57 protein-coding genes (1 of these 57 cut by a window edge) are annotated in these 55,678 nt (G+C 70.2%); 16 read left to right on the forward strand and 41 right to left on the reverse strand.

The features are described 5' to 3' along the window. The 6 genes from BLU81_RS20000 to BLU81_RS20025 all read right to left on the reverse strand — a co-directional run. Positions 1-376, reverse strand: partial view of a hypothetical protein gene (locus tag BLU81_RS20000; protein ID WP_157751693.1) — the beginning only. Its footprint begins 614 nt before the window's first position; the window shows 376 of its 990 coding nt (coding positions 1-376); the start codon lies at positions 374-376; its stop codon lies off the left edge, out of view. A gap of 24 nt (positions 377-400) precedes the next feature. Continuing rightward, positions 401-1,012: a response regulator transcription factor gene (locus BLU81_RS20005; RefSeq protein ID WP_092546076.1), complete on the reverse strand. Its 612-nt coding sequence runs from the start codon at positions 1,010-1,012 to the stop codon at positions 401-403. Positions 1,013-1,038: 26 nt separating this feature from the next. Continuing rightward, positions 1,039-2,217 carry a sensor histidine kinase gene (locus tag BLU81_RS20010; protein ID WP_092546077.1) on the reverse strand — a complete coding sequence of 393 codons (1,179 nt, stop codon included), beginning with the start codon at positions 2,215-2,217 and terminating at the stop codon, positions 1,039-1,041. Positions 2,218-2,237: 20 nt separating this feature from the next. Next, entirely contained in the window at positions 2,238-2,987 is a 750-nt protein-coding gene (locus BLU81_RS20015) for an ABC transporter permease (RefSeq protein ID WP_092546078.1), read from the reverse strand. Further along, positions 2,984-3,898 carry an ABC transporter ATP-binding protein gene (locus BLU81_RS20020; protein ID WP_092546079.1) on the reverse strand — a complete coding sequence of 305 codons (915 nt, stop codon included), beginning with the start codon at positions 3,896-3,898 and terminating at the stop codon, positions 2,984-2,986. The genes BLU81_RS20015 and BLU81_RS20020 overlap by 4 nt, the downstream gene beginning before the upstream one ends. Positions 3,899-4,009: 111 nt before the next feature. Next, a complete protein-coding gene (locus BLU81_RS20025) occupies positions 4,010-4,273 on the reverse strand; it encodes a hypothetical protein (protein WP_092546080.1) in 264 nt (87 codons plus the stop codon). Between the two features lie 351 nt (positions 4,274-4,624). Here BLU81_RS20025 and BLU81_RS20030 point away from each other — a divergent pair, with 351 nt between their 5' ends. Together BLU81_RS20030 and glxA are read left to right on the forward strand one after the other, a co-directional pair. Then, entirely contained in the window at positions 4,625-6,208 is a 1,584-nt protein-coding gene (locus tag BLU81_RS20030; RefSeq protein ID WP_231954662.1) for a glycosyltransferase family 2 protein, read from the forward strand. Further along, positions 6,205-8,154 (forward strand): radical copper oxidase GlxA, encoded by a 1,950-nt coding sequence (gene glxA, locus BLU81_RS20035; protein WP_092546081.1) that lies wholly within the window; start codon positions 6,205-6,207, stop codon positions 8,152-8,154. The genes BLU81_RS20030 and glxA overlap by 4 nt, the downstream gene beginning before the upstream one ends. On the opposite strand, the gene BLU81_RS20040 is transcribed toward glxA, so the two are convergent. The 3 genes from BLU81_RS20040 to BLU81_RS20050 are packed head-to-tail and all read right to left on the reverse strand — an operon-like array spanning position 8,147 to position 10,792. After that, complete coding sequence (locus tag BLU81_RS20040) at positions 8,147-9,148, reverse strand: glycoside hydrolase family 6 protein (protein WP_092557350.1); 1,002 nt, start codon at positions 9,146-9,148, stop codon at positions 8,147-8,149. The two genes, glxA and BLU81_RS20040, sit on opposite strands and share 8 nt — an antisense overlap. Before the next feature lie 54 nt (positions 9,149-9,202). Then, positions 9,203-9,808 (reverse strand): class I SAM-dependent methyltransferase, encoded by a 606-nt coding sequence (locus tag BLU81_RS20045; RefSeq protein WP_092546082.1) that lies wholly within the window; start codon positions 9,806-9,808, stop codon positions 9,203-9,205. A 21-nt stretch (positions 9,809-9,829) separates the two neighbouring features. Beyond that, positions 9,830-10,792, reverse strand: coding sequence for a hypothetical protein (locus tag BLU81_RS20050; protein ID WP_157751694.1), 963 nt, complete (start codon positions 10,790-10,792; stop codon positions 9,830-9,832). 248 nt (positions 10,793-11,040) lie between these two features. On the opposite strand from BLU81_RS20050, the gene BLU81_RS20055 reads away from it, so the two are divergent. Next, positions 11,041-11,988: an AbfB domain-containing protein gene (locus BLU81_RS20055; protein WP_157751695.1), complete on the forward strand. Its 948-nt coding sequence runs from the start codon at positions 11,041-11,043 to the stop codon at positions 11,986-11,988. A 45-nt stretch (positions 11,989-12,033) separates the two neighbouring features. Here the strand turns inward: BLU81_RS20055 and BLU81_RS20060 are convergent, their stop codons facing one another. The 4 genes from BLU81_RS20060 to BLU81_RS20075 all read right to left on the reverse strand — a co-directional run bounded on the left by BLU81_RS20060 (position 12,034) and on the right by BLU81_RS20075 (position 17,135). Then, positions 12,034-14,031, reverse strand: coding sequence for a beta-galactosidase (locus BLU81_RS20060; protein WP_092546085.1), 1,998 nt, complete (start codon positions 14,029-14,031; stop codon positions 12,034-12,036). Further along, complete coding sequence (locus BLU81_RS20065) at positions 14,028-15,365, reverse strand: ABC transporter substrate-binding protein (RefSeq protein ID WP_092546086.1); 1,338 nt, start codon at positions 15,363-15,365, stop codon at positions 14,028-14,030. The genes BLU81_RS20060 and BLU81_RS20065 overlap by 4 nt, the downstream gene beginning before the upstream one ends. A 31-nt stretch (positions 15,366-15,396) precedes the next feature. Further along, positions 15,397-16,197 carry a carbohydrate ABC transporter permease gene (locus tag BLU81_RS20070; protein WP_092557352.1) on the reverse strand — a complete coding sequence of 267 codons (801 nt, stop codon included), beginning with the start codon at positions 16,195-16,197 and terminating at the stop codon, positions 15,397-15,399. Between the two features lie 71 nt (positions 16,198-16,268). After that, positions 16,269-17,135 carry a carbohydrate ABC transporter permease gene (locus BLU81_RS20075; RefSeq protein ID WP_092546087.1) on the reverse strand — a complete coding sequence of 289 codons (867 nt, stop codon included), beginning with the start codon at positions 17,133-17,135 and terminating at the stop codon, positions 16,269-16,271. A gap of 174 nt (positions 17,136-17,309) precedes the next feature. On the opposite strand from BLU81_RS20075, the gene BLU81_RS20080 reads away from it, so the two are divergent. Together BLU81_RS20080 and BLU81_RS20085 are read left to right on the forward strand one after the other, a co-directional pair. Next, positions 17,310-18,311, forward strand: coding sequence for a LacI family DNA-binding transcriptional regulator (locus BLU81_RS20080; protein WP_092546088.1), 1,002 nt, complete (start codon positions 17,310-17,312; stop codon positions 18,309-18,311). Between the two features lie 65 nt (positions 18,312-18,376). Then, positions 18,377-18,778 carry a hypothetical protein gene (locus BLU81_RS20085; protein ID WP_092546089.1) on the forward strand — a complete coding sequence of 134 codons (402 nt, stop codon included), beginning with the start codon at positions 18,377-18,379 and terminating at the stop codon, positions 18,776-18,778. 226 nt (positions 18,779-19,004) lie between these two features. On the opposite strand, the gene BLU81_RS20090 is transcribed toward BLU81_RS20085, so the two are convergent. The 4 genes from BLU81_RS20090 to BLU81_RS20105 form a co-directional block, all read right to left on the reverse strand. Continuing rightward, positions 19,005-19,577, reverse strand: a complete 573-nt coding sequence (locus tag BLU81_RS20090) for a PilZ domain-containing protein (RefSeq protein WP_231954663.1) — start codon at positions 19,575-19,577, stop codon at positions 19,005-19,007. 246 nt (positions 19,578-19,823) lie between these two features. Then, on the reverse strand, positions 19,824-20,501 hold the full coding sequence (locus BLU81_RS20095) for a hypothetical protein (RefSeq protein ID WP_092546090.1): 678 nt from the start codon (positions 20,499-20,501) through the stop codon (positions 19,824-19,826). Next, complete coding sequence (locus tag BLU81_RS20100; RefSeq protein ID WP_092546091.1) at positions 20,498-21,325, reverse strand: ATP-binding cassette domain-containing protein; 828 nt, start codon at positions 21,323-21,325, stop codon at positions 20,498-20,500. Before BLU81_RS20100 ends, BLU81_RS20095 begins: the two co-directional genes overlap by 4 nt. Next, on the reverse strand, positions 21,322-21,672 hold the full coding sequence (locus BLU81_RS20105) for a PadR family transcriptional regulator (protein WP_092546092.1): 351 nt from the start codon (positions 21,670-21,672) through the stop codon (positions 21,322-21,324). The genes BLU81_RS20100 and BLU81_RS20105 overlap by 4 nt, the downstream gene beginning before the upstream one ends. A 99-nt stretch (positions 21,673-21,771) precedes the next feature. On the opposite strand from BLU81_RS20105, the gene BLU81_RS20110 reads away from it, so the two are divergent. Genes BLU81_RS20110 through BLU81_RS20120 form a run of 3 tightly spaced genes read left to right on the forward strand, consistent with a single transcriptional unit; the run spans position 21,772 to position 24,200 of the window. Beyond that, positions 21,772-22,278 (forward strand): SigE family RNA polymerase sigma factor, encoded by a 507-nt coding sequence (locus BLU81_RS20110; RefSeq protein ID WP_092546093.1) that lies wholly within the window; start codon positions 21,772-21,774, stop codon positions 22,276-22,278. Between the two features lie 9 nt (positions 22,279-22,287). Continuing rightward, complete coding sequence (locus BLU81_RS20115; RefSeq protein WP_092546094.1) at positions 22,288-23,145, forward strand: hypothetical protein; 858 nt, start codon at positions 22,288-22,290, stop codon at positions 23,143-23,145. Next, complete coding sequence (locus BLU81_RS20120) at positions 23,142-24,200, forward strand: amidoligase family protein (protein ID WP_231954664.1); 1,059 nt, start codon at positions 23,142-23,144, stop codon at positions 24,198-24,200. Before BLU81_RS20115 ends, BLU81_RS20120 begins: the two co-directional genes overlap by 4 nt. Before the next feature lie 105 nt (positions 24,201-24,305). Here BLU81_RS20120 and BLU81_RS20125 read toward each other — a convergent pair whose 3' ends face one another. Next, positions 24,306-25,076: an alpha/beta fold hydrolase gene (locus BLU81_RS20125; RefSeq protein ID WP_092546095.1), complete on the reverse strand. Its 771-nt coding sequence runs from the start codon at positions 25,074-25,076 to the stop codon at positions 24,306-24,308. A 178-nt stretch (positions 25,077-25,254) separates the two neighbouring features. Between BLU81_RS20125 and BLU81_RS20130 the strand changes: the two genes are divergently transcribed. Next, the gene (locus BLU81_RS20130; RefSeq protein WP_092546096.1) at positions 25,255-26,208 is read left to right on the forward strand and encodes a LysR family transcriptional regulator; all 954 of its coding nucleotides are present in this window, start codon (positions 25,255-25,257) and stop codon (positions 26,206-26,208) included. Between the two features lie 51 nt (positions 26,209-26,259). Further along, on the forward strand, positions 26,260-26,727 hold the full coding sequence (locus BLU81_RS20135) for a nitroreductase family deazaflavin-dependent oxidoreductase (protein WP_092546097.1): 468 nt from the start codon (positions 26,260-26,262) through the stop codon (positions 26,725-26,727). A gap of 108 nt (positions 26,728-26,835) precedes the next feature. Here the strand turns inward: BLU81_RS20135 and BLU81_RS20140 are convergent, their stop codons facing one another. The 8 genes from BLU81_RS20140 to BLU81_RS20175 all read right to left on the reverse strand — a co-directional run bounded on the left by BLU81_RS20140 (position 26,836) and on the right by BLU81_RS20175 (position 35,351). Further along, positions 26,836-28,041 carry a vWA domain-containing protein gene (locus tag BLU81_RS20140; protein ID WP_231954665.1) on the reverse strand — a complete coding sequence of 402 codons (1,206 nt, stop codon included), beginning with the start codon at positions 28,039-28,041 and terminating at the stop codon, positions 26,836-26,838. Next, positions 28,028-29,119, reverse strand: a complete 1,092-nt coding sequence (locus BLU81_RS20145) for an SRPBCC family protein (protein ID WP_092546099.1) — start codon at positions 29,117-29,119, stop codon at positions 28,028-28,030. Before BLU81_RS20145 ends, BLU81_RS20140 begins: the two co-directional genes overlap by 14 nt. After that, entirely contained in the window at positions 29,116-29,994 is an 879-nt protein-coding gene (locus tag BLU81_RS20150; RefSeq protein WP_197686309.1) for an AAA family ATPase, read from the reverse strand. Before BLU81_RS20150 ends, BLU81_RS20145 begins: the two co-directional genes overlap by 4 nt. Further along, on the reverse strand, positions 29,981-30,553 hold the full coding sequence (locus BLU81_RS20155; protein ID WP_092546101.1) for a nucleotidyltransferase family protein: 573 nt from the start codon (positions 30,551-30,553) through the stop codon (positions 29,981-29,983). The genes BLU81_RS20150 and BLU81_RS20155 overlap by 14 nt, the downstream gene beginning before the upstream one ends. Before the next feature lie 4 nt (positions 30,554-30,557). Beyond that, positions 30,558-31,526 (reverse strand): XdhC family protein, encoded by a 969-nt coding sequence (locus tag BLU81_RS20160; RefSeq protein ID WP_092546102.1) that lies wholly within the window; start codon positions 31,524-31,526, stop codon positions 30,558-30,560. 65 nt (positions 31,527-31,591) lie between these two features. Then, positions 31,592-33,985 carry an aerobic carbon-monoxide dehydrogenase large subunit gene (locus BLU81_RS20165; protein ID WP_092546103.1) on the reverse strand — a complete coding sequence of 798 codons (2,394 nt, stop codon included), beginning with the start codon at positions 33,983-33,985 and terminating at the stop codon, positions 31,592-31,594. After that, complete coding sequence (locus BLU81_RS20170; RefSeq protein WP_092546104.1) at positions 33,982-34,473, reverse strand: (2Fe-2S)-binding protein; 492 nt, start codon at positions 34,471-34,473, stop codon at positions 33,982-33,984. The genes BLU81_RS20165 and BLU81_RS20170 overlap by 4 nt, the downstream gene beginning before the upstream one ends. Positions 34,474-34,475: 2 nt before the next feature. Further along, positions 34,476-35,351 carry an FAD binding domain-containing protein gene (locus BLU81_RS20175; RefSeq protein ID WP_092546105.1) on the reverse strand — a complete coding sequence of 292 codons (876 nt, stop codon included), beginning with the start codon at positions 35,349-35,351 and terminating at the stop codon, positions 34,476-34,478. Positions 35,352-35,470: 119 nt separating this feature from the next. Here BLU81_RS20175 and BLU81_RS20180 point away from each other — a divergent pair, with 119 nt between their 5' ends. Further along, positions 35,471-36,523 (forward strand): XdhC family protein, encoded by a 1,053-nt coding sequence (locus BLU81_RS20180; RefSeq protein WP_092546106.1) that lies wholly within the window; start codon positions 35,471-35,473, stop codon positions 36,521-36,523. 51 nt (positions 36,524-36,574) lie between these two features. Here BLU81_RS20180 and BLU81_RS20185 read toward each other — a convergent pair whose 3' ends face one another. The 5 genes from BLU81_RS20185 to BLU81_RS20200 all read right to left on the reverse strand — a co-directional run bounded on the left by BLU81_RS20185 (position 36,575) and on the right by BLU81_RS20200 (position 41,902). Continuing rightward, complete coding sequence (locus tag BLU81_RS20185; RefSeq protein WP_092546107.1) at positions 36,575-37,474, reverse strand: aminoglycoside phosphotransferase family protein; 900 nt, start codon at positions 37,472-37,474, stop codon at positions 36,575-36,577. 36 nt (positions 37,475-37,510) lie between these two features. Next, entirely contained in the window at positions 37,511-37,645 is a 135-nt protein-coding gene (locus tag BLU81_RS51580; RefSeq protein WP_269461071.1) for a hypothetical protein, read from the reverse strand. A 15-nt stretch (positions 37,646-37,660) separates the two neighbouring features. Beyond that, positions 37,661-40,591: a tetratricopeptide repeat protein gene (locus BLU81_RS20190; protein WP_092546108.1), complete on the reverse strand. Its 2,931-nt coding sequence runs from the start codon at positions 40,589-40,591 to the stop codon at positions 37,661-37,663. A gap of 235 nt (positions 40,592-40,826) precedes the next feature. Beyond that, positions 40,827-41,582: an alpha/beta fold hydrolase gene (locus BLU81_RS20195; protein ID WP_092546109.1), complete on the reverse strand. Its 756-nt coding sequence runs from the start codon at positions 41,580-41,582 to the stop codon at positions 40,827-40,829. A 23-nt stretch (positions 41,583-41,605) separates the two neighbouring features. Next, a complete protein-coding gene (locus tag BLU81_RS20200; RefSeq protein WP_092546110.1) occupies positions 41,606-41,902 on the reverse strand; it encodes a metal-sensitive transcriptional regulator in 297 nt (98 codons plus the stop codon). 81 nt (positions 41,903-41,983) lie between these two features. Here BLU81_RS20200 and BLU81_RS20205 point away from each other — a divergent pair, with 81 nt between their 5' ends. The 3 genes from BLU81_RS20205 to BLU81_RS20215 are packed head-to-tail and all read left to right on the forward strand — an operon-like array spanning position 41,984 to position 45,669. Beyond that, complete coding sequence (locus tag BLU81_RS20205; protein WP_092546111.1) at positions 41,984-42,196, forward strand: heavy-metal-associated domain-containing protein; 213 nt, start codon at positions 41,984-41,986, stop codon at positions 42,194-42,196. Between the two features lie 50 nt (positions 42,197-42,246). Next, positions 42,247-44,397, forward strand: a complete 2,151-nt coding sequence (locus BLU81_RS20210; protein ID WP_092557358.1) for a heavy metal translocating P-type ATPase — start codon at positions 42,247-42,249, stop codon at positions 44,395-44,397. Positions 44,398-44,457: 60 nt separating this feature from the next. Beyond that, entirely contained in the window at positions 44,458-45,669 is a 1,212-nt protein-coding gene (locus BLU81_RS20215; RefSeq protein WP_231954666.1) for an esterase-like activity of phytase family protein, read from the forward strand. Between the two features lie 44 nt (positions 45,670-45,713). Here BLU81_RS20215 and tuf read toward each other — a convergent pair whose 3' ends face one another. The 9 genes from tuf to BLU81_RS20260 all read right to left on the reverse strand — a co-directional run bounded on the left by tuf (position 45,714) and on the right by BLU81_RS20260 (position 53,244). Continuing rightward, entirely contained in the window at positions 45,714-46,904 is a 1,191-nt protein-coding gene (gene tuf / locus BLU81_RS20220) for an elongation factor Tu (protein ID WP_092546112.1), read from the reverse strand. Between the two features lie 237 nt (positions 46,905-47,141). Then, on the reverse strand, positions 47,142-48,011 hold the full coding sequence (locus BLU81_RS20225) for a TIGR03619 family F420-dependent LLM class oxidoreductase (protein WP_092546113.1): 870 nt from the start codon (positions 48,009-48,011) through the stop codon (positions 47,142-47,144). Between the two features lie 101 nt (positions 48,012-48,112). Then, positions 48,113-49,246 carry an alpha/beta hydrolase-fold protein gene (locus BLU81_RS20230; protein WP_092546114.1) on the reverse strand — a complete coding sequence of 378 codons (1,134 nt, stop codon included), beginning with the start codon at positions 49,244-49,246 and terminating at the stop codon, positions 48,113-48,115. Between the two features lie 32 nt (positions 49,247-49,278). Then, positions 49,279-49,902, reverse strand: a complete 624-nt coding sequence (locus tag BLU81_RS20235; protein ID WP_269461110.1) for a redoxin domain-containing protein — start codon at positions 49,900-49,902, stop codon at positions 49,279-49,281. After that, entirely contained in the window at positions 49,787-50,128 is a 342-nt protein-coding gene (locus BLU81_RS20240; protein ID WP_092546116.1) for a hypothetical protein, read from the reverse strand. The genes BLU81_RS20235 and BLU81_RS20240 overlap by 116 nt, the downstream gene beginning before the upstream one ends. A gap of 130 nt (positions 50,129-50,258) precedes the next feature. Further along, positions 50,259-51,134 (reverse strand): CDP-alcohol phosphatidyltransferase family protein, encoded by an 876-nt coding sequence (locus BLU81_RS20245; protein WP_092546117.1) that lies wholly within the window; start codon positions 51,132-51,134, stop codon positions 50,259-50,261. Between the two features lie 117 nt (positions 51,135-51,251). Further along, a complete protein-coding gene (locus BLU81_RS20250; protein WP_092546118.1) occupies positions 51,252-51,794 on the reverse strand; it encodes a hypothetical protein in 543 nt (180 codons plus the stop codon). Continuing rightward, complete coding sequence (locus tag BLU81_RS20255) at positions 51,791-52,540, reverse strand: ABC transporter permease (RefSeq protein WP_092546119.1); 750 nt, start codon at positions 52,538-52,540, stop codon at positions 51,791-51,793. The genes BLU81_RS20250 and BLU81_RS20255 overlap by 4 nt, the downstream gene beginning before the upstream one ends. Then, positions 52,534-53,244, reverse strand: coding sequence for an ABC transporter ATP-binding protein (locus BLU81_RS20260; RefSeq protein WP_092546120.1), 711 nt, complete (start codon positions 53,242-53,244; stop codon positions 52,534-52,536). Before BLU81_RS20260 ends, BLU81_RS20255 begins: the two co-directional genes overlap by 7 nt. Positions 53,245-53,341: 97 nt before the next feature. Between BLU81_RS20260 and BLU81_RS20265 the strand changes: the two genes are divergently transcribed. Both BLU81_RS20265 and BLU81_RS20270 read left to right on the forward strand, forming a co-directional pair. Further along, entirely contained in the window at positions 53,342-54,190 is an 849-nt protein-coding gene (locus BLU81_RS20265; RefSeq protein WP_197686311.1) for a sensor histidine kinase, read from the forward strand. Further along, complete coding sequence (locus BLU81_RS20270; protein WP_092546121.1) at positions 54,187-54,840, forward strand: response regulator; 654 nt, start codon at positions 54,187-54,189, stop codon at positions 54,838-54,840. Before BLU81_RS20265 ends, BLU81_RS20270 begins: the two co-directional genes overlap by 4 nt. A gap of 21 nt (positions 54,841-54,861) precedes the next feature. On the opposite strand, the gene BLU81_RS20275 is transcribed toward BLU81_RS20270, so the two are convergent. Then, positions 54,862-55,497 carry a DUF4360 domain-containing protein gene (locus BLU81_RS20275; RefSeq protein ID WP_092546122.1) on the reverse strand — a complete coding sequence of 212 codons (636 nt, stop codon included), beginning with the start codon at positions 55,495-55,497 and terminating at the stop codon, positions 54,862-54,864. Positions 55,498-55,678: the final 181 nt, after the last annotated feature.

Here is a 55,678-nt window from a genome sequence, read left to right on the forward strand (position 1 = left end):
GGTCGTCGAGACTGAGTTGCCCGGTCCGGGCGACCTGGAGGATGGCCGATCCCTGCCGGAATCCGACGAAGTCCAGCCGGACGGCGTCGACGATCTCTCGGGGCCTGCGGCCAGGCCGGTTGGTGTTTCCGCTGATACTCAACGCGATCCGTTCGAGGGAAGCCTGCAAGCCTCCAGCAAGCCGGGCCAGCTCGGACAGCGGCAGGCGCCCGCCTTCGGTGGCCGGCCCGGTGGCGCGGATGATCAGGTCGGTGTCATCCGGATGATTCTCTGTCCGGCTCATCGAACTGGCCTCCGCCCCGGTTGCAAGCTGGTGAAGACCATCATGCCCTAGTCGCGTGTCGGAATACTGTCCGAAAGTGGTCTCATCCTTCACGTCGCCACCAGGACGGCCAGGCAGTCAGGTGAGTAGCCAGCCGTTGTCGGTGGCCAGGCGGGCCGCTTCGGCTCGGGTTCGGGCTCCGGTCTTGCCGATCGCCGCGGACAGGTGGTTGCGGACCGTGCCGTCGGAGAGGCGCAGTTCGTGGGCGATGTCGGCGACCGTGCCGCCGGTGCGGGCGGCGCGCAGCACGTCGGTCTCCCGGTCGGTCAGTGGGGAGTCGCCGTGGGTGAGGCTCTGGGCGGCCAGGGCCGGGTCGACCACGATCAGGCCCTGGTGGACCCGGCGGACGGCGTCGGCGAGTTGCCGTGCGGGAGTGTCCTTGACGACGAAACCACCGGCGCCGGCGGCCATCGCCTGTCGGAGGTAACCGGCCCGGCCGAACGTGGTGACCATCAGCACCCGGCATCCGGGAACCGCCTCGCGCAGCAGTCGCGCGGCGGCGATGCCGTCCAGGCCGGGCATCTGCACGTCGAGCAGGGCCACGTCGGCGGCGCGGGTGCGGGCTGCTTCGACCACTTCGTCGCCGCGGCCGACTTCGGCGACCACGGTCAGGTCGGTCTCCAGGTCGAGCAGGGCGGCCATCGCGCCCCGGACGAGTGCCTGGTCGTCGGCGAGTAGCAGTCTGATCACTTGCGGGCTCCGGGAGGGTTCGGGGTTCACGGGACCTCCATGCGTACCGCGAAGCCGGGTTTGCCGTGTCGCCGGCCGACGGTGAGCCGGGCGCCCACCTCGTCGGCCCGGCGATGAAGGCCGGACAGGCCCTGCCCGAGGACGACACCGTCGGACGCGGACTGGGCCGGCCCGGGAACGACACTGTCGAAGGCGGACAGGCCCGGCCCGGGAACGACACCGTCGGCCGTGGGCCGGATCGGCGGGAGGGCGGTGCCGTCGTCGACGATCTCGACGCTTGCCGGGGTCAGGTGGATGGTGGCGTGGCGGGCCCGGCTGTGGCGGACGATGTTGGTGACGGCTTCCCGGATCGTCCAGGCGAACAGTTCGCGGTTGCGGGTGGGCACGTCGTCGGCACTGCCGGGCAGGTCGGCGGCGACGTCGGCGGCGGCCAGGGCGGCCCGGGCGGCGGCGATCTCGCCGGGCAGGGAGACGCCGCGGACACCGAGGGCGGTGGCGCGGACGTCGGCGAGGGCGTCGCGGGCGAGGGCTTCCAGGCCGGCGAGTTCGGTGCGGGCCCGGTCGAGGTCGACGTCGAGGAGCCGCTGGGCGAGTTCGGCTTTGACGGCCACGACGGTGAGCGAGTGGCCGAGGATGTCGTGCAGGTCGGCGGCGATCCGGGTGCGTTCGCCGGCGACGGCGATCTCCCGGGTGGCGTCCTGGAGGCGGTTCTGCCGGTCGACGGCGGTCCGCAGGCCCCAGGTGGCGGCGCCGGCCAGGACGACGGCGAGCGCGGCGCCGTCGCCGTCCTGCCAGCCGGGCACCAGCCGCACGGTGGACTCGACCGCCACCGCGAGTGTCGCGACCACCGCCAGGCCTTCCCGCTGGGGCAGGCCGATCATCGCGGTCGCAGCGATGTAGACGGCACACGGCAGGGCGTGTGATCCAGCGGCCGGCACCTGCAGCAGCGCCAGGCCGAGCATGATCACCAGGCCGAGCCGGACCGGAAGCCCGATCCGGGACGCCGCCGCCCGGCCCTGCCGGATCTCCCGTAGCGAGCCGGTGAGCAGCACGTAGACGATGACGAAGAGGGTGATCGCGACGAGGCCGGTGTCGCGCCACCCGCCGCCCGGGTGGTCGAGCAGGGCCCGGACGGTCCCGGTGAGGTAGAACAGCCACATCGCGGCGAAGATCCAGCCGTGCCTGAACGATGCGGGCGAAGCCATGGAAGGCACGTTACCGGTGGTCAGACGCGGGCGGTGTCGCGGCGGAAGCGCCACATGGCGCCTGCGGCGAACAACCCGGTCCAGGCGACCACGCTCACCAGGGCGAGCCAGATGTCACCGTCGTGGGTGAGGGGGTAGCGGGCGAGTTCGCCGACACCGTACACCGGGGTGAACTTGGCGATCGTGGCGAAGGTGCTGCCGAGCTGGTCGGCGGGGACGAACAGGCCGCCGGCGAAGGAGAGCACGGCCAGCACCGGACCGAGGATCTGCATGACGTTCTCACTGGGCAGCAGGTAGCCCATGAACAGGCCGAATGCGGCGAAGACCAGCGAGCACAACCAGGCCAGCAGGGCACAGGCGAGCCAGGCGCCGATCGGGATCTCGGCGCCGGAGAACGCGCCGACCAGGTTCACCGCGAGCACCGCGACCGCGCCGACGATCATCGCGACGATGATCTTCATGGCGATGTACGCCGCCGGGGTCAGCGGGGTCAGCCGCAGCTGCCTGCTCCATCCGGCGGCCCGCTCGATGGACACCATCGCCCCACCGGAGGTGGCCGCCAGCATCGCGCCGTAGACGGCCATGCTGACCAGGATGTATCCGGTGACGTTGCCGTCGCCGACACGCTCGGTGCGGTATTCCGGGCTGGATCCGAAGAGCAGGAAGAACGCCGCGGGCATGATCAGGGTGAAGATGACGGTGCGTTTGTTGCGGGTCAACCGGCGGATCTCCAGGCCGATCACGCCGATGGGCAGGGCTCGGGTGGTCATGCTGCGTCCTCCGCGGTCAGGGTGAGGAAGGCGTCTTCCAGGTTCCGGGAGGTGATCTCGAGATCCCGGGCTTCGGTACGGGTGAGCAGGTGACGGGCGATCGCGTCGGAGTCACGCCCGTGCAGGTGGACGGTGTCGCCGCGGACTTCGGACGACTCGACGCCGGGGATCCGGGACCAGTCGGTCAGGCCGGCGCCGGGCAGGGTGGCCCGGACGGTGCGCCCGGCAGCGAGTGCCTTCACCTCGGCGGCGGTGCCGTCGGCGACGATCCGGCCGCGGCGCACCAGGACGATCCGGTCAGCGTAGGCGTCGGCCTCTTCGAGGTAGTGGGTGGCGAAGATGACGGTGCGGCCCCCGGCGGCGTCCTCGCGGATGGCGTCCCAGAAGTCGCGCCGCCCGCCGACGTCCATGCCGGTCGTCGGTTCGTCGAGGATGAGCAGGTCGGGATCGGGCAGCAGGGCCATCGCGAACCGGAGCCGCTGTTGCTGGCCGCCCGAGCACTTGCCGACGAGCCGGTCCCCGATGTCGGCGATCCCGGCCCGTTGCAGGGCCGCGGTGACCGCCGTCCGGGGTTTGCCGAAGAGCAGCGCGGTGAGCCGGGCGGTCTCCTCGACGGTGTAGTCCTTGAGGAGTCCGCCGGTCTGCATGACCGCGGAGATCCGGCCTTGGGCGACCGCCTCGCGCGGTGGCAGGCCGTGGATCCGGACCGTTCCGGAGTCCGGTCGGGTGAGCCCGAGCAGCATGTCCACGGTGGTGGTCTTGCCGGCGCCGTTCGGGCCGAGCAGGGCGACCACCTCGCCGGGGCGGATGTGCAGGTCGATGGAGTCGACGGCGGTGACCGTGCCGTATCGCTTGATCACACCGGCGAGTCGCACGGCGGCCGTGGTCTCGCTTGAAGCCGTGAGCGTCATGGATCGATCCTGACCGCCGACGGGCGTGCCGCCATCGATCTTTCGTCATGGTCCGCCCATGACATCCGTCATGGGCGGACCATGGACGCGAACGAGCCCGGTTACCGAGGGTCAGCCTTCGTAGCGGGGCACCACGAGCGGGTGCCGCTCCTCGTCACGCGCGGCGATACCGGCCATCGACCGCATGTACTGGCTACGGGTGATCTCGCCGTCCATGAGCTGAGCACAGAGCACGCCTTCGAGACTCTCCGGGGCGAACAGGGCTTCCGGAACGGTCAGCGGCTCCGACTCAGCGGACACGTCCGCCCGCACCCCGCGCACCGCGAGCACGCAGGCGGCGGCCAGAACCAGGATGAGAAGGGACAGGATCAGCATCGCCACCGCCTTGTCGGATCACCGGCGGGGCGCTCATGCCCCACCTGACAGAGAGAACGGAATTCGGGGCGTGTCGGTTCGAAGAATTTTGTTACTGACCGCTACGAACTTTCGCCGGCGATCATGCGGCCACGCTGAGACACGACACGAACGGCGTACGCGGTATGCCCGAAATTTACTAATTCCGGCTATCTTGCCTCCGTGACCGGAAAGAGTGTTGTATCCAGTCTGCCGGATTATGCAGGTTTCAGTCTCCTCGCCGGCGATCCCGAACCAGCCCCCGAAGGCGACTACCGAGTCCGATTGAAGCCGTTGTCCGGGCGCAGTCCCATCCGGTCGACGTTGATCGCGGTGTTCGCGTTCGCTTTCGAGAGCACCTTCTTCGGCTGGCTCATCGACAAGGTCGAACTGCCCGACCGCCGGATGGAGTTCGTACTCTTCGCGGTGACCGTGTTCATGATCGCCGCGACCGCGCTGATCGAACTGTTCCGGCTGGTGAACGTCGTGACGCTGTGCCTGGCGACGTTACGTGCCCGGGACCCGGTGCCGGTGCCGCCGGACGGCCGGCTGCGCGTCGCCTTCCTCACCACGATCGTCCCCGGCAAGGAACCGGTCGAGATGGTGGAACGGACGCTGCGAGCCGCCGCCCGGATCAGGCATCCGGGGCGCTATCACGTCTGGCTGCTCGACGAGGGCGACGATCCCGAGGTCCGCGAGATGTGCGAACGGACCGGAACCCACCACTTCAGCCGCCGGGGGGTGGCCGACTGGAACACCCTGGCCGGCCCCTTCAAGGCCAAGACCAAGCACGGCAACTACAACTCCTGGATGGATCGGCACGGCGGCGAGTACGACGTCTTCGTCTCGGTCGACCCGGACCATGTCCCGCTGGAGAACTTCTGCGAACGGCTCCTCGGATACTTCCGCGACCCGGACGTGGCGTTCGTGATCGGACCGCAGATCTACGGCAACTACGACAACGTCATCACCAGATGGGCTGAGTCGCAGCAGTATCTGTTCCATTCGCTACTGCAGCGAGCCGGTAACAAGCTCGGCATCCCGATGCTGGTCGGCACCAACAACGCGGTCCGGATCGCGGCGCTGCGCCAGATCGGTGGCCTGCAGGACTCGATCACCGAGGACATGGCCACCAGCCTGGCGCAGCACAGCGCCCGCAACCCGGCGACCCGGCGCCGCTGGAAGTCGGTCTACACCCCGGACGTGCTCGCCGTCGGTGAGGGCCCGTCCTCCTGGACCGACTATTTCAGCCAGCAGCACCGCTGGTCACGCGGCACCGACGAGGTGTTCGTCGCCGGTTTCCTGCGGATGATCCCGCGCCTCGGGGCGCGCCGGACCCTGCACTACCTGCTGCTGATGGCGTACTACCCGCTGACCGCGCTGGCCTGGCTGCTGGGCGCGGCCACCGCCACCTTCCACGTGGCGCTCGGCGTCAAGGGTGTGCAGGTGCCGCAGCAGGTGTGGCTGATGCTCTACGTGGACGCGGCGCTGTTCCAGGTCGGCCTCTACATCTGGAACCGGCGGCACAACATCAGCCCGCACGAGCGGGCCGGGTCGTCGGGACTCACCGGCATGCTGTTGTCCACGTTGTGCGCCCCGATCTACGTGACCTCGTTCCTGCAGGCGGTGCTGCGCCGGCAGGGCGGGTTCGTGGTCACCCCCAAGGGCGACTCGGCCAGCCCGGACCGGCTGCTCACCTTCCGTACCCATCTGCGGTGGGCCCTGTTCTTCGCCGTCCTGCTGGCGCTGGGCGCGGTGACCGGTCACGCGCACGGCTTCATGTGGCTGTGGCCGTCGCTGAACCTCGCCCTGTGTCTGACTCCCCCGGCGATCTGGGCGCTGCAGTCGCTCGGCCGCGCCACTCCCCCGAAAGCTGAGAAGGAAGAGGAACCACAGATGATCGAGATGGTCACATGAGCCCGCGACAACGGCCCAGTCTGGCCCGCCGGGTGTTCACCCTGTTGGTGGCGATACCGCTGATGGCCGCCGTGGTGATCGTCAACAAGCCGATCGTGGGTTTCGCCGCTGAGCGTTACCACGAGTTCACGATCAACAGACCTACCTACAAGCAGCAGTACGGCCATTGGTCGCGTCTGCGGATCCCCAGCGAGTTCAAGGTCAACGCGATCCACGCCGCCATGCTCCGGACCGGCAAGGTGCTGATCATCGCGGGTTCCGGCAACAACCGGGACAACTTCGAGGCCGGCACGTTCCGGACGATCCTGTGGGATCCGCGCACCGACCGGTTCAAGGACGTGCACACCCCGACCGACCTGTTCTGCGGCGGGCACACCTTCCTGCCCAACGGGAACCTGCTGGTCGCGGGCGGCACCAAGTCGTACGAGGTGCTGGAGGCGAACATCAAGTTCGCCGCCGGGGTCATGAAGATCAAGAACGAGTCGCCGGACGGCGGGCCGCGGGCGTTCCCGAAGGGCACCCGTTTCCTCGGCACCAACGGCCGGGTCTACCTGACCCGCGCCGACGTGACGGTGCCGGCCGCCGCCAAGGTGACCCACGGCAACCACACGATGGTGCACGCCGGTGAGGTCGAGGTCTGGGTGGACGCCGCCGAACAGGGCGACGCCCCGATCGTGACGGAGCCCGGCCAGTATTCCGTCGAGGGTCTGACCGGCGCCGACACCCGTAACCTCTACGGCATCGCGGAGAAGATCACCCGGGAGAAGCAGGAGTACGGCGGGGACAAGACGTCGTACGAGTTCGACCCGGTCGCCGAGCGTTACGTCCGGACCGCCGACATGACCGAGCACCGCTGGTATCCGACGTTGTCCACGATGCCGAACGGCGACATCCTGGCCGTCTCCGGACTGGACGAGTTCGGCCGGATGCTGCCCGGAACCAACGAGCGCTACCAGGTGAAACAACGTAAGTGGGTGGCCGCGCCGGAGCTGAAGCGGGTCTTCCCCACGTATCCGGCGCTGTTCCTCACCGAGGGCGAGAGGCTCTTCTTCTCCGGTTCGAACGCCGGGTACGGCTCGGACACCGAGGGGCGCACCCCCGGCTTGTGGGACGTGACGAAGAACCGGTTCCGGACCGTCCCCGGGCTGAAGGACGCGAACATGACCGAGACCAGCGCGTCGGTGATGCTGCCGCCGGCCCAGGACCAGAAAGTGATGATCATGGGGGGTGGCGCGGTCGGTGACTCGCCCGTCTCCACCGCCCGGACCGCGATCGCCGACCTGGACGAGAAGCAGCCGCGGTACCGGCCCGGACCGGACCTGCCGGCGCCGACGCGGTACCTGAGCACCGTGGTGCTGCCCGACGACACCGTGTTCACCAGCGGCGGCTCGTCGGGGTACCGAGGTGGGCCGTACCAGGGGAAGAACCGCAGTGACCTGCTGACCGCGCACATCTACGATCCGGCTCGCGAACAGTTCCGGAAGGCCGCGGCACCGTCGGTGGGGCGCAACTACCACTCGGAGGCGCTGCTGCTGCCGGACGGCCGGGTGGTCTCCATGGGCAGCGATCCGATCTACGACGTGACCGGGAAGAACCCGGGCAGGTTCGAGCAGCGGGTGGAGATCTACAGCCCGCCGTACCTGTTCCGGGGGGACCGTCCGTCGATCGGCGGCGGGCCGCGCACGATCGCCCGCGGTGCCAGCGCCCAGTACGCGACCGGGGACGCCGCCCGGATCACCGGGGCCCGGCTGGTCCGGCCCAGCGCCGTCACCCACGGCACCGACGTCGATCAGCGGTCGGTGGAACTGGGCGTGCGGCGGGCCCCCGGTGGGGTGACCGTCTCCGTACCCGCGAAGTCCGGTCTGGTCCCCTCCGGCTGGTACATGCTCTTCCTGATCGACGACAAGGGGGTGCCCTCCCGGGCGCGCTGGGTCAGAGTCAGTTAGTGGCCAGCCCGAGCGCGTACTCGGGCCACCACTGACCCGCGGGCGGCGCGTCCGGCAGGCATGGCCCGTCGGACTCGCCCGGCCGCTTGATCCAGAGGAACGCGTCGACCCGCGGCGTCCCGGTCTGGGTGGTCGGCGACGGGCCCAGTGCCCGGCCGGGCGGATTGCACCAGTGGCCTTCGGCGTCCTGTGCGTCGACTGGGGCCGGGCCGTTGCCGTTGCGGCTGGTGTCGATCACGAAGGGCAGTCCGCCGAGACGGTCGGAGACCGCCGTACCGTAGATGATGTTGTCGTCGGTGGTCTCGAAGTTGGCCACGTTGAGACTGAACCCGTCGGCCTGCCGCACCCCGGCGCGTTCCAGCGCCTCGGCCACCCGGCCCACGTCCTTGATCCAGCCCGGGTTCCCGGCGTCCAGGTAGACCTTGGCCAGCGGCTCCTGTTTGAACGCCGCGACGGCTTCGCTCAGCAGCTGGTAGCGCTCGTCGGCGACCGGGCCGGAGACGCAGCCGTCGATCAGGTGCGGGATCGCGTCGGGTTCCAGGATCACCACTGCCGAACTGCCGCGGACGGCGGCGGCCAGCTCGGTGATCCAGGTCCGGTAGGCGGCCGCGTCCGGTGCGCCGCCGCCGGAGTGCCCGCCGCAGTCACGTTGCGGCACCCAGTACGGCACCAGCACCGCGGTCCGCCCGTCCGCGGTGGCCGCCGCGACCAACTGCCGGGCCTTGTCCTGGAAACCGGGGTCGGCGTTGGCGAACCAGACGGCCGTCGGCGACTCGGCGATGCGGCGCAACGCGGTCGCGTCGGAGAACCTGCCCTCGGTCTCCCAGGTGGCCACCTGCTGGACGGCCGGAGCGTCGGGTTCGACGAAGAAGCGGGCGGCCGCCGGGGACGGTGACGGCGACACCACGACGGGCGGAGGGGGTGTCTCGTCCGGCGAGCAGCCGCCGAGAGCGATCATCATGGCCAGACAACAGAGCGCGGGTAGCCTTCTCATCCGGACGAAGGCTACCGGTCCGGACATACTTGATCTTTTATCAGCACACCACTCTTACGGGTGACGCCGTAGGACATCCAGGACGAACCACTCGTCTTCGTGGTGCACGACCGGCTCCAGGCCCGGGGTGGCGGCCAGCGCGGCGTGCGCGTTGAAGCCGTCGTAGGTGCCGCCGTTCTCCCGATCGCGGAAGTGCACCGCGACCAGGTCGCCACCGGGCTCCAGGCGCTGCACCAGCCCGGTCAGCGTGGCCGCCAGGTCGTCGGCGGACAGGTAGTAGAGCAGGTCACCGATCACGATCAGGTCGAAGTCACCGCCGGGCAGGCCGGCCGGAAGCTCGGCCCGCTCGACCGTCACGTTCGGTAGATCAGCGGTGTTCTCCCGGGCGAGCTGGACCGCCTCCTCGACACTGTCGGTAGCCAGCACCTCGTCGCAGCGCTCGGCCAGCATCCGGCTCAGGGTCCCGACCGAGGCACCAGGCTCGTAACAGCGGCGGTAGTGCTCGCGCGGCAGGCTGGCCACGGTGACCGCGAACTTGCGCCGGTCGTGCCACTTGACGGCGATGTCCCACGGGTCGTCCTTCGCCAGGTAGAGCCCGGTGAAGTGGTCCAGGGAGACGCTGGTCTCCGGCGGTGCGGCGTCGCCTGCTGCTCGTGTCACACCGGCGATTGTGCCCTCGGTTCACGCGGCGCTGACGGTCAGGGTGCCGACCCCCTCGTCGGCGATCACGTCCAGGCCGCCGCTGCCGTCGGTGGCGGTCAGCACCCGGCCCCGGTCGACACCCTGGGTGCGGTCGCCGTAGAGGACCACGGTGCCGGCACCGTTACGGAGGGTGGCGCGGACCGGGATCTGGTCGGCGGTCCGGATCCGCCAGTCGTTGACCCCGCCGGACATCTGGACCGGTACGACGGCGTCCTGCTCGGGCAGCGCGATGTCGATGGCCGCGGCGCCGCCGAGCAGGTCGATCCGGTCGACCCGGCCGCCGGTGAGGTCGAAGGTGCCGGTGCGCACCCCGCCGCGCATCCGCACCGACCAGGCGACCTCCGGGCTGAGCAGGACGTCCACCCGGGACGAGCCCTCCTCGCTGATCTTGTCGGCGAAGACGCGCACGATGCCGTCGCCGAACTCGACCCGCGGCCGGATCGCGCTGCCGTCCGGCGAGGTGGCGGTGAACCAGGAGCCGCTGCCGGTGCCGGTGATCAGCACGTTGAGGTCGGTGACGCCGTCGGCCAGTTCGAAGGTGGCGGCGGCCGGAGCCTCCGGAGCGGGCGGGGTGGTCTCGATGCTGACCGGCGGGTTCTCCGGTTCCACCAGGACCGGCGCGGACGGGTTCGCCACCACCGACGGCACCTCCGGTGCCGACCCCTTCGCCAGCCAGGCGGCCGTTCCGGCGGCCAGGAGCCCGGCGAGGACCGCGGCCATGGTCCGGCCGAGCGGGCGGCGGGGCTTGGTGGCCGGACGGCCGACCATGTGCAGCTCGATGGTCGGGCGGCCGGTGTTGATCTGAACGGTGGGCCGGTTGTCGACCTTGGGCTGCCAGGCCGGTTCGGTCCGGGTGGCTTCCGCGCCCTCCAGCTCGTAGTGGTCGGGCTGCGGACCCACCCGGTGGGGCGCGTCCGGCCAGAATTCCGAAATATCAGGCATATCGGCTTTATCGGTTGCGTCGGTACCGGTGACGCTGACATCTGGCGCGGCAGGACTATCCACGTTGCTCTCCTCCGGGCACGGCAGGGCTCCCGGGCGTGGTACGGACCGGAGCGCCCGAAGGTTCATTTGGTCACGCTCCCAAACTATTGGTACAGCGTTTCCACTTGCTTCGGAGACCGCCGAACGTGTAGATCCTTATCGAACCATTAAGTACCTATGTGAACAGTCCCCAGGAAGCGAATTACATGCCGGAAGACAACACCCGTAACGGCTTGCGGGTAGGCGGCTGGATTCCGCCGTATTCAGCCGGTGGCGACTCCACCGTGCCGATCCGGCCGACCGCGCAACCCGCGCTCAGCGGGCGCCCCCACCCGCGGGATCATTTCACCCGGGTCCGTAACTCCTCGACGATGCGGCCCCGCCTCGTCCTGGTCGCGGCCCTCTGCCTCGCCTGTGCCGCGACCGCCGCGGTCGCGGTCGTCCTCGACGCCGCGCGCAAGCCTCAGCCGGTCGCCGCGGAGTTCACCTTCCCCCAGACGGTGCCTCCGTTCGATCCGGCCCCGGCGGCCGCCGAGACATCGACTGACGTGCCGGTCAGCGTGCAGCCGTCACCCTCCGCGACCTCACTCTCCGCTACGCTCAGCCCCACCGGTGCCGCCTCGTCACGGTCGTCGTCGAGCCTCCAGCCGACGACACCGGGAGCAACCCGTACCACCACGAAAGCCCCTCAGCCCACCACGACCACCGCCACCCCGCCGGTCTCCCTGGTGGTCGGTTCGACGACCGGCCTGGAAGCCACCGACCGGCCCGGCGAAAGAGTGCGGCACAACGACTACCGTGGCCGTCTGGACCGGATAGGATCGACGAGCAGCGATCGAGAGCGGGCCGACTCGAACTTCCGCGTTCGCTCCGGTCTGGCCGGCAACGGCTGCGTCTCATTCGAGTCGGTAAACTTTCCGGGGTATTATCTGCGTCACTACAACTTCGAAATTCGTCTCGCCAGGATCGAGCGCACACAGCTATTCCGAGAGGACGCGACATTCTGTCCGGTGACTATTCGTGAGGGTGCCGCCTTGGTGTTGCGTTCCACGAATTATCCGGGGCATCATGTCGTCGCCGACGGTGACCGGCTGAAGATCGTCGAGACGTCCGCGGCGAGGGCTCTGGCCTTCACACCGCGGCCCGCACTCTGATCGACCCGGCTGGCCCATCCAGCCGGGTCGATCAGGCCAACTAGGTCAGACCCTCGAATCGCGGTGGAGAACCCTCACTCCCCGCGGTTCGAGGACCGGCTCGCCCAGAGAATCCAGTTCCACGGGTGAGTCGGTGCGGTTGATCAGGAACCAGTGGTCCCCGCGGATCGTCAGCTCGACCCGCCCGGCCAGTTCGGCCGGCAGCTCACTGCTCACCCCGGCCGGTCCGAGCAGGGCCGGCAGCAGCGGGGCCAGACCGGCGGGGCCGAGCCGGGTGGAGACGTACGACGCCGATCCGGTGCCCACCGCCCGCCGGGTGACCGCCGCGCGTTCCGCCTGGTCCCCGGTCTTGTAGTGAGCCAGCACCTCGACGTCCGTGCCGGTCACGTCGATCCGGTCGGTCCAGAGGGTGCCGGTGGTGCCGTTGTCCAGTTCCACACTCTCGTGGTCCAGCAGCGGCCCGAACTCCTCGATCCGGATGCCGAGCACCTCCCGCAGCGCACCGGGATAGCCACCCAGCCACACGTGGTCGTGCTCGTCCACGATCCCGGAGAAGTAGGTGGCGACCAGGTGCCCGCCACCGGCCGCGTACCGCCGCAGCCGGGTGGCCAGTGCACCCGGCACCACGTGCAGGATCGGGGCGATCAGCACCCGGTACTCCTCCAGCGGGGCGTCCGGCGGCACCACGTCGGCACGGATGCCGGCGTCCAGCAGGGCGGTGTACCAGTCGAGGGCCTCCGGCCGGTACCGCAGCCGGTCGGTGGGGTGTGAGTCGTGCTCGGACACCCACCACGACTCCCAGTCGAAGACGATCCCGACGGGGGCACGGCGGCGGCGCGAGCCGGCGATGGGCGCCAGCTCGCGCAGCCGTTCCCCGAGACGCACCACGTCCCGGAACAGATCACTATCGGTCCCGGAATGCGACAGCATCGCCGAGTGGTACTTCTCCGCGCCGGCCTTCGACTGCCGCCACTGGAAGTAGCAGACCGCGTCGGCACCGTGTGCGACGTGGGTGAGCGAGTCCCGGGCCAGTTCGCCCGGCTTCTTCGCCACGTTGACCGGCTGCCAGTTGACCGCGCTGGTGGAGTGCTCCATCAGGAACCACGGGTGGCCACCGGCCAGGTTGCCGGTCAGGTTCGCGGAGAACGACAGTTCGTCGCGGGCCTGCGGGCCGGGCAGCACGTAGTGGTCGTTGGAGACGAAGTCGACCTCGGCGGCCCAGTCCGCGTAGTTCATCCCCTTGGTCTCGCCCATCACCATGAAGTTCGTGGTGACCGGCACCTCCGGGGTGATCCGGCGCAGTACCGCCCGCTCGGCCCGCAGGTGCTCCTTGAGCGCGTCGGAGGAGAACCGCTTGAAGTCGAGCTGCTGGGTCGGATTCGGGTGCGAGGCGGCCAGCCGGGGCGGCAGGACCTCCTCGAAGTCGTCGTACCGCTGCGCCCAGAAGGCGGTTCCCCAGGCGTGGTTCAGCGCTTCGACGGTGTTGTACCGCTCGCGCAGCCAGAGCCGGAAGGCCCGGGCCGCGTCGTCGGAGTAGTCGTAGATGTTGTGGCAGCCCAGCTCGTTGTTGACGTGCCAGGCCACCAGCGCCGGGTGCTCGGCGTACCGGACGGCCAGTTCCCGGACCAGGCGCAGCGCGTGTTCCCGGAAGACCGGCGAGGTGGGCCGCCAGTGCTGGCGGGCGCCCGGCCACAGGGTCTCCCCGGTGCGGGTCACCGGCAGGATCTCCGGGTGTTTGCGGGTGAGCCAGGGCGGCGGTGAGGCGGTGGCGGTGGCCAGGTCGACGGTGATCCCGCCGGCGTGCAGCAGGTCCATCACCTCGTCGAGCCAGGCGAAGTCGAAGACTCCCTCACGCGGCTCCAGCCGGGCCCAGGAGAAGATCGCGAGCGAGACGATCGTGACGCCGGCCTGTCGCATGGCCCGCACGTCGTCGTCCCAGACCTCGCGAGGCCATTGATCGGGGTTGTAGTCCGCGCCGAATTCCAGACGCGCCGCCCCGGCGCGGCGAAGCCAGCGCCGGGGCGTCTCGAAGCTCTGCGTCATTTAACCGTGAAACCCTGCTCCGTGCCGTACTTCACGGACGCATCCTGCCAGGCCTTGAGCCCGTCCGTCAGCGTTCCCTGACCGATGTACGCCTTACCCACCGTGTCGCTGAAGATGCTGTTGGCGTAGACCTGGAACGGAAGGTAGTTCCAGCCGGTGACAACCTGACCGGCGGACTCGGCGAGCACCTCGTTGACCTTCTGGCCCCCGAAGTACGGGAACTCCTTGGACTGGAACTCCGGGGCGCTCAGCTCGGCGGTGGTTGCCGGGAATGCTCCAGCGTCGACGCGGGTCTTCACTCCCTCGTCGACGGCGGTGTACTTGAGGAACGCGTAGGCGAGGGCCTTGTTGGCACCGGCGGTCGGGATGGCGAGCGAGCTGCCTCCGCTCTCTGCAGTGGCCTTGGCGCCGGCCTCCCACTGCGGCATCGGCGCGACCCGCCACTTGCCGTTGGCCGCCTTGGCGCCGGACTCCAGGTTGCTGGGCATCCAGGCACCGGTTACCAGGGTGGCGATGGTGCCGTCGCCGAGGCCCTTGTACCACTCGTCGGTCCAGCTGACGACCGGTGAGAGCAGCTTGGCGTCGAGCAGTTTCTGCCACTGGGTGACGAACTTCTGCGTACCCGGGTCTTGGAAGTTGACCGTGACGTTGGTGCCGTCGACGGTGTACGGCTTACCGCCGGCCTGCCAGATCAGGCTGGTGGCGAAACCGGCTTCACCGGAGTCACTGGTGATGTACGCCTTCGGGTCGGCCTTGTGCAGCTTCTCGGCCGCCGCGGCGTACTCCTCCCAGGTGGTCGGCACCGCGATCTGGTGCTTGTCGAACACCTCCTTGTTGTAGAAGAGCGCCATGGGGCCCGAGTCGATCGGCAGGCCGAAGACCTTGCCGCCGGAGTGCACCGCGTTCCACGTGCCGGGGGTGAACTTGCCGTCCAGGCCGGCCGCGCCGAATCCATCCAGCTCGGCTACCGACTTGGCCAGGGCGAACTGGGAGAGCGCGTAGTACTCGACCTGCGCCACGTCCGGCACGCCGGTACCGGCGGCGATCGCGTTCTGCATCGCGATGTAGTGGTCTTTACCCTGACCGGCGTTCACCAGGTTGATTTTGACTTTGGGGTACTTGGTCTGGAAGTCGGCCGCGACCTTGGTGATCGTGGTGTCCCACGCCCACACGGTCAGGTTTCCACCAGCCTCCAGAGCGGCGGTGACGTCGGCTTCGGAGACCGCGCCACCGGCAGCCGTGTCGCCGGCGTCGTCGGAGCCGGAGCAGCCGGACGCGAGGAGGGTTATCGACATCGCGGCGCCCAGGATGGCGCGCCGACGGGTGATCTTCATTCTCGGGGTGTCCCTTCGGTGTTAGAGGGGGTTACTGCTTGACGCTGCCCGCGGCGAGACCCTGCTGCCAGTACCGCTGCAGGAACAGGAACGCCATGGTGAGCGGGATGATGGTGAGCAGAGAGCCGGTGAGCACGAGGTTGAAGACCACATCACCACCGACCGTGTTGGCCTGCTGGTTCCAGGTGTAAAGGCCCAGCGTGAGCGGGTAGAGGTCGATGTCCTTCAGCATGATCAGCGGAATGAAGAAGTTGTTCCACGTCATGACCAGGTTGAACAGGAGCACCGTGACCAGGCCGGGCGCCAGCAGCGGCAGCGCCAGCTTGAAGAACGTCCGGAACTCACCGGCACCGTCGACCCGCGCCGACTCCAGGATCTCGGTCGGCACCGCCTCGGTGGAGTAGGTCCACATCAGGTACAGGCCGAACGGCGACAGCAGCGACGGCAGGATCACCGCCCACGGGGTGTCGGTGAGCCCCATCTTGGCGAAGAGCAGGAAGGTCGGCACGGCCAGCGCGGTGGGCGGGACCGCGATGCCGCCGAGCACCACGGCGAAGACCGCCTTGCGCCCGACGAAGTTGAACTTCGCCAGCCCGTACCCGGCCAGGGCCGCCAGCATGGTCGCCCCACCGGCGCCCACCACCACGTAGAACAGGGTGTTGAGGATCCAGCGGCCGAAGATGCCGTCCTGGTAGGTGAAGGTGTCGGCGATGTTGTCGAAGAGCACGAAGTCCCCGCCGAACCAGAGCCCGAACGTCCCGAGCAGGTCCTCCTGGGTCTTGGTCGAGCTGAGGAACAGCCAGACCAGCGGCAGCAGGGTGTAGATCACCATGAGGCCGGTGACCACGGTGAGGATGACGCTGCGCTGCGGTTTCTTGTTCTTCTTGATCCGCACGATGGTGCTCACAGCGCTCCCTTCAGCGACCGCCGCTGGAAGACGTACGCCACGATCATCGTCATCACGCCCATGATCAGTGCGATCGTGGCGGAGTAGTTGACCTGCTGCCCGGCGAAGGAGAGCTGGTACGCGTAGATGTTCGGGGTGAAGTAGGTGGTCACCGAGTTCGGCGCCAGACTGTCCAGCACCTGCGGCTCGTTGAACAGCTGGAAGCTGCCGACGATCGAGAAGATCGAGGCGACGACCAGCGGACCGCGCAGCGTCGGCAGCTTGATCGCCCGGATGATCCGGAGTTCGCTCGCGCCGTCGATGGCCGCGGCCTCGTAGAGCGAGGTGTCGATCACCTTGAGCCCCGAGTACAGGATCAGCATGTTGTAGCCGACGTACTGCCAGGTCACGACGTTGCCGATGGTGGTGAGGATCCAGGCCGGCCCGAGCGGGTCCGGGATGCTCAGCCCGAACGCCTCGTTGATGCTGCCGACCAGGCCGAACCGGACTCCGTACAGGAAACCGGCCATCAGGGTCGCGACCACCGAGGGCACCGCGTACGGCAGGAAGATCGAGATCCGGAAGAACCCGGTGCCGTAGAGGCGCCCGCTGTCGATCGCGAGAGCGACCAGCAGGGCCAGGCCGAGCATGATCGGGACCTGGATCAGCAGGAAGAGCGAGACCCGGGTCAGGGCCTCCCAGAACTGCGGATCAGTGAAAGCTTTCGTGTAGTTCTCGAGGCCGACGAAGCTGGTGCCGCCGACCAGTTGGGTGCGGAACACGCTCAGGTACGCCGAGTAGATGATCGGCGCCAGATACACCAGTGCGAAGACCGCCAGAAACGGACCGGTGAACTGCCACCCAGTCCATGAACGCCGGGTCACCCCTGCCCCCTCCGGAGGATGTTTACGTAAACATGGTCGTCATGTTTACGTAAACATGACTGCCGTATAGTGGCACGGGCCACAATTCACGGTCAAGGAGTGATCAAAATCGAACCACCCCGGCTTCGTGTGGGTTCGGACGTCCCCGGCGGCCGACGCAAACAACGCGTATCGATGGCTGACGTGGCCGCCCTCGCCGGGGTCTCCTCACAGACCGTGTCACGGGTCGCCAACGGGCACCCCGGTGTCGTCGAGACGACCCGTGAGCAGGTGCTCGCCGCCATGAGCGAACTGGGTTACCGCCCCAACAGCGCGGCCCGCTCCCTCCGCTACGGCCGGTTCAACACCATCGGTGTCATCCTGTTCGGTTTGTCGTCCACCGGAAACAGCCGAACCGTCGAAGCGATCGCCACCCGAGCCGCCACCGAGGGTTATGCGATAACCCTCATTCCGGTCGGCGCGCCCACCCAGGACAACGTCATGGGAGCGTTCACAAGAATGGGCGAACTCGCGGTCGACGGTGTCATTCTCATCATCGAAGTCCATCTGTTGGACGCGACCGCCGTGGCCCTTCCGCCGGGCGTGCACGTGGTGGTCGTCGACTCCGACGCCGGCGACCGTTACCCGGTCGTCGACACCGACCAGGCCGACGGCGCCCACCAGGCCGTTCGTCACCTGATCAGCCTCGGTCACCGCACCGTCCACCACGTCGCCGGGCCCGCCGAGTCGTACTCCGCCGAACGCCGCACCGGAGCCTGGCGCCGCGCCCTCGAAGAGGCCGGCCGCACCGTCCCGCCCCTGGAGCGCGGCGACTGGTCCGCCGACTCCGGCTACCGCGCCGGCCTGCGCCTGGCCGCCGACCCGGCCTGCACCGCGATCTTCACCGCCAACGACCAGATGGCCCTCGGCGTGCTGCGCGCCCTGCACGAGACCGGCCGCCGCGTCCCCGCAGACGTCAGCGTCGTCGGTTTCGACGACCTGGCCGACGCGGCCTCCTACCTGCCCCCGCTGACCACCGTCCACCAGGACTTCGCCGAGGTCGGCCGGCGCTGCGTCGAAGCCCTGCTGCGCCAGATCCACGACGAACCGGCCGGCCCCGGCACCGACCTGGTCCCCACCCGCCTGGTCATCCGCGACAGCACCGCCGCCCCCGAACATCCACTCTGGAGCACGTAGAACCATGGCGGCCCGACCACACCTGGGGGACGCTGTCCGGGAGAACCTCGACGAAAGGTGATCCCATGAAGCTCGACACCTCAGAGATCTTGGAACGAGCCCGCGCCGGCACCGACGCCGCCACCGTCGGACGCGTCTTCGGCACCCCGATCGAACGCGACGGCGTCACAGTGATCCCGGTCGCGATCGTCGGCGGCGGCGCAGGCGGAGGAGGCGGCGGCCTCGACTCCCCGGACGACGAACACGCCGGTGGCAACGGCGCGAGCGCCGAGAACAGCGTGGCCGGCGGAAACGGCTCCGGCGGCGGCTACGGCTTCGGCGCCCGCCCGGCCGGCGTCTACGTCATCCGCGACGGCGACGCCCACTGGCGCCCCGCCATCGACGTCAACAAGATCGTCATAGGCGGCCAGCTGGTAGCGGTCGCCGCATTCCTCCTGGTCCGCGCCATCCTGCGCCGCCGGCACTGACGAGCAAAACCAAGATCAATTCCTTTTCCGGTACGCCTCGCCACTCCGCAACCGCAAGCAGCGGCCCCGCCCTCACACCGCGAGGAGGGCCTGCCGTCCAGGCCGTCCCGCGCCCGCCGGGCGTGAGCGGTCCGTTCCCACCACACGGACGGAGCGGTACGCCTTCCAGCGTGGTGACTCGGGGTTCGATTCGAACCCCGAGTCACCACACAGACCTGGACCGTCTCTAGCGGCGGGATCGGCGGCGTTCGCCGATCTCCCAGGCCATGATGTACTGCCGGATCATCTGGGCCATCTCGTCGCCGGTACCGAACGTGAGGATCAGATGCTGCCCCGGGTCGCCGTGCGGGGCCTCACGCACGTTGAGCACGATGCCACTCAACTGCGCCTCGGCGGTGCCCAGCCAGACCGTCGCGGACACCCGATCACCCTGCTTCAGCGAGGTGACCTCGTCGATCCAGCACCGCAGACCGCCCTCGCTGATGTCGAGCAGGACACCTTCGGCGGGCTGCCCCTCCACCTCGGCTTCGAGGCGGACCACCGCACCGGCGCCACCGCGCACGTACTCCCGCCGGTTGTCGTGCCGGGCCGGGCCCGCAGGCACGATCGTCCACCGGGACGGCGCGCTGCCGGAGACCGCGACCAGCCGGCAGGGCAGGATCACCCGGGTGCGCGGCGGTGCCCAGAAGATCTCGAACTCGCGGCCCGGTTCGAACACCGACAGATCGGTGGTCTCCAGGGGCGCAGCGACGGTAAGAGTGTTCCCGTCGACGGCTTCCAGCCGCGACCGAAGGTTCATACCGTTTCCGAGAACTAGGAAGACCGCAGCACCGATCTCCGGCAACTCGGTCGCGACCGCTCCCTCCACCCCGGGGGCGGACATCAAACCAGCTGCACCGTTGATCATCATTCACCTCTGTGAAACGCCGTGACGGCAGTTCGGGACTGGCCCCTTATCGGCACCGCTCCGCCCGACTTGAACCGTCAGCCGAACCAGTTCCCACCGAACCCGTCCCGGCCGCGGTCGTGGAGCGGCGGGCCCGGCCTACGCCGGCTCGGGGTAGCGGGCCACCCGGAGGCGGCGGGCGAAGACGGCAAGGGTCAGGCCGGTGCAGAGGACCCAGATCAGGGCCGCGTGGGCCAGACCGCGCCACAGGTAGTCGACGGTGACGCCGTCGACGGCATAGGTGCCGATCTCGCGGCCCGACCAGAACGGCATGAACTTCGCTACCGTACCCGCCGGGTCGGCGAGCATCTGGACGGCGCAGACCGAGAGCAGTGCCAGGGCGCCTTCCAGCTCACGGGGCAGCAGCGCGCCGACCAGGCTGCCGAACGGGACGGCCAGCAGCGCGGTGATCAGCATCGCCAGGGCCATCGCCCAGCCCCGCCGGATGTCCTGGTCGACCGCGACCAGGATCAGGTAGGCGGAGGTCAGCAGCAGACCGAAACCGCTCATCGCGATCAGCCGGCCGCCGATGATCCCGGCCGTGGAGGCGCCGGAGAGCCGCAGCCGGGGGTCGATGCCGCGGGCCGAGTTGACGACGAACAGCGTCAGGGTGGAGACGGCCCACGCGATGCCGAGGGTGAGCATCCGCATCGACTGGCCGGTGAGGTCGCGCCGGACCAGGTAGAACCAGAGCGGCAGCGAGATCACCAGGAGCAGGGCGGTCCGTCGGCGGGACACTTCACGGGCCGAGAGCGCGGCCACCACCAGCGCGGTCATGCGGTACCTCCGGAGACGGCGCCGAGGTCGAGGACGTGGTCGACGTTCTGTAGTTCGTGCAGCAGGTGGGTGACGACGACGACGGCCCGGCCGGCGTCGCGCCAGGCGTGCACCTGACGCCAGAAGTCGAGGTAGGCGCCCTGGTCGAAGCCCTGGTACGGCTCGTCGAGCAGGAGCAGGTCGGGGCCGTGGAGCTGGCCGAGGACCAGGTTGAGCTTCTGCCGCGTACCGCCGGAGAGCTCTTGAACCGGTTGTGCCCCGGAGGGGCGCCAGGCGAGAAGCGACGCCAGGTGGGTGCCGGTGGATCGGGCCTTGCGGGGCACCATGCCGGCGGCCGCCCCGAAGAGGGTGAAGTGCTCGTCGGCGGTCAGCCAGCCGGCGAGGCCACCGTCCTGTGGCACGAAACCGATCCGGCGCACCCGGTGCACGGTGCCGCTGGACGGGGCGGTGAGGCCGGCGCAGATCCGCAGCAGAGTGGACTTGCCGCAGCCGTTGGCGCCGACGATCGCGGCCACCTCGCCGCCGCGGACGGCCAGGTCGACACCGGAGAAGACGGTGCGGCTCCGGTACCGTTTGCCGACTCCGCTGAGCCGGAGCATCACCGGGCCGGCCTCGCAGCGGGTCGCGGTGGTGCCGGCGGCCGGGGTCTGCAGTTCGGCGACGAGATGGCGGGCGTAGAGGTGGGCCGGGCCGAAGAAGTGGTCCGGGTCGGCGGCGTTCTCACCGGCCTGGTCGGCGGTCTCGGTGCTGAGCTGCCGGGCCCGGCCGGGTTGCAGCCCGAGGCGGATCAGTTCGGCTTCGAAGCGGGTCGGCCAGTCGTTCATCGCGCGTTCCCTGCGGTCGGCGAGTCGGCCGACTCGTCGACCAGCGCGTCGATGCCGTCGCGGAAGGTTCGCCACTCGCCGGCCTGGGCGCGCAGGGCGTCGAGGCCGGCCGGGGTGATCGCGTAGACCTTGCGGCGGGGGCCGGACTCGGACGGCGCCCAACTGGGTGCGGCGAGGCCCTGCTGTTCGAGGCGGAGCAGGGCCGGGTAGAGGGTGCCGCCGGGCACGTCGGCGACACCGGCCGCGGCCAGTCGCTGGGCCAGCCCGTACCCGTAGTCGGGCCGGCCCCGCAGCATCGCGAGCAGGCATAGATCGAGGAAGCCGTGCAACCACGGCCGGGGAGTCATGCTAGGCAGGCTAACTGGTTAGTAGTCTTTCTATCTAGCTCGTCGGAAATAATTCCGGAATCGAGTGCACAACACGGGCGCGGGATGCGTCGATGAGGTGTGACCTTCGAGCAATTCGCGCTGGCACGCCTGCCCAGCCTTCTGCGTTACGCGGTGGTCCTCACCGGTGACCGGGACCTGGCCCAGGACGTGGTCCAGGAGGTACTTGCACGTGCCCAGGTCCGGTGGAAACGGATCAGTGACGCCGACTCACCGGAGGCGTACGTCCGGCGGATGGTGCTCAACGAGTACCTGTCCTGGCGTCGCAGCTGGGCGGTCCGGCACGTGCACTCGGCCGGAGAACGACTGATCGAGCTGGACGATGCCCGCGGTGGAGTCCGCGATCACGCCGACGGTGTGGTCGAGGCCGACGCCCTGTGGCACCGGCTGGCCACGCTCGGGCGCAAGCAACGCGCGGTGCTGGTGATGCGTTACTACGAGCAGATGGACGACGAGCAGATCGCCGACCAGCTCGGGTGCGCCACCGCCACGGTGCGCAGCCATGCGTCGAGGGCACTGAAGACCCTCCGGCTCCATCAGGAGTCGGAATTACGAGCCCACGCCTAGGAGAGGGTCGTGACTGAGCACCAGGACCGGCTGCGCGAAGCCTTCAACAAGTACGAGAACGACACGCCGGATCCCGCTGCGGTCTACGCACGCGTCGAGGAACTGTCCCGGAAGTACACGTGGCGCCGCCGGGGTGCCCAGGCCGCGGGCGGGGTGGCACTGAGCGCCGGCCTGATCGCGGGCATCACCCAGCTGCCGGCGGTCCTGCCGGCCGGCCCGGCGGTCACCTCGACCACCGGCGGCCTCCAGGCCGCGGCACCCGCCGTCACTCCGAGTGCCGCGCCCACCATCGACCCCTCGGCGCCGTTGACCGAGGAGCAGATGACCGAGGGCATCGACGCGTACTTCCAAGCCGGGTACGGCTACGACAACGCGGTCGAGCTGGCCAAGCTGTGGAAACTGGGCGCCGGCGAGTTCGCCCAGGCCAAGGCGGTCGCCGGACAGAAGCTGCTGGCCGGGGAGACCCTGCCGGTCAAGCCGGTCGCCAACGAGGACGGCCCGGTCGGCGGTGGCGAAGAGGTCGACACGGAGGCGCAGAAGCAGATCGCCGAGTTCTTCTACGCCGGGTACGACTACGACGACGCGGTCAAGCTGGCCGGCATCTGGAAGCTGGCCGATCCGAGCGACGCCAAGTACGAAGCCGGCAAGCGCCTGCTCGCCGGCAAGAAGCTGCCGTTCAAGCCGGACAAGGAATCGGCCACCGAGGGTGCGAAGTCGCGGGCGGTGAGCGCGTTCTTCGACGCCGGCTACGACTACGACGACGCGGTCAAGCTGGCCGGCATCTGGAAGCTGGCCGACGCGTACGAGGCCAAGATCGCCGGTGGCGAGCGCCTGCTCGACGGCAAGAAACTGCCGTTCAAGCCGTGACGACGCTGCGCCGGCGAATCGGCTTCGAGATCGAGCTGATGGCCCCTGCCGGGGCCAGCCGGCGCACCCTGGCCGACGACCTGGCCGGACGCTGTGGGGGCAGCGTCCGGCCGGTCTGGCACCACGACAGCGAACCGTCGCTGGTCCCGGGCCTGGAACGGTTCCTGCATCTGACCCAGGGTTTCGAGGTGCGCCGCGCGGACGGTGCCCTGCTCTGCACCCTGGTCGACGACGTGACACTGCTGGACGGCCTGGACCGTTCGGCGGCCGCGAACCCCGGCTGGTTCCGGATCCTCACCGACGACGCCCGCCTGCTGCGGCTCCTCGCGGCACAGTGCGACCCGGCCGGCCCCCTGGACGAGGTTCTGGAACCGGCCGGCCGGCTGTGGGGCACGACGGCGTCCCGGCACGGGCCGATCCTGCGGCTCGACGATTCATCGGGCACCACGATCGCACTGGCCTCACCGGCCGGCGGGGAACGCGAACGCCCCTGCGAGATCGTCACCCCGCCGCTGGCCGCCGGCCATCACGAGGCCCTTGCCGAACTGCTCGGCCCGGCCCGGGACCTCGGGTTCACCGTGCCCCGGGAAGCCGCGGTGCACCTGCACGTGGACGGCGGGCCGTTCCGGGAACCGGCCGCCCTGGCGAACGTGGTGCGGCTGTTCGCCCACTACCGGGAACCGCTGCGGGCCCTGCTCGCCACCAACCCGGCCTGCCGGCGCCTGGCCCCCCTCCCCGAACCGCTGGTCACCGCGGTCGCCGGGAAGCCGGACACCGCCGAGCTGCGCCGGGCCGCCGCTGAAGGCGCACTGAGCAAGTTCTTCGACGTCAACCTGACGCAGGTGCTGACCGACACCCCGATCCGGGACACCGTCGAGATCCGGATCCTGCCCGGCGCCGTCGACCCGGCGGAGATCGTGCAGCGGGCCGCGCTGATCGAGCTGCTGCTGGATCGCTGCGAGGACCCCACTCCCCTGCCGCCGCCGTCCGGCGACCCGATCGAGGCCCTGTTGGAGATCGCCGCCGAGTCCCTGGCGGCGTACCAGGAGCACTGAAAGGCTTTCAGGAGCCGGTCGGTGCCCGGTAGCACCGCCCGGCTCCCGTCAGCTCCCGGTGTTTCCGTCAGCTCCCGGTGCTTCCGTCAGCTCCCGGTGCTTCCGTCAACTTCCGGTGTTCAGGAAACCGACCAGTTCGCGGGTGAACTCTGGAACCCGGATCGCGCCCATGTGGTCGCCGTCGACGACCGCCAGGCGAGCGCCCGGAATGGCCTTGGCCAGGATCTCCGGGCGGCTCGCCAGCGGATCGTCGCGGCCCGCGATCACCAGGGCCGGAACGGTGATCGTGTCCAGCGGGATGGGCTCGGCGTGCAGCGACGCCGCCTGGGCGGCCAGCGCGACCCGGTCACCGCCGACCGCGTCGACGAACGAACGGAACCCGGCGGCCGCCGGTGAGGTGATGGCGGCCGGATCGTCGGTCTCGAAAGCCGCCCGGAAGTCCGCGGCCGGGATGACCCGGGTGTCCACCCCACCGAGTTCGAGCACGGCGGCGCCGACGCCGCCGACGGCCAGCCGGCGCACCCGCCGGTCCCGGGTGGCGAGGATCAGCGAGACGATGGCGCCCATCGAGTAGCCGGCCACGTCGGCGGCGGTGGCACCCAGCAGATCGAGGAGCGTCGTCACGTCCCGGGCCATCCGGGTCTCGCCGTAGAACGACGGATCGTGCGGTTTACCGGACCGGCCGTGCCCACGGGCGTCGATGGTGACGACCCGGCGGCCGGTCGCGGTGAGCGCGTCGACGATGCCCGGCAGGACCCAGTTGGTGAGACCGCTGGCGATGAAACCGTGATGCAGCAGGACCGGGGGCTGCCCGGTGTCGCCGTCCCACTGCTCCCAATAGATCTCCACACCGTCGTCTGCCTGGAAAGTCGGCATCGTCGGTCCTCCTCTCGTCCGGCTCCGGCGGTCGTCAGGGTAGGCGCCGATCGCCGTCCGGGTATCGGTGAGATCGCCGGTGTGATCACCATGTGCGACGCGGGCGGTACCCGGAATGTCGACCGCGATACATTTCGGGTGGGACTTCTCAACCACTCCGTAGGGGGATGGACTAGCGGTGACCCCGACTCAGTTGCGCGCCTATGCGGCCGTGGTCCGGTGCGGCTCGGTCAAACACGCGGCCTCTCAGCTCGAGGTCTCCGAGTCCGCGGTGTCACTGCACATCGGACAGTTGCGGAAGGAACTTGGCGACCAGCTGTTCTCCCGGACCGCGAGCGGCCTGTCGTTCACGCCCGGCGGGCTGCGGCTGGCGAGCCGGGCCACCGAGATGCTCGGTCTGCAGGACATCACGGTCTTGGAGGTGAGCGCGGCCGGTCAGGGCCGGCGGATGCTGCGGGTGGGCGCGTCGTCGCTGTTCGCCGAACACGCCGCACCCGGACTGATCGAGCTGTTCGGCAACCGGGCCGCCGACCTGGACGTCGAGTTGAGTGTGCGCAACCCGGGCTCGTTCGCGGCGGCACTGATCGAGCGGAGCGTCGACATCGCGATCGGCCCGCCGCCGTCGGTGCCGAACCCGGCGGTGCGATGTCGTCCGGTGATGTACTACAAGATCGTCACGGTGACCGGGCCGGACCATCCGATGGCAGGTTCCCAGCCGTCGCCCCGGCAGTTGCGGGACCAGACGTGGCTGCTGGGCCCGTCCGCGGCCGCCGACCGGGGCGCCATCCCGACGCTGCTGCGCCGCCTCGGGGTCCCCGACAACCGGCAGCAGATCTTCCAGAGCCACGCGGCCGCCGTGGAGGAGGCGAAACGGGGCCGCGGTGTGGCGGCCGCTCTGTCGTTCACGGTGGCACCGGAGATCCGCAAAGGGCAGCTGGTGCCGTTCTGCGGCCCGCACACCGGCCTGGAGGAGGTGTGGCACTCGATGACCCTGATGGACTCGAACCTGACGGCCCCGGCCGAGCTGGCCCGCTTCGCGTCCACCCCACGAGCGATCCAGGCCATGATGCGCGGTACGGGGGTGAACGTGGCCCGTTTCAAGCCGTCCATCCACGTCACCCTGTGGAGCTGAAGCGGACCTTCGGCCCTACTGCCGGGATCGCACCGGTTCCATCATGGAGCAATGGCCTCCACTGACGACAGGCTGCGGGCGATGTACTCCGGCGGCCGCGGCAACACCACCGCCCGCCGTTTCGCCCGATTGTGGGCGACGGTCTACGGCGCCGGTTTCTCCCGGCGGCGCTGGATCACCCTGGAGGTCCGGGGCCGCAGTTCCGGCCGGGTCACCCGTTTCCCCCTGGGCATGGCCGACTGGCAGGGCCACTGGTACCTGGTACCGATGCTCGGCGCCGACTGCAACTGGGTCCGCAACGTCCGCGCCGCTGACGGCCACGCCGTCATCCGCCACGGCCGGGCCCGCCCCTGCCACCTGGCCGAACTGCCGGTCCCCGAACGCGCCCCGATCCTGCGCCGCTTCCTGCAGCAGGTCCCCGGCGCCCGCCCGCACCTCCCGGTCGACCGTAACGCCCCACTCCCCGACTTCGCGGCGATCGCCGACCGCTACCCGGTCTTCCGCGTCGACTACCGCTAGAGACGTTTCACGCCGAGGTCGCGGGGCTGGCCGGGCAGCTCTCAGCGGAAGCTGACCAGGCGGCGGCGTCCAGCGAGTCCTGGCTCTGATCCTGGTTGGGCGGCCCGTTCAACGGATCTCGGTGAGATGGTGGGCGGCGGCGGTCAGGTCGGTGAAGGTGGCGGCCGGGAGCAGGTGGTCGCAGAACGGGAGGGCGGCGGCCATACCGCCGACCTTCGGGGCGAAACCGGTGGCGCCGGCACGGGGGTTCAACCAGAGGATCCGGTACGCCCGGCGGCTCAAGCGGGCCATCGCGGCCGTCATCGCCTCGGGTGGGTCGCTGTCCCAGCCGTCCGAGGCGATGATCACCACGCCGCCGCGGACCGTGTTGCCGTGGTGGGAGTCCAGCAGGGCGGCGATGTTGGCGGCGATGCGGGTACCGCCGAAACGGTCGTCGACTGCGGCGCTGGCCTGGTCGATCGCCTCCCGGGGGGAGGTGTGCCGCAGCGGCACCGTGAGGCGGGTCAGGCGGGTGGCGAAGGCGAACACCTCGGCGTCGGCGGCCGTGGTGAAGGCACGCATCAGCTGCAGGTACGCCGCCGCCTGCGCGCGCATCGACTCGCTCACGTCGCAGAGCATCACCACCCGGCGGGGACGGGCGACGGGACGTTCCCGGACCACCGTGATCACTTCCCAGCCGGTGCGGCGGGCCCGGGCGATGGTCGGGCGCATCGCGATCCGGCGGCCGGTGGGGTCGGGCCGGTGGCGGCGGCTGCGACGTCGCGGCCAGTGGGTGAGCGCCTGCCGCAGGGCTTCGCCGAGGGCCTCGGTCTGCGGGCCGTCGAGGTCTTCGAACGGGCGGTCGGCCAGCACGGCGATCGTGCTGGGGCGCAGTTCCGGCAGGGCGAGGCCGGTGTCGTCGGTGTCCTCGTCGGCACCGACCGGGGCGGGCAGGGTGGCCCAGGGCAGGCCTTGACCGGAGGTGGTGGCCTCGTCCCCGGTTCCGGGAACGGTGACGTGGACGCTGTCGTCGCGGGGCCTCGGGGGTACGGCCGACCGGCTCAGCGGCAACGGCGGGGTGTCGTCGAAGACCGTCGCGAAGACCCGGTCGAAGATCGCCAGGTCGGCGTGCCGGCGGACCAGGGCGACCCGGGCCGTCCAGTAGAGAGTGGTCCGGGACGTGGGCGGGCTGGCCTCCAGTGCGCTGACCAGGTCACCGGTCTCGGTGATCCCGGCCGGTAGCCCGGCTCGGCGCAACCGGGCCGCGAACGCGACGGCGAACGCGGCCCGGTCGGTGCCTCGCAGCAGCACCGGGGCGTGGTCAGCCCCGGGCAACGAACCAGACGATGACGGCACCGACGACCACGACAGCACCGATGGCGACCGGAATGAGCCGCTTGTAGATCGATCCTCCGGCGACATCGAGAAGGTCGATCGGCTCCGGCTCAGCGCTCTCGATGGTCCGCTCAGCGGTCACGGTCGCGGCGGTCCTACCAGCGGGGGCGACCTCCGAAACAGCGTCCGGAGCAGCAGCAGCCGGAGCAACGTCCGGGGCGACGTCCGGAGCCGCGGCCGGGGCGGTCTCCGGAGCCGCGGCCGGAACCACCGCCGGGGCGGTCTCGGAAGCGGCGGCCGGGGCCACCGCCGGAGCAGCGGCAGCGGCGACCGCGGGGGCGTCGGACAGGTCTGCGTCCGGCGTGCGGAGCGGGGCGACCGGGTCGGGCGTGCCCTCGGCGACCTCGGTGCGCCCGGCGGCGGCGGTGACCTCACCGGCGGACGGGTCGGGTGCGACCGCCCGGCTCGCCGACTCGGCCGAGATGGTGCTGCCGTCGGCGGCCGGGGCACCCAGGGCGGCAGCGGTGGCCGGAACGGTCTCGACAGCGGCCGGCGAAACGGCAGCCGGGGAGACCGCGGCCGGCGAAACGGCGGCATCCGCGGAGACCTCGACCGGGGTGGCTGCGGTGGGGTCGGCGGCCAGTTTGGTCTCCAGGTTCGCCACGAACTGGGCCAGCAGCTTGGACGACACCTCCTTGATCATGCCGCTGCCGAACTGGGCCAGCTTCCCGCTGATCTTCAGGTCGGTATCGACGTTGACCTTGGTGCTGGTGGCGTCGACGGCGGTGAGGAACGCGCTGACCGTGGCGGACGCGTTGCCGGCCGACCGGGCGTCGCGCCCCTTGGCGTCGATCACGGCCCGGTACGCGGCGTCGTCCTTCGAAGTGAACTGGGCGGTACCGGAGAAGTCGGAGATCACCGGCCCGACCTTGATCTTCACCTTGCCCTTGTAGACCTCGCCGTCGACGCCGGTGAGCTGGGCGCCGGGCATGCAGGGCGCGAGCCCTTCGAGATCGGTGAAGACCTTCCAGGCCTCGTCGATCGGGATCTGCACGGTGAATTCGTTGGTGATCTTCATGGGTGGTCTCTCCGAGCGCGAGGGGTGGTCACTGGTGTGTCAGCGATGAGGGCCCGGTCGTCGGGCGTCTTGGCGATGGTGCCGAGGGTGCGCAGTACGTCTCCGGAGGCGAGTTCGGTGACGCCGAGGGCGGCCAGGGCGGAGACCCAGTCGATGGTCTCGGCGAGCCCGGGCGCCTTGTCGAGGTCGAGCCCGCGGACCGTACCGATGAACTCGGTGGCGCTGCGGATCAGCGGCACGGTGGCGCCGGGCACGGCTCGGCGGACGATGGCCGCCACCTGCGCGGGTGCCGGGAACTCGATCCAGTGGTAGAGGCAGCGGCGCCGCAGCGCGTCGTGCAGGTCGCGGCTGCGGTTGGAGGTGAGGATCACGACCGGGGGGCGGGTGGCGGCGAAGGTGCCGAGTTCGGGCACGGTGACGGCGGATTCGCCGAGGAATTCGAAGAGCAGCGCCTCGAATTCGTCGTCGGCCCGGTCGATCTCGTCGATCAGCAGCACCGGCGGGGTCGGACCGTCGTGCCGGACGGCGCGCAGGATGGGCCGTTCCTGCAGGAAGGCGGTGGTGAACAGGTCGGCGTCGTCCACTGACGAACCGCGGGCTTCGGCCAGCCGGATGTGCAGGAGTTGCCGCTGGTAGTTCCATTCGTACAGCGCTTCGCCGGCAGTCAGGCCCTCGTAGCACTGCAGGCGGATGAACGGGGTGTCCAGGGCTTGGGCCAGGGCTTTGGCCGCGGCGGTCTTGCCGACACCCGGCTCGCCTTCGAGCAGCAGCGGTTTACCCAGGCGCAGGGCCAGGTAGACGGCCATGGCGAGGCCGTCGTCGGCCAGGTAGTCGACGGCGTCCAGGCGCTGGATGACGTCCTCAGGAGTGTTCAAGCGTGAGCAGCCGTTCATAGTCGTCGAGGGTGTCCACGTCGATCGGCACCGTACCGGCACAATCGATCTCGGTCACCGGGTACCGCCCGGAGTGCAGCAGCTTCCACACCGCTTTGTCTCCGTGCAGCGTGGACAGTTCGGGGTAGACCGAGCGGTGGAACAGGAAAGGGTGGCCGAGGCCGTCGGAGTACCGGCAGACGCCCAGGGGTCCGGCTGCCGCGGCGAGACGGCGGACGTCAGCCGGTGAGACGAACGGCTGGTCGCCCAGCAGCAGGACGAGCCGGTCGGAGCCGACCGACGTGACAGCGGTCCGGATCGAGGATCCACATCCGCTGGAGAAGGCGGGATTCTCGATCACCCGTACCGAGGAGAGGTCGCAGAAGGATCGGACCTCCGGCGCCGAACCGCCCACGGTGACCAGCAGCTCGTCGAATCCGCAGGCACGAGCCATGTCGAGGGTCGCGTCCAGCAGCGTGCGACCCCGGAACGGCAGCAACTGCTTGGGCCGGCCGAGCCGCTGCGAGCCGCCGGCGGCCAGCACCAACCCGGTCACCGTCATGAACTCAGGCCTTCGTGTATTTTATCCGGCAACCCGGGCAGCAGAACCAGAAGTCCTGCCCGCCGACCACACCGTGCGGAGTGTCCGGTCCGATGACGACGGTCATCCCGCACACCGGGTCGATCGCGGTCTCCGCGGCCTGCACGGCCGCGGTGGTAGGGGACGTGGCCGGCCCGACGGGCAGAGTCGGACCGGCCACGAACTCGGGTTCGGCCTTGGCGAAGGCGGCGGCCTCGGCATGCGAGGCAGCCGGCGTCACGGCGGGCGCGGCCAGGGCGCCGGTGCGCAACTCCTGGACGATCTCCGCCAAAACCGAAAGAGCGATCTCCTTGGGGGTACGGGCACCGATGGCGATGCCGGCATGGGGCCGGATCCGGTCGCGCTCCTCCGGCGACAGCCCCATCGCGTCGAGCAGGATCATCGACCGGGTGTGGCTGGCGACCAGCGCGATCAGGGGCACCCGCGCGTCCAGGGCCGCACGGATCGCCCGTTCTTCGTCGCGCCCCAGACCGGCCACCACGACCGCGGCGGCACCCTGGTAGTCGCGGGTCACCTCGAAGTCGAGGAAGTCGGCGAGCGCGGTCACGGCCTGCCCGATCGGGCTGCTTCCGGAGACCCCGATCAGCGGTTTCGGCAGCACCGGACGCAGGAAGATCTCGATGGCACCGCCGGAGTGGCAGGGGTTGACGACGACGAGCGCGCCGGGCGCCACCGGGAACTCGGCCGAGTCCTCGGGCAGCACCCGCAGCAGCATGGAGTCGCCGTTGCGCAGCGTGTCCATGGCCGCGGCCCGCACCGACGTCTCCGCGCACACCCCGCCGACGAAACCCTCGATGGACCCGTCGGCCAGGATCACCGCGTCGTCACCGGCCCGGGCCGAGGTGGGTTCCTGGGCGCGGACCACGGTGGCGTGCACGAACGGCAGGCGCGCGGCGGTCAGCTCGAGGGCCCGCTCGGCGGTGCTCGTCGTCATCTCGTACTCCTTAATTCGGCCGGTGGAGCCCGGTCACCCGGACTCCACCGGCCAGGGGGGCCGAACTAGATCGGCGGAGTGGCCTGGCCGCGCATCGCGTCCCAGACCCGGGACGGGGTGAGCGGCATGTCGGCGTGCCGGATACCGAACGGCTTGAGCGCGTCGACGACCGCGTTGACGATCGCCGGCGGCGAACCGACGGTCGCGGACTCGCCGATGCCCTTGGCGCCGATCGGGTGGTGCGGCGACGGGGTGACCGTGAAGCCGGTCTCCCAGTCGGGCACCTCCAGGGCGGTCGGGATCAGGTAGTCCATCAGCGACGCGCCGAGGCAGTTGCCGTCCTCGTCGAAGGAGATCATCTCCATCAGCGCCATGCCGACACCGTCGGTGAGGCCACCGTGCACCTGACCCTCGATGATCATCGGGTTGATCCGGGTGCCGCAGTCGTCCACCGCGATGAAGCGGCGGACCTTGACCTCGGCGGTGCCCGGGTCGACGTCGACGACGCAGATGTACGCCCCGTGCGGGTAGGTCAGGTTCGACGGGTTGTAGCAGATCTGCGCCTCGAGACCACCCTCGACGCCGTCCGGGAGGTCGCCGGCGCCGTGCGCCTTGAACGCGATCTCCTGGATCGTCACCGCCTTACCCGGGTCGCCCTTGACCTGGAACGAGCCCTTGACCCAGTCGATGTCGGCGACCGACACCTCCAGCATCGCCGACGCGATCAGCTTCGCCTTGTCGCGCACCTTGCGGGCCACCAGCGCGGCCGCGGCACCGGACACCGGCGTCGACCGGGAACCGTAGGTACCCAGACCGAACGGGGTGTTGTCGGTGTCGCCGTGCACCACGTCGATGTCGTCCGGCGGAATGCCCAACTCTTCGGCGATGATCTGCGCGAACGTCGTCTCGTGCCCCTGACCCTGGGTCTTCACCGAGAGCCGGACGACAGCCTTACCGGTCGGGTGGATCCGCAGCTCACAGCCGTCGGCCATGCCCAGCCCGAGAATGTCCATGTCCTTGCGCGGGCCGGCACCGACCGCCTCGGTGAAGAACGAGATGCCGATGCCCATCAGCTCGCCACGGGCCCGCTTCTCCGCCTGCTCCTTGCGCAGCTCGTCGTACCCGGCCATCTCCATCGCCAGGCGCATCGTCGGCTCGTAGTCACCCGAGTCGTACACCCAGCCGGTCTTGGTCTCGTACGGGAACTGCTCGGGCTGGATGAAGTTCTTCAGCCGCAACTCGGCCGGGTCCATCTCCAGCTCGTAGGCGAGCGCGTCGACGATCCGCTCGATCAGGTACACGGCCTCGGTGATCCGGAACGAGCAGGCGTACGCCACCCCGCCCGGCGCCTTGTTCGTGTAGACCGCGGTCATCTTGCAGTGCGCGGCCTGCAGGTCGTAACTGCCGGTGAACACGCCGAAGAAACCGGCCGGGTACTTCACCGGGGCCGCGGTGCCGTTGAAGGCCCCGTGGTCGGCGAGCACGTTCGTCCGGATGCCCAGGATCTTGCCCTCGGACGTCGCCGCGATCTCCGCCTGCATGATGTAGTCACGGGCGAAACCGGTGCTGATCAGGTTCTCCGAGCGGTCCTCCATCCACTTCACCGGCTTGCCGGTGACGATGGAGCCGACGATGGAGAGCACGTAACCGGGGTAGATCGGCACCTTGTTGCCGAAGCCACCACCGATGTCCGGCGCGATCACCTGGATCTTGTGTTCGGGCAGGCCGGCCACGATCGCGTACAGGGTGCGGTGCGCGTGCGGAGCCTGCGTCGTCGACCAGAGCTTCAGCTTGCCCTCGACCGGGTCGAAGTCGGCGACCGAACCACACGTCTCCATCGGCGCCGGATGCACACGCGGGTAGACGATGTCCTCTTTGACGATCACGTCGGCGGTGGCGAAGACCCGGTCGGTCTCCGCCTCGTCACCGGTCTCCCAGTCGAAGACGTGGTTGTTCGTCTTGCCCTCGAGGTCGGTGCGGATGACCGGGGCGTCCGGGGCCAACGCCTTGCGGACGTCCACGACCGGGTCCAGCACGTCGTACTCGACGTCGATCAGTTCGAGAGCGTCCCGGGCCTTGTACCGGTCGTCGGCGACGACGAACGCCACCTCCTGACCCTGGAACCGCACCCGGTCGGTGGCCAGCACGGCCTGCACGTCGTTGGAGAGCGTCGGCATCCAGGCCAGGCCCAGACCTTTCAACGTCTCCCCGGTGACCACGGCCCGCACACCGGGCGACGCCTCGGCCGCACTGGTGTCGATGCTGACGATGTTCGCGTGCGCGAACGGCGACCGCAGGATCGCCAGGTGCAGCATCCCGGGCAACTGCACGTCGTCGACGAACCGGCCCCGGCCCCGGAGCAGGCGCGCGTCCTCCTTGCGCAGCATCCGGCCGAACCCGACCGGCTTCTGGTCGTTGTCCTCGAACTCGGTGAGCTTCGTATCCTGGGTGGTCGTCACTGGGCGGGCACCTCCTCCTGGTTCGACGCGGCCTCGTGCACCGCGGCCCAGCGCACCGAGCGGATGATCGAGGAGTAACCCGTACACCGGCAGATCTGACCGGAGATGGCCTCGCGGATCTCACCCTCGGTCGGGTCCGGGTTCTTGTCCAGCAGCGCCCGGCAGGTCATCAACATGCCCGGCGTGCAGAAACCGCACTGCAGGCCGTGGCACTGCCGGAAACCCTCCTGGATCGGGTCCAGTTCGGCACCGTTGGCCAGACCCTCCACGGTCCGGACCTCGTGCCCGCCGGCCATCGCGGCCAGCACCGTGCACGACTTGACCGGCTCGCCGTCCAGCCACACCACACAGACACCACAGTTGCTCGTGTCGCAGCCCCAGTGAGTGCCGGTCAGGCTCAGCACGTCGCGCAGGAAGTGCACGAGCAGCAGCCGGCCTTCGATCTCCCGGGTGTACTCGGTCCCGTTGACCGTCATCGTGACCTGCATACTCAGCTCCTCGCCCGTTCCACGGCCCGGCGCAGCGTGCGCCGGGTCAGCTCGTCCGCCAGGTGGCGCTTGTAGTCCGCACTGCCCCGGGTGTCGGTCGACGGGTCACAGCTGCGGGCCGCGATCGCACCGGCCAGCTCGAACAGGCTCTCGTCCGGCTCGTTCCCGCGCAGCGCCGCCGAGATCTCCGGAATCCCGGTGGTGTTCGGGCCGACCGCGGCCAGCCCCACCCGGGCGTCCACGATCCGGCCGCCGTCCAGCCACACCGCGGCACCCGCGGACACCACGGCCCAGTCACCGGCACGGCGCTCCACCTTGGCGTACGCGCTGCCCGCCTTGAAGCTCTTCCGCGGGATCCGGATCTCGGTGAGGATCTCGTTGTCCGCGACGGCCGTCTCGTACGGGCCCACGTGGAACTCCTCCATCGTGACGACCCGCTCGGCACCGCCCGGACCCCGGATGACGCAGCTCGCGTCCAGGGTCGTGCACACCGCCGACAGGTCCTCCGACGGATCCGCCTGGCACAGCGAGCCACCCAGCGTGCCGCGGTTCCGGACGATCGGGTCGGCGATCACTTTCTCCGCGTCCCGGAAGATCGGGAACACGTCGGCCAGAATCTCCGATTCCAGCAGTTCCCGATGCCGGGTCATGGCACCGATACGCACCTCGTCGTCGCTGAGGCGGATATACCCCAGTTCGTCGTGCAGATCGTTGATGTCGATGAGATATTCGAAATTGGCGAGCCTGAGCTTCATCATCGGCAACAGACTGTGGCCCCCGGCCACCAGCCGAGCCGAGCTGCCCAGTCGTTCCAACAGTCCAATGGCCTGATCCACGCTTGTGGCACGTTCGTATTCGAACGGAGCCGGCACCTGCATCCTGCACCTCCCGCGAGTCGCGCAGACCCTCCCGTGCCAGGTGTCCAATGTCAACAGCGACCTAAGCGTTCTCTTAATCCGCCGTTGACTCCCGCGAGAGGATCACGGAAGGTGCGGTCATGCGTGAGATCGTTGACGGGCTGCTGGCCTGGCGGGCCGCCGGCGTCTCTTTTGCCGTGGCGACAGTGGTGCACACCTGGCGATCGGCACCCCGGCAGCCGGGCGCGGCGATGGCCGTCAGCGAGCACGGCGAGGTGCTGGGCAGCGTCTCCGGAGGCTGTGTGGAAGGCGCCGTCTACGCGGCCGCTCAGGAAGTGCTGGAAACCGGCAAATCCCAGACGCATACGTACGGCGTCAGCGACGGTGACGCCCTGGAAGTCGGCCTGACCTGCGGCGGCACCATCGAGATCATGATCCAGCCGGCACCGGCACTGCTCGGCCTGGACGCCCTGCTGTCGGACATCTCCGCCGGCCGCCCGGTCGCCACCGTCTCCCTCCCCGACGCCCAGCTCGTCGTCCGGCCGGACCGGATCGACGGCACCCTCGGCGACCCGGAACTCGACCGGATCGCCGGCGCCCAGGCCCGCGGCCTGCTCGCCCACGGCCGCAGCGCCATCGTCACCGCCTGCGAGCGCGAGGTGTTCGTCCAGTCCTGGGCCGCCCCGGCCCGCATGATCGTCTTCGGCGCGATCGACTTCGCCGCCGCCGTCGCCCGGATCGGCAAATTCCTCGGCTACCAGGTCACCGTCTGCGACGCCCGCGGCGTCTTCGCCACCCCCGCCCGCTTCCCGGAAGCCGACGAGGTCGTGGTCCAGTGGCCACACCGCTACCTCGAATCCACCGACGTCGACGAACGCACCGTCCTGTGCGTGCTCACCCACGACCCGAAGTTCGACATCCCGCTGCTGCAGGTCGCCCTGCGGACCCCGGCCCGTTACATCGGCGCGATGGGCAGCCGCCGCACCTGCGACGACCGCCTCACCCGCCTGCGCGAAGCCGGCGTCCCCGAAGAGGCCCTGGCCCGGCTGCGCGCCCCGATCGGCCTCGACCTGGGCGCCCGCACCCCCGAGGAGACCGCGGTAGCCATCGCCGCCGAGATCGTCGCCCTCTCCTGGGGCGGCTCCGGCACCCCCCTCACCGCCCTGACCGCCCCCATCCACGGCGGGTCATGATCAAGACCTCTGCTGACGTACGACAGCAGAGGTCTTGATCGTCGGAACGTCTCAGTCGCCGAGCAGGATCTCGCCGATCACCCGTCCGCCGTCGGCCGCCACCGCGTGCTCGCCGTTGTCCAAGGCGCCCACCAGCACCAGCATCGCCTTCCACAGCGCCCAGCCACGGGCCCGCGCCCACATCCCGTCGTCCTGGGCCACGGCCGCCCGGAACGCCCGCCGGCTCTCCCCCGCGAAGAACGTCCAGGCGATCACCAGATCACAGGCCGGATCCCCGACCCCCGACGTCCCGAAGTCGATCACCGCGGCCAGCCGCCCGTCCACCACCAGCAGGTTCCCCACCGCGATGTCGCCGTGGAACCACACCGGATCGGCGTCCCACCCGGCTTCGAGCGCCGCCGCCCACACCTCAGCGGCCCGCCCGGTGTCGATCCGCCCGCTCAGCGCCTCCAGACAGCGCCGCGTCTCCGCGTCGTAGGAGGCCGGCGGGCAACCCCGGAACCAACTGTGCCGACCCGCCGTCGGCCCGCCCACCGCGTCACAGGCCTGCAGCGCCCGGATGAACCCGGCGACCTCGACGGCGAAAGCGGAGACGTCGGCGATCTCGGCACGGTCGGCGGTCACCCCGGGCAGCCAACCCCGGACCGACCATGGGTACGGGTACCCCTCCGCCGGTGCGCCACGGCCCAGAACCGGCGGCACCGCCACCGGTAGATGCGGCGCGAGCCGGGGAATCCAGATGGTCTCCTTGTCCACCGCGGCGACATAACCCTCCGCGGTGGGCAGCCGAACCGTCATCCGGTCCCCGAGCCGATAGGTCCGGTTGTCCCAGCCGTCGACCTCGACCGGCTCGACCGCCAGATCGGCCCACTGCGGAAACTGCCCCTCCACCAGCCGCTTGACCAGCCCCGCGTCGATCCCGGCCCGGCCATCCACAGAAGTCCCCGTCATAGTCGCCCTTTTCCCAGCGCCTCTCCCCGGCAATCCTCAGAGCCGGCCGGCCAGCGCCTCGACGGCCGCCAGCAGTTCGGGACCGTCGAGGAACACCCGGTCGTCGTGGCCCGCGCCGTGCACCACCACGACCTGTGCCGGGTTCGCGGCCGCGGGCGAGACAGTGGTCACACCCGCTAAAGCGTCCTAGGACAAAGAGTCCAGCTTCTCGCGGACCTCGGCGGCCTCGGCGTGTCCCCGGTCGTCGAAGATCCACAGGGCCTGCTGCCAGGACTCCCGGGCCGCCGGGAGGTCGCCCGCCGCGCGGTGCGTGTCGCCGATCTGGTTCAGGACCAGCGCCTCGTGGTAACGGTCCAGAACCTCGACATAGAACGCGAGAGCCTCCCGGTACGCGGCCAGAGCCGGCTGATGCTCCCCGAGGCGGTGGTGGACGGACCCCAGGGTGTCCCAGGTGTCCGCCATGCCCAGCCGATTGCCGACCTCCCGGTGCAGTGCCAGCGCCTGCCGGCACTGCACCAGCGCCGACTGGTGCTCCCCCAGTTGGATCAGGTACCAGCCGACCGTGTTGAGCCCGTCAGCCTCGCCCCTGGTGTTCCCCACCGCGCGGGACAGCGCCAGCGCCTGCCGGGCGTGGTGCAGTGCCGTACTGAAGTCCTGGCGGCGGCCGGCCACCCAGCCCAGGCTCAGATGCGCGGACGCCGCCTCGGACAGGTCACCGCTCTGCTCGTACCGGGCGAGGACCCGCTGGAAGCAGGGTGTCGCCTTCTCGAAGTCACCCAACCGGGCGTAGGCGCCGCCGAGACCCCGGTCCGCGATCGTCTCGCGATAGACGTCGCCGAGCCGGTGGGCCGCCTCCAGCGCAACCCGCTGGGTGGCCATCCAGTCCTGCCAGTGCCCGCCGCGCTGCAGGTACTCGGCCAGCCCCCAGGCCAGCCACCACGCGCCGTCGTCCAGGCCGGCGTCCGCCGCCGTCAACTGGACCGCGAGCAGGTTCTGCCGTTCCACCGTGAGCCAGACCGCCGCGGCGTCGGTGCTCTCGAAGGCGGCCGGCTCGACCGGCGGGCGCCCCAGCCGGTCGGTCATCCGGTGCGGGTCGAGGATCTGCCCGGCGCCGATCGCCCCGGCCACGTAGTAGCCGGCCATCCGGCGGATCGCGGCCTCCCGGTCGGCCGCGGTGTCCACCTCGGCGGCCGTCTCCAGCGCGTAGACCCGCAACAGGTCGTGCATGGTGTACCGGCCGTCCGACTCCTCCTCGATCAGGCTGCCCCGCACGAGTTCGCCGAGCGGCTCGCGCACCTGCTCGACCGGGCGGCCGGCCATGCTCGCCGCGGCACCGGCCCCGAGGTCCGTGCCGGGGTGGCTCCCGAGCAGACGGAACAGCCGGGCCGCCGCCGGGCTCAACACCCGGTAGGACCAGGAGAAGATTCCGCGTACGTCGATCGCCGCCTCGTCACCACCCAGCACGTCCAGCCGCGCCCGCTCCGCACGCAGGTTCACCACGAACCAGGACAACGGAAGCTCCGCCTGGACCGCTCGGGCCGCCACGATCGCCAGCGCCAGCGGCAGATGCCCGCACAGCCGCCCGATCTCCGCCACCGCGTCCGGCTCGGCCGCCGCCCGATCCACCCCGATCCGGCGACTGAGCAGCGCGTACGCCTCCTCCGGATGAAGCACCGACAGACTCACCGAGGTGCCGCCGTCCACTACGATCAGGCCGGTCAGCCGGTTCCGGCTGGTCACCACGGCGGCCGAACCGGCGCTGCCCGGCAGCAGTGGCCGCACGTGCTCGGCGTCGCGGGCGTTGTCCAGCACCACCAGGACCCGGCGGGCGGCCAGCAGACTGCGATAGAGGTTGACCTGCCCGTCCAGACCCGGCGGGATCTTCTGCGGCTCGACGCCGAGCGACTCCAGGAACGTCCGGATCGCCCGGTCGGCCGGCACCACCGCCCCGGCGGGGTCGAAGCCCCGGAGGTTCACGAACAGCTGGCCGTCCGGGAAACGGTCACGGACCGCGTGCGCCCAGTGCACGGCGAGCGTGGTCTTCCCGGTGCCCGGGCCGCCGGAGATCGCCGCGATCGCGGGCGCGGAGTCGGTCAGCAGCCGGTTCAAGCTCTGCAGGGCCGGGTCCCGACCGGCGAGGAACGCCGTCGCCGAGGGCAGTTCGGCGGGTATCACGCCGGTGGTCTTCCGCACCGCCGCTCCGGGCAGTTCCTGCCGGAGAACCCCGAGGTGGGCCTCGGTCAACTGGGGTCCCGGTTCCACCCCGAGTTCCTGGACGATCCGGTCCCGGACAGCCGCGAAATGCCGCAGCGCCTCGGCCTGGCGCCCGGAACCGGCCAGCGCCAGCACCAGCCGGGCGTGCAGCCCCTCGTGCAGCGGTTCCTCCTGACTCAGTGGGCCGAGCCAGCGGATCGCCGCGTCGTATCGCCGCGTGGCGATCGCCTGATCAGCGAAGGCCAGCGTCGCCACGATCCGCAGGTTGGCGGCCGCCACCGCGGCCGGATGGAGCCGGATCGCCGGATCGATCGGCCCGCGCCAGCACTGCAGCGCCCGCTCGTAGTCCTCCGCACCGTGCTCCGCCCGCGTCATCAGGTCACCGAAACGCGCCAGGTCGATGCGGTCGCGGTCCAGCGCCAGCCGGTAGCCGTCCGGTCCGGTGACGACCACGGACGGGCCCAGGATCTTGCGGAGCGCGCCGACGTACCCGTGGATCAGGTTCACGTGGGTGGCCGGCGGCCGGCCGTCCCACAGCACGTCGACGAGGTCCGCGGTCCGCACCGGCTGCCCCGGATGCAATCCGAGCAGCCCCAGCAGCCGGCGTTGCATCGCCGACCCGATCGGCACCTCACGGTCACAGTCGTGAACGGTCAACGGCCCGAGCACCGCGACCCGAATCCCGGCCGCCGCCGTGCCGCCGCCCCCGAGGTCGTCCAGACCGACCGCCGCGGCCAGTTGCCGCAGGGTCTGCTGCCGGGGCACCCCACCGGCGCCTCGCTCCAGGTTCCGCACCGAGCGCACACTGACACCCGCGCGCAGCGCGAGATCCTCCTGTGTCAGCCCCAGCAGGATACGCCGCTGACGCAGAACGTACCCGCTCGCGTTTCCGGTCTGCGTCAAGGTGTTTCCCCGTCCGATCGTCCCCGGCGTACCCCCAGATGCCGCCGAAGGCCCAGATTCTGCCGGTTCCGTTGCCGCCCACGCCAGGCGAGCGGCATTTCCCCAGTTCAGCGCGATTTCGACGGGCAGCCTCGGCTACAGCCGAAGTCAAGGTCCGCACCGGTCCCCGGCCGCTACCGTGTCTCTATCGCTGGTGGTCGGTGACGCGGGGGCTCACCGGCCACAGCGACCCCCGTCATCCGGAGGTCGTCGCCCACCAGGTGAGGACGCGGTCCACCACCGGGGCGGGCCGGCGGGCCCAGCCGATGTGGTCGTTGCTGGCGCCGGGCGGGACGTCAGCGGTCCGGTAGTGCCAGCGGGTCACCGCTTCCGGGGTGAACAGGCCGGTGAAGGTCTCCACCGCGCGGGCGGGGGCCAGCCGGTCGCCTTCCAGGAGCACCACCAGGGCGGGACTCCCGACCGGGACGGGCGCCGGGAACGGGGTGCGGCCGGTCAGGGCCATCCGGGCCCACTCGCGCATCAGGGTCCGGGCCCCGGGACCACCGAAGGCGGGTTTCGGCAGGTGGCCGAAGAGCGCGGTCAGGACCGGGACGATGACGCCGGCCTGCACCACCAGCGGCAGGCCGCGCAGTGGGAAGTCGCGGTGCCACGGCAGTGACGTGCCGACGGTGACCATGCCGTCGGCGGGGGTGTGCTGGAGCTGGTGGCCGACTGCCAGCTGGCCGCCGAGGCTGTGGCCGAGCAGGATCACCGGGCGGCCGGGGTGTTCGGCGCGGGCTTCGGCCACGGCTTTCGCCATGTCCTCGATCTCGTCACCGTACGACCAGTCGTGCGCCCGGGACGCGGGCGGGGAGTCCGGTTCGAAGCCGCGCCGGGGCAGTGCGCGGGCCGTCCAGCCGCGGGCGGTGAACTCGTCGACGAGCAGCCGGTAGTACCGGGATCCGATGCCCATGGCGGGTGACACGAGAACGATCGGAGCGGGCTGCGTCATGCGGGTCAGGTTACCGACCGGTATCAGCCGCGCTTCATCAGGCGGCCGACGGCGGCCATCAGCTCGGAGGCCATCTCGTCGGCCCGGCCCTCCTGAGCGCCCTCGTGCATGCAGTGGCGGGCGTGCCCGTCCATCAGTCCGAGTGCCACCTTGTCGAGGGCGGCCTGGATGGCGGAGATCTGGGTGAGGATGTCGATGCAGTAGCGGTCCTCGTCGACCATCCGCTCGATGCCCCGGACCTGGCCCTCGATGCGGCGCAGCCGGGACTGCAGGTTGTCCTTGGTGGCCGTGTAGCCGCGGGTGGGGGCGGGGTTGCTCATGTCGCCAATGCTACAGCCCTGCCGGGATACCCCTACCGGGTATCTGTATGGTTGAGTGGACACCGAACGAAGGGAACCGCCATGCCGACCACCACCTACCCCGTCACCGGGATGACCTGCGGCCACTGCGTCACCGCGGTGACCACCGAGGTCGCCGCGATCCCCGGCGTCACCGACGTCAACGTCGACCTGGCCGCCGGCACCGTGACGTTCTCCGCCACCGAGCCGGTCGACCGGGAGACCGTGCGCGCGGCGGTGGACGAGGCCGGTTACGAGCTGGGTGCCGCCTCGTGACGGGGCGGGCTGCCCCCGCTGCCACGCTGATCGAGCTGGAGATCGGCGGGATGACCTGCGCCTCCTGCGCCAACCGGATCGAGAAGAAGCTCAACCGGATGGACGGGGTCAGCGCCACCGTCAACTACGCGACCGAGAAGGCGACCGCCACGGTCGACGGCGGTGTCACGGCCGCCGACCTGATCGTCACGGTCGAGAAGACCGGCTACACCGCGAAGGTCCCGGACAAGACCGAAGAAGCCCCGGAGACCGGTGACCCGTTGAAGCAGCGGCTGATCACCGCGATCGTCCTGAGCGTCCCGGTGATCCTGCTGGCCATGGTTCCGGCCTGGCAGTTCGACTACTGGCAGTGGCTTTCGCTGACGCTGGCCGCGCCGGTCATCGTCTACGGCGGCTGGCCCTTCCACCGGGCCGCCGCGATCAACCTGCGGCACGGCGCCGCGACCATGGACACCCTGATCTCGCTCGGCACGATCGCCGCGTTCGGCTGGTCGCTGTGGGCGCTGTTCCTGGGCACCGCGGGCGAGCCGGGGATGACCCACCCGTTCACCCTGGCCGTCAGCCGCACCGACGGCACCGGCGCGATCTACCTGGAGACGGCCGCCGGGGTGACCATGTTCATCCTGGCCGGGCGCTATTTCGAGGCCCGGTCCAAACGCCGGGCCGGTGACGCCCTGCGGGCGCTGCTGGAGCTGGGCGCCAAGGACGTCGCCGTCGTCAAGGACGGCACCGAGTCCCGCATCCCGGTCGAGCAACTGACACCGGGGATGCTGTTCGTGGTCCGACCGGGCGAGAAGATCGCCACCGACGGGGTGGTCGAGGAGGGTTCCTCGGCGGTGGACCGGTCGCTGCTGACCGGCGAGAGCGTCCCGGTCGAGGTCGGCCCCGGCGGCGACGTGACCGGCGGGACGGTGAACGCCGGCGGTCGCCTGCTGGTGCGGGCCACCCGGGTCGGTGCCGGCACCCAGCTCGCGCAGATGGCGCGTCTGGTCGAGCAGGCGCAGACCGGGAAAGCCGAGGTGCAGCGGCTGGCCGACCGGATCTCCGGCGTCTTCGTGCCGATCGTGATCGCTCTCGCGGTGGCGACGCTGGGCTGGTGGCTCGGCACGGGAGCGGGCGGGACCGCCGCGTTCACCGCCGCCGTCGCCGTACTGATCATCGCCTGCCCGTGCGCCCTGGGCCTGGCCACACCGACCGCGTTGCTGGTCGGCACCGGTCGCGGCGCCCAGATCGGCATCCTGATCAAGGGCCCGGAGGCGCTCGAATCGACCCGGCGTGTCGACACGATCCTGCTGGACAAGACCGGCACCGTGACGACCGGGGTGATGAAGCTGGTCGCGGTCTTCCCCGACGGTGACGACGAGCTGCTGCGACTGACCGCCTCGGTGGAGGCGGCGTCCGAACACCCGATCGCTCGCGCGATCGCAGCCGAGGTGAGCGATCATCTCCCGGTCGCCGATTTCACCGCCTTCCCCGGCTTCGGCGTACGGGGAACCGTGGCCGGCCGTGTCGTCCTGGCCGGCCGGGCGGCTCTGCTGGAACGCGAGGGCCTGCACGTTCCGGACGACATCGCGGCAGCCGTCGCGTCGTCGGAACAGGCCGGGAACACCGCGATCGTCGCCGGCTGGGACGGCCGGGCACGCGGGATCCTGTCAGTCGCCGACACGGTCAAGCCCACCAGCGCCGAAGCCGTCGCCGGGCTGCGCAAGCTGGGCCTGACGCCGGTCCTGCTGACCGGCGACAACGAGACCGTGGCCCGGGCGGTGGCCGCCGAGGTGGGCATCGGCGAGGTGATCGCCGGGGTGCTGCCGGACGGCAAGGTCGCCGAGGTCCAGCGTCTGCAGCAGACGGGCAAGGTCGTCGCGATGGTCGGTGACGGGGTCAACGACGCCGCCGCCCTCGCCCAGTCCGACCTGGGGCTGGCCATGGGCACCGGCGCCGACGTGGCGATCGAGGCCTCCGACCTGACCCTGGTCCGTGGTGACCTGACCGCCGCCGTGGACGCGATCCGGCTGTCCCGGCGCACTCTGCGGATCATCAAGAGCAACCTGTTCTGGGCGTTCGCCTACAACGTGGCCGCCCTGCCCCTGGCGGCGGCGGGCCTGCTCAACCCGATGATCGCCGGTGCCGCGATGGCGTTCAGCTCGGTCTTCGTGGTGGCCAACAGTCTGCGGCTGCGCGGGTTCAAGCCGCTGCACTGACAGCTGCCGGCCAGCCGGGGTTCAGGTCCCGTTCGGAGACACATCGGATCGTGTCGAAGCGTGGCTCATAAAGCGATTCTCGCGGCCGCCGTGATCGTGCTGATCCCGGCGGCCCCGGCACAGGCGAACCCCCGTCCCGCTCCGCACCCGCACTCGTCCGTGGTCACCTTGAAGAGCCGGGCCATCCTGTCGGCGACCGCGTACCAGCCGGGGCCGGTCTCCGGCACGCAGCTGAGCACCGCGCCGGTCAACGGGATCAGCGCACCGTTTCCGGGACAGCCCATCCCCGGATTCTCCGCGGTGCTCCCGTTGGCCCGGAACCGGCTGCTGGCCATGCCGGACAACGGGTTCGGCGCCAAGAACAACTCGGCGGACTTCCTGCTGCGGGCATACGACATCACCCCCGACTACCGGCGTCACCAGGTGAAGGTCAACGGCTTCATCAGCTTCCGCGACCCGGACCGGAAGGTACCGTTCCCGATCGTCAGCCAGGACACCAGGGAACGGCTGCTCACCGGCGCCGACTTCGACATCGAATCCCTCGCCCGCGACTCGCGCGGCAACCTGTGGATCGGTGACGAGTTCGGCCCGTACCTGATCAAGGTCGACAAGACCGGCAAGGTGCTGCAGGCGCCGATCCCGCTGCCCGACGGCGGCAAGTCCCCGCAGTCACCGGACCTGGCTCCCGGCGAGACCGCCACGATCCCCGGCAGCCGCGGATTCGAGGCGATGGCCGTCAGCAGGGACGGGAAGACGCTTTACCCGATCCTCGAAGGTGCCCGCACCGACGACCCGGACCAGCGCCGCCGGATCGTGTACGAGTTCGACATCCGGGCCAACCGCTACACCGGCCGGACCTGGACCTTCCTCGTCGACGCCCCGGCCCTGCTGGTCGGGGACGCGGCAGTGCTCGACGGAAAGCGGCTCGTGCTGATCGAACGCGACAACGGCATGGGCCCGGCCGCGTACGTCAAACGTCTCGTGGTCACCGACCTCGACAAGGCGTCCGCCGACGGAACCCTGCCGCGGCGCACCGTCGCCGACCTGCTGCGCATCACCGACCGGACCGGCGTCTCCACCCCGGCCCGCCCCGGCGAGTACGGCGTCGGCGAACAGTTCTCGTTCCCGCTCCAGTCCGTCGAGTCGGTGCTGCCGCTCGGCGGAAACCGGGTCCTGGTGGCCAACGACAACAACTTCCCCGGCAACGACGGCCGGATCCCCGGCCACCCCGACGACACCGAACTGATCGTCATCGACATCCCCGGTCTCTGACACATGGCCCGGCGTCTCCTTGAAGGAGACGCCGGGCCACCTCATCACTCGAGGACCGCGGTCACCGTTCCGGCGGCGACCGTGCGGTTGCCCTCACGGACCGCGAAACCCATGCCCGTCTCCAGGGCGATCGCCTTGCCCAGCGTCACCGTCACCTCGTCCACGGTGTCGCCCGGCATCACCAGATCCCGGCCACCGAGGTCCATCCCGCCCGACACGTCGGTGGTGTGGAAGTAGAACTGCGGCCGGTAGTTCACCTCGAACGGCGTGTGCCGGCCCCCCTCGGCACTGGTCAGCGCGTACAACCGCGCCGTGAAGACCCGGTGCGGCCGCACACTGGACGGCGCGGCCAGAACCTGGCCCCGCTGCACCTGCTCGCGCTTGACCCCGCGCAGCAGGACCGCGGCGTTGTCGCCGGCCTGCGCCGACTCCAGGGTCTTGCCGAACGTCTCCAGCCCGGTCGCCACGCTCACGACCGTCGGCCCGAGACCGACGACCTCGACCGGCTCGCCGGCGCGCAGTTCCCCACGCTCCACCTTGCCGGTGACGACCGTGCCACGACCACTGATCGACAGCACGTTCTCGATCGGCATCAGGAACGGCTCGCCCAGCTCCCGCGGCGGAACCGGCACGTAGTCGTCGACCGCCGCCAGCAGGTCGCTCACGGACGCCACCCACTGCGGGTCGCCCTGCAGGGCCTTGAGCGCGCTGACCCGGATCACCGGCACCTCGTCGCCGGGGAACCCGTACTCCGACAGCAGCTCGCGGACCTCCAGCTCGACCAGGTCGAGCAGCTCCGGGTCGTCGACCATGTCACTCTTGTTCAGAGCGACGACCAGGTGCGGTACGCCGACCCGCTGCGCGAGCAGCACGTGCTCGCGGGTCTGCGGCATCGCCCCGTCCTGCGCCGACACCACGAGGATCGCACCGTCCACCTGCGCCGCCCCCGTGATCATGTTCTTCACGTAGTCGGCGTGGCCAGGCATGTCGACGTGCGCGTAGTGCCGGGACGCGGTCTCGTACTCGACGTGCGCGATGGTGATGGTGATCCCGCGGGCGGCCTCCTCCGGCGCCTTGTCGATCCCCTCGAACGCGACGTACCGGTTGGCCACCGGGTCCCGGTCGGCGAGAACCTTCGTGATCGCGGCGGTCAGGGTCGTCTTCCCGTGGTCGACGTGCCCCATCGTGCCGATGTTGAGGTGTGGCTTCGTACGCATGAACTGGCTCTTCGCCATGATCTTGTCTCAGTCCTCACTGGATGCGAGGCATCATCGATGTTCCACGACCCGTCGCCAGGCGGGCCGCGTCGGAACCCGGGCAGTCAGCAGCCACCCTTCCCCGGGGTTCCGCTGCCGGTGGGGAAGGGTCAGAATCGCGTATCAGCGCCGGAAAACACGCACACGGGAGCCGCCACTGGGGGCAGCTGCAGACCGGGCGTGAACATGACTGACACCGTAGTTCCCGTCTCCGGTTCAGGCGACCGAATTTCCCGGCAGGGCGAAGCGTTCGGCCAGGGCTGACATCTCGTCCCACTGTTCGGTGTGGTCCGCGGAGGTCACGTTGACCACCAGCCGGGTGACGCCTTCGGCTGCCAGGGACTCTGCCCGCTCCGGTGTGGTCGAGATCGACGCCCACCTGGTGTATTCCAGCGCGCCGGGGTCCCGCCCGGCCGCCGCGGCTTCGGCTCGGGCCAGGTCTAGCTGGGCGGCGCGTTCCGACGGGCTCAGCATGCCGCCGGGGAAGTATCCGTCGCCGCGTCGTCCGGCTCGGCGGGCGGCGGCCCGGCTGGATCCGCCGACGTGAATCGGCAGGGTGGACACGCCGTACGGTTGCGGGAAGCTGCACAGGTCGTCGAAGTCGAAGTGTTCGCCGTGGTAGCTGACCCCGTCGGCAGCGCCGGACCACAGCAGCCGGAGCACATCGATGGCCTCGTCGGCTCGCCGGCCGCGGGAGTGGTAGTCGACGCCGACGGCCCGTGCCTCGCCGGGCAGGCTGCCCACCCCGATGGTGAGCAGGCGCATCCGGCCCCGGGAGAGCACGTCGACGGTGGCGAGTCGTTTCGCCAGGACGACCGGGTGCTGGTACGGCAGCAGCAGTACGCCGGTGCCGAGCAGGATCCGGCTGGTCGCGGCGGCGACGAAACTGAGCGCGTCGAGCGGGTCGACCAGCGGCAGGTCGGTCGGCAGTTCCATGGTGCCGAGCATCGCGCCGCGGTACAGCACGACGTGTTCGGGCATGTACAGCGCTTCGAAGCCGCACGCTTCAGCGTGCTGCGCGAAGGTGAGCAGGTGTTCGGGGTCGACGCCCAGTGCGGCGGTGCTGTAACTGATCGCGAACTTCAAGACCGATCTCCATCGCCGGCGGGTGCTGGACGGTGGGCACGGTAGAGGTTGCCGCCGGTGTCAAGGCAACCGGCGGGGCTCGGCGAACGCCCGCGGGTTTGTCATCGCGGCGCCGTGACCGCCAGAAGGCCGTCGGCGAAAGTCCGGCGCCAGTTCACGTAATCGTGGGCGCCGGTGTATTCGGACCAGGTCACGTCGAAGCCACGGGCCCGGAGTGCGTCGCGCATGCGGCGGCTCACCTGGACCATGGTGGAGCCGCCGGGCAGCGGGCGGTCCTCCAGGATGCCGACGTCCAGGTAGAACCGGGTGCCGGCGGGCGGGACGGCGGTCACCCGGCGGGTGAGCCATTCCGGGTCCTCGCCGGGTGGGGCCCACCAGAAGCTGCCGGACTGGGAGATGGCGGCGCCGAACAGTTCGGGGAGTTCGAGGGCGCCCCAGACGGCGGCGAGGCCACCGCGGGACGCGCCGGCGATCAGGTTGCGGCCGCCGTCCAGGGGCGCGCCGAGGTGGGTGGCGGCCCACGGCATCAGTTCGCCGGACAGAAAGTCCCGCATCTCGGGGACGGCGGAGAGGTGGTCGTCGCGGGTGTCGTCCGGCAGGTGCACGAAGATCGTGGTCAGCGGCGGGATGCGGCCGGCGGCGGTCAGGTTCTCCAGGGTCTCCGGGATCCGCAACACCTTCTGGGCGTTGTAGGCGTCGAAGACGACGAGCACGGGCTGTCCGGTGCCGGGCCGATGGATGGTGAGGTGCCGGTCGCCACCGAAGGCCTCACTGTGCAGGATCTCCGGCTGCCCGGCGACGGACGAGGCGGCGACGCCGAGCCACGGCTCGGCGGGAGCGCCGGGCAGTTCCAGCAGGGACGCCCAGCCCTCCTGATCGGCCGGGTCGACGGGGTCGGCCGGGAAGTGCACACGCCGGGGGTTGCCGGGGTCGACGTGCCGGAGCCCGCTGCCGCCGCTGGTGGCGGGCGTGGCCGGGTCGTCGTCGTGGGCCAGGTAGTAGACGGTCCGCAGGTCGGCGGGCAGGACCCGGGCCAGGTACCAGATGTCCGTACCGGGTAGCCGGGTCAGCTCGTCCCACAGGCCCCAGCACAACCGGGTGCCGATGGCGTCGCCGCGCCACAGGAACGTGACCAGGCACTGGCCGTCGTCCCGGGGTTCGATGACGGGCAGGCCGGAGGCGGTGATCTCGGTCCAGAGGCCGGGGTCGGCGGTGAGCCGGTCGATGATTCCCACCCGCGCGAGCGTTTCAGCGCCGCAGGTACATGTCAATACGTCGATGGATTGGTGAGGCACCGGACGGTGTCGATGACCCGGCCGGGCGGGATCGGGCCGGACCAGCCGGCCCGCACCTCGGCGAAGCGCACCACACCGGCCCGGTCGACGACGACCACCGACGCGAACGGCAGCACGGACCGGCCGGTGCCGAGGACCACGTCGGCACCGGGGTGGCCGAAGCCGATGTTGAGCGCGTCGATCAGCACGTGCCGCGGGTCGGAGGCGACCAGGTAGCCGAGTTCCTCGCGGTGCTTGACCGCGGCCAGCCGCTGGGAAGCTTGCGGGCTGACCGCGACCAGGTGAGCGCCGAGCCGGGGGAGCTCGGGCTGGAGGTGGGCCCGGTAGGAGCGGAGTGCGGCATCGCAGGCCGGCGATCCCGCATAGCGGACGAGGGCGAGGACGAGAGGTCCGGTGCCGAGCATCCGGTCGAGGTGGATCGGCCCGAGGTCACGGTACCCATTAAACCGGCAGGAGATGCAGGGTCTGGTGACCGGAGATCTACCGGGGGCCGACCAGGTCCCGGACGGATTGGCCGGAGTCGCCGAGCCAGCCGGCCAGGGACTCCAGCGGGGCGGACAGCGCCTGACCCGCGTGGTCGAGAGCCCCGGAGGCAGCGAGCGCCAGGGCCAGCCGCTCCAGGCAGCCGGTGATCCGCCGGCGGTCCGGGTCGGCTTCGAGCAGGGCGACCTCGGTCTCGCTGATCTCCTGGTGAGCCTTCGCGGCGGTGTCGTCAGGCAACGGCAGGACGTCCAGGACCCGGCGGATCCGCGCCAGCTCCGCCAGCAGGTGAGCGTGGGCCGGGGCGATGGTCGGAGCCGTCTGGTTCGTGGCGTTGAGCATTCGTTCTCCCTGACTGTCGCGGCATTGGGAACAGTATTTGCCGAGTCTAGGGACAAAACGCCTGGACGGTAAGGAAACACCGAGGAGAATCCCCGGCGGAGATCCGCCGGGGTTCCGAACACTGTGGACTTTAGAGGACGACGGAGAGCTGCGGCTGCTGAAGCTTGGCCATCCGACGGGTGAAGGTCTTCGTGGTGGTCCAGAGCTTGTAGACCAGCAGTGCCTCGAACGCCACCAGCAGGAGGCCGGACGCGACGGTCACCACCGCGATCTGGCCGGTGATCGGGCCGACGATGAACACGAACATCATGAACTCGATGCCGCTGAACAGGTGCGCGCGGATCCGGTGCCGCAGCAGGAAGTTGCGGACCCGTACGAAAGCGCTGAACTTCGTCTTGAAGTCCCCGTGCACGTCGATGCGGGCCGGAGCGACCGGCTGACCGATCTCGATCTCCTCGTCGCTCTCCTCGATGTACTCGACCGGCGTGGACCCGGTCACCTCCAGGATCCGCTCCTTCATGGTCAGCTTGACCTTCTGCATCTGCAGCGCGTTCAGGTAGCGGAACATGTCGAGAAAGATCACGAACGTGGCCAGCCAGAGATAGACGGTCTCCCCGGTGGCGTGCCACTGCCCGCCGAACATGGCCAGAGCGCAGGTCAGCACCCGGAGCCGGTCGAACACGTAGTCCAGCCACGTACCGAACAGCGATCCGGTCCCGTTCAGCCGGGCGATCTTGCCGTCCATGCAGTCCAGCACGAACGCCAGGTGATAGAGCAACGCCCCGAGGAGCAGCCCCGGATAGCTCGCCTGCCAGAACGCCGCCGCGGCGCCGAGTCCCAGTACGAAGGCACCGAAACTGAGCAGATTGGGGGTGACCCACTTCCATGGGGACACCAGCTGGACGAGGGGACCGGCGAGCGGATCCACCAGCCACACCGTCCACCAGGCATCCCGGCGCTTATAGGTGCGCTCACGAACCTCCGCGAGCGAGGGGCGCTGCGACATCGCAATGTCTCCTTGAGTAGGACAGCACGAGGGCGCTCACGTGAACACCACGTGTACGAGGGGGGTGGGCCTCGTGCTGGCCGCATGAAACCACGCTCCGTCAAGGGCATCACGACCTCAAACCTCCCGGCGGGTGAACACCGCGCCCGCGACCAGGACGATCATGCTGGTACAGGCCCAGACGGGCACTTCGAGGACGATTTCCGGCAGGTGCGGGCGGACCACCGGAAGACCGATTTCGTACGCGGTGAGAAGCGCCCCCGTGGCGCCCACCGGATGCCGCAGAATCGTTCCCACCCCGGCCGCCAGGAGCACGTCGAGCACCAGCCGCCCGCTCCCCGCCGGCTCCCCGGCGAGAACCGCCGCCACCAGTACCGCGGGCGCGGCCGTCACCGCCAGGGCGGCGAACTTCGCCACCGCCAGCAGGGGCCGCCGGGGCACCGCCAGCAGACTCGCCCGGATCTGGCCGCCGCCCTGGTACTCCTGCCCGGCCGCCAGCACCCCCAGCACCAGGAAGCCCACCTGGCTGTAGACCAGCACCCCGCCCGGCGGCCCGGCGAGCCGCAACAGACCGGTGGCCGCCCAGGTCAGCATCACGGTGAGAGCCAGCGACGGCAGCGTGACCAGCTTGATCACCTCCGCGACGACGGCCCGGATCACGCCTGCCGCCTCTGCGACACCCGGACGGCCAGCGCGAGCAGCCCCGCCACCCAGGCGAGCATCACCAGCCCGGCGGTGACCGGGTGGATCCGGACGTCCCCGAACTCGGACAGGTACATGTGCTTGCCCACGATGTCCGGCAGGTAGGCGCCGAGCGGCGTCACCTTCATCAGCAGCCACGACACCGACACCACCGAGGCGTTCACGATCAGCAGGGTGAGCGTGACGATGCCGTTGCGGAAGATCAGGGTCAGCGCGTACGACAGCAGGCCCAGCAGCATCCAGTCGAGCACCGCCGCGGCCACCCGCAGGGGTTCCGCCACCGGATGGAACCCGCCGTGTTCGGCCTCGACCAGCAGCAGCGTCACCACCGCCGTGATCGTGCCCTGCACCGCCACGACCAGGGTCAGCGCGATCCCTTTGGCGGCGATCAGCCGGGGCCGCCGGGGCGCGGCCAGCAGGGTGGTGATCAGCTGCCGGCCGTCCGGCGAGTCCTCCCCAGTCGGCGTGTACTCGCTGCTCACCACGACCACGCCGAGGATGACGGCGCCGAGCATCCCGATCTGGATGCTGTTGTACGCCAGGTCGGCGGTGGACCCGTAGCTCCCGTCCTCGATCGCCGCCTGGACCGGCCCGGCGTTCAGCAGGGTCAGCAGCGGGGCGACCAGGGTACCCAGCGCGAGGCCCACCCAGGCGGTCGGCAGCCCGAGCAGTTTCAGCAGCTCGGCCCGGATCAGGTTCACCACGACGAGCCCTCCCCCGCGGTGTACGCGAGGAAGGCGTCCTCCAGCGTGGGGTGCCTGGCGACCACCTCGGCGAGGGTGCCGCCGGCGACCACCCGGCCGCCGTCGATGATCACCACGTCGTCGGCGGTCTCGGCCAGTTCGCCCATCAGGTGGCTGGAGAGCAGCACGGTCCGGCCCTGCGCCGCGCTGTCCCGCAGGAACGTGCGCATCCAGCGGATACCGGCCGGGTCGAGGCCGTTGATCGGCTCGTCCAGGATGAGCACCCGCGGGTCGCCGAGCAGGGCGGTGGCCAGGCCGAGCCGGCGGCTCATGCCGAGCGAGAACTTCCCGGCCCGTCTACCGGCGTCGGCGGTCAGCCCGACGATCTCCAGCACCTGGTCGACCCGGGCCCGGGACAGGCCGTTGCTGGCGGCCACCCAGCGCAGGTGGGCACGCGCCGTCCGGGACCGGTGGGCGCCACTGCCGTCGAGCAGCGCCCCGGCCACGATGAGCGGGCGGTCCCAGGCGGCGTAGGGCCGGCCGTCGATCAGGGCGGTGCCGACCTGGGGGCGGTCCAGGCCGAGCAGCAGCCGCAGGGTGGAGGTCTTGCCCGCCCCGTTGGGCCCGAGGAAGCCGGTGACCCGGCCGGGCCGGGCGCTGAAGGTCACCTCGTGCAGGATCCGGGTCCTACCCCGGACCCTGGTGAGGCCGTCGATCGAGATCATGCGAGCAGTCAACCGGCGGCTCCGGCCGGGCACATCGGACCACGATCCGATCTGGGCGGGACGTCTAGGACCCAGGTCTGAGAACTACAGTCGGGGCGTGCGAGAGCTTCCCCGGCCGGCCTGGCGCAACCGCGCGGTCCCGTTGATCGCCCTGGTCGCGGTGGTGTTGATGCTGGCCATGTGCACGGTCGGCGTCCAGGGCCCGGTGGCCCGGTTCGTTCCGGTGGTGATCGGCGGGGGCGCGGCCGCGGCGGCGGTCTGGGCGGTGCGCCGGTGGCGGTCCGACCGGGCGGCGTACGAGCGGCGCCTCACCGAGTGGGCGGCCACCGAGGCGGTGCTCGCCGAGCGGCTGCGGATCGCCCGGGACCTGCATGATCTGGTCTCGCACGGACTGGGCCTGATCACCGTGCGGGCGGCGGCCACCCGGCACCTGGAGCAGTCGGCACAGATCCGGTCGGCGCTCGGCGACATCGAGGAGACCAGCCGGGACGCGACCGCCGAGTTGCGCCGGATGCTGACCGTGCTGCGCGAGCCGGAGGTGGTGCCGCGAGCCCCGGCGGACAGTCTCGCCACCCTGCCGGAGATCGTCCGGGCCGCGGGCACGGCCGGGTTGCGCCCGAGCCTGGCCGCCGGCGAGCTGGGTGAGGTGTCACCGGGGGTGCAGGTGGCGATCTGCCGGACGGTCCGGGAAGGGCTGGCCAATGTGGCCCGGCACGCCGGTCCGGCGCAGGTGGCGGTGCGGGTGCGCCGGGACGGCCGGCACGTGGTGGTGACGGTGGCCGACGGCGGCCCGGCACAGGGGTGGCGGCCCGTTCCGGGTGCCGGGCACGGGCTGGCCGGATTGCGGGAACGGGTCGGCTCCCTGGACGGCAGCCTGGTCGCCGAACCGGTGGACGGCGGATTCCATCTGACGGCACGGATCCCGGACGGGGTTCGTACCGGATGAGGGTCTTGATCGTCGATGATCAGTCACTGCTGCGGCAGAGCCTCGCGGTGATCCTGGACCAGCAACCGGACCTGACCGTGGTGGGGCAGGCCGGGGACGGCGCCGAGGCGGTGCCGCTGGCCCGGGCGACCCGGCCGGACGTGGTGCTGATGGACGTGCGGATGCCCGGGGTGGACGGTCTGGAGGCGACCCGGCGGATCTGCGCGGACCCGGTGCTGGCCGGGACCCGGGTGCTGGTGCTCAGCATGTTCGAGCTGGACGAGTACGTCTACGAGGCGTTGCAGGCGGGCGCGTCCGGGTTCCTGCTGAAGGATGCCCGGCCGGAGGATCTGGTGGAGGCGGTGCGCCGGACCGGGCGCGGGGAGTCGCTGTTCGCGCCGTCGATCCTGACCCGGCTGATCGCGCACTATGTGGCCGCACCCCGGCCGGATCGTCCGGCCGGGGCGGTGCGGCGGCTCACCCCGCGTGAGGTCGAGGTGCTCGCGCTGATCGGAAACGGTCTCGCCAACGACGAGATCGCCGCCGCTCTGGTCATCGCGGTGAAGACGGTGAAGACCCACATCACCCATCTGCTGGCGAAACTGCACGCCCGGGACCGGGCCCAGCTGGTGATCGCGGCGTTCAACGCGGGACTGGTTCATCCCCGCTGAGAAACAACGGGCCGAGAAGGATCAGACCGGGCACTTCTGCCAGGACACCCGGTAGATCGTTTCCAGATTGCCGTCGGCGGAGTCCATGGTGATGAAACTGGTAGTGCCTTTAGGCGCCTTGTCGGCGAACACCTTCAGTTCCGTGTTGATGTTGAGATAGCGTTTGTCGCCGCACGGCAGGAACGACGTCGAGACGAGCGGCACCTTGTCGGTGATCTGCCACTCGTCGTCCCAGAAACCGTCGAACCGGTTCTGGCTCTTGGTGGTGCTCGACTTGCCCTGGAAGTAGTAGAACGCCGTCTCCTGGGCGAACGCGCCCTTCTCCAGCCGGGCGTAGCCGCGGTAGTCGGCGGTCGCCACCGCGTAGGTGAAGCCCTCCGGCACCTTGACGTCCAGGGAGAGCTGGCACTGCTTGCGGTAGTCGAGTGGTTTCGCCTCCGGCCCCACCTGGGCGATGAAGTTGCTGTACGCCACGGTGAACGCCTTGTTGTCCGGGGACACCGTCACCACGGCGGTGCCCTTCGGACAGCCGGATCCGTTGGCCGACACCACCGCGATCTCCATCTGCTCGGGTGGTGGCGGAGCGCTCTGCAAGGTGGCCGCCGGTGCGCTCAGGGACGTGAGCATCATGGCCCCGGCGGTGATCGCGCTCAACATGGTCTGCCTCCTGAAATGTACTGATAAGTGCATGGAATCGCGCCGCTGAAAAACGTACTTTTCCGCGGTCGGACAGCGCAGGAGATAGCCCGATGAAACGCCTGGCAGTGGGGTTCGGGAGGGTTTATTGCCCGTCCGGGCGCACCGCGACCGGCCGTCCGGGCAGATTCTCGAAGAACCG

Origin of the sequence: Actinoplanes derwentensis (assembly GCF_900104725.1) — a bacterium.
Taxonomy (GTDB): domain Bacteria; phylum Actinomycetota; class Actinomycetes; order Mycobacteriales; family Micromonosporaceae; genus Actinoplanes; species Actinoplanes derwentensis.

Bases quoted from the DNA above. Each gene is read 5' to 3' on its own strand.
- BLU81_RS20155 (WP_092546101.1), bottom strand. From the start codon at position 30,553: ATGACGGTGACCGGGTTGGTGCTGGCCGCCGGCGGCTCGCAGCGGCTC.
- BLU81_RS20145 (WP_092546099.1), bottom strand. From the start codon at position 29,119: ATGAAGATCACCAACGAATTCACCGTGCAGATCCCGATCGACGAGGCC.
- BLU81_RS20210 (WP_092557358.1), top strand. From the start codon at position 42,247: ATGACCTGCGCCTCCTGCGCCAACCGGATCGAGAAGAAGCTCAACCGG.
- BLU81_RS20135 (WP_092546097.1), top strand. From the start codon at position 26,260: ATGGCCTCCACTGACGACAGGCTGCGGGCGATGTACTCCGGCGGCCGC.
- BLU81_RS20240 (WP_092546116.1), bottom strand. From the start codon at position 50,128: ATGCTCAACGCCACGAACCAGACGGCTCCGACCATCGCCCCGGCCCAC.
- BLU81_RS20160 (WP_092546102.1), bottom strand. From the start codon at position 31,526: ATGACGACGAGCACCGCCGAGCGGGCCCTCGAGCTGACCGCCGCGCGC.
- BLU81_RS20175 (WP_092546105.1), bottom strand. From the start codon at position 35,351: ATGCAGGTGCCGGCTCCGTTCGAATACGAACGTGCCACAAGCGTGGAT.
- BLU81_RS20195 (WP_092546109.1), bottom strand. From the start codon at position 41,582: ATGACGCAGCCCGCTCCGATCGTTCTCGTGTCACCCGCCATGGGCATC.
- BLU81_RS20050 (WP_157751694.1), bottom strand. From the start codon at position 10,792: ATGCCTGATATTTCGGAATTCTGGCCGGACGCGCCCCACCGGGTGGGT.
- BLU81_RS20055 (WP_157751695.1), top strand. From the start codon at position 11,041: ATGCCGGAAGACAACACCCGTAACGGCTTGCGGGTAGGCGGCTGGATT.
- BLU81_RS20200 (WP_092546110.1), bottom strand. From the start codon at position 41,902: ATGAGCAACCCCGCCCCCACCCGCGGCTACACGGCCACCAAGGACAAC.
- BLU81_RS20260 (WP_092546120.1), bottom strand. From the start codon at position 53,244: ATGATCTCGATCGACGGCCTCACCAGGGTCCGGGGTAGGACCCGGATC.
- BLU81_RS20095 (WP_092546090.1), bottom strand. From the start codon at position 20,501: ATGACCGCGCTGGTGGTGGCCGCGCTCTCGGCCCGTGAAGTGTCCCGC.
- glxA (WP_092546081.1), top strand. From the start codon at position 6,205: ATGAGCCCGCGACAACGGCCCAGTCTGGCCCGCCGGGTGTTCACCCTG.
- BLU81_RS20180 (WP_092546106.1), top strand. From the start codon at position 35,471: ATGCGTGAGATCGTTGACGGGCTGCTGGCCTGGCGGGCCGCCGGCGTC.
- BLU81_RS20105 (WP_092546092.1), bottom strand. From the start codon at position 21,672: ATGACTCCCCGGCCGTGGTTGCACGGCTTCCTCGATCTATGCCTGCTC.
- BLU81_RS20275 (WP_092546122.1), bottom strand. From the start codon at position 55,497: ATGTTGAGCGCGATCACCGCCGGGGCCATGATGCTCACGTCCCTGAGC.
- BLU81_RS20085 (WP_092546089.1), top strand. From the start codon at position 18,377: ATGAAGCTCGACACCTCAGAGATCTTGGAACGAGCCCGCGCCGGCACC.
- BLU81_RS20100 (WP_092546091.1), bottom strand. From the start codon at position 21,325: ATGAACGACTGGCCGACCCGCTTCGAAGCCGAACTGATCCGCCTCGGG.
- BLU81_RS20080 (WP_092546088.1), top strand. From the start codon at position 17,310: ATGGCTGACGTGGCCGCCCTCGCCGGGGTCTCCTCACAGACCGTGTCA.
- tuf (WP_092546112.1), bottom strand. From the start codon at position 46,904: ATGGCGAAGAGCCAGTTCATGCGTACGAAGCCACACCTCAACATCGGC.
- BLU81_RS20205 (WP_092546111.1), top strand. From the start codon at position 41,984: ATGCCGACCACCACCTACCCCGTCACCGGGATGACCTGCGGCCACTGC.
- BLU81_RS20010 (WP_092546077.1), bottom strand. From the start codon at position 2,217: ATGGCTTCGCCCGCATCGTTCAGGCACGGCTGGATCTTCGCCGCGATG.
- BLU81_RS20040 (WP_092557350.1), bottom strand. From the start codon at position 9,148: ATGAGAAGGCTACCCGCGCTCTGTTGTCTGGCCATGATGATCGCTCTC.
- BLU81_RS20125 (WP_092546095.1), bottom strand. From the start codon at position 25,076: ATGCCGACTTTCCAGGCAGACGACGGTGTGGAGATCTATTGGGAGCAG.
- BLU81_RS20065 (WP_092546086.1), bottom strand. From the start codon at position 15,365: ATGAAGATCACCCGTCGGCGCGCCATCCTGGGCGCCGCGATGTCGATA.
- BLU81_RS20245 (WP_092546117.1), bottom strand. From the start codon at position 51,134: ATGTCGCAGCGCCCCTCGCTCGCGGAGGTTCGTGAGCGCACCTATAAG.
- BLU81_RS20185 (WP_092546107.1), bottom strand. From the start codon at position 37,474: ATGACGGGGACTTCTGTGGATGGCCGGGCCGGGATCGACGCGGGGCTG.
- BLU81_RS20170 (WP_092546104.1), bottom strand. From the start codon at position 34,473: ATGCAGGTCACGATGACGGTCAACGGGACCGAGTACACCCGGGAGATC.
- BLU81_RS20020 (WP_092546079.1), bottom strand. From the start codon at position 3,898: ATGACGCTCACGGCTTCAAGCGAGACCACGGCCGCCGTGCGACTCGCC.
- BLU81_RS20270 (WP_092546121.1), top strand. From the start codon at position 54,187: ATGAGGGTCTTGATCGTCGATGATCAGTCACTGCTGCGGCAGAGCCTC.
- BLU81_RS20060 (WP_092546085.1), bottom strand. From the start codon at position 14,031: ATGACGCAGAGCTTCGAGACGCCCCGGCGCTGGCTTCGCCGCGCCGGG.
- BLU81_RS20015 (WP_092546078.1), bottom strand. From the start codon at position 2,987: ATGACCACCCGAGCCCTGCCCATCGGCGTGATCGGCCTGGAGATCCGC.
- BLU81_RS20090 (WP_231954663.1), bottom strand. From the start codon at position 19,577: ATGAACCTTCGGTCGCGGCTGGAAGCCGTCGACGGGAACACTCTTACC.
- BLU81_RS20025 (WP_092546080.1), bottom strand. From the start codon at position 4,273: ATGCTGATCCTGTCCCTTCTCATCCTGGTTCTGGCCGCCGCCTGCGTG.
- BLU81_RS20070 (WP_092557352.1), bottom strand. From the start codon at position 16,197: ATGGTGATCTACACCCTGCTGCCGCTGGTCTGGCTGTTCCTCAGCTCG.